The organism is Streptococcus sp. CF4-3 (assembly GCF_024295385.1).
Lineage (GTDB): Bacteria > Bacillota > Bacilli > Lactobacillales > Streptococcaceae > Streptococcus > Streptococcus infantis_I.
Map to the genome: position 1 here is coordinate 173,015 of NZ_JANCPN010000002.1, position 57,245 is coordinate 230,259.

At 40.6% G+C, this 57,245-nt stretch carries 62 protein-coding genes (2 of these 62 running past the window's edge); 7 read left to right on the forward strand and 55 right to left on the reverse strand.

The genetic code is table 11. The features are described from left to right. From NML75_RS02345 to NML75_RS02405, 13 genes are all read right to left on the reverse strand, one after another. A protein-coding gene (locus NML75_RS02345) for a DUF438 domain-containing protein (RefSeq protein WP_254733627.1) crosses the window boundary here: on the reverse strand, positions 1 to 470 show its 5' end (the start). It extends 865 nt beyond the left edge of the window; the window shows 470 of its 1,335 coding nt (coding positions 1-470); the start codon lies at positions 468 to 470; its stop codon lies off the left edge, out of view. Next, complete coding sequence (locus tag NML75_RS02350) at positions 470 to 703, reverse strand: DUF1858 domain-containing protein (protein ID WP_000368732.1); 234 nt, start codon at positions 701 to 703, stop codon at positions 470 to 472. Before NML75_RS02350 ends, NML75_RS02345 begins: the two co-directional genes overlap by 1 nt. Before the next feature lie 101 nt (positions 704 to 804). Then, the gene (locus tag NML75_RS02355; RefSeq protein ID WP_070677044.1) at positions 805 to 1,584 is read right to left on the reverse strand and encodes a hypothetical protein; all 780 of its coding nucleotides are present in this window, start codon (positions 1,582 to 1,584) and stop codon (positions 805 to 807) included. A 153-nt stretch (positions 1,585 to 1,737) separates the two neighbouring features. Beyond that, positions 1,738 to 2,088 carry a 30S ribosome-binding factor RbfA gene (gene rbfA / locus NML75_RS02360; protein ID WP_004251823.1) on the reverse strand — a complete coding sequence of 117 codons (351 nt, stop codon included), beginning with the start codon at positions 2,086 to 2,088 and terminating at the stop codon, positions 1,738 to 1,740. Between the two features lie 250 nt (positions 2,089 to 2,338). Beyond that, positions 2,339 to 5,107, reverse strand: coding sequence for a translation initiation factor IF-2 (gene infB / locus NML75_RS02365; RefSeq protein WP_254733628.1), 2,769 nt, complete (start codon positions 5,105 to 5,107; stop codon positions 2,339 to 2,341). 16 nt (positions 5,108 to 5,123) lie between these two features. Next, complete coding sequence (locus NML75_RS02370) at positions 5,124 to 5,423, reverse strand: YlxQ-related RNA-binding protein (protein ID WP_004251819.1); 300 nt, start codon at positions 5,421 to 5,423, stop codon at positions 5,124 to 5,126. After that, positions 5,416 to 5,709: an RNase P modulator RnpM gene (rnpM, locus tag NML75_RS02375; protein WP_004251817.1), complete on the reverse strand. Its 294-nt coding sequence runs from the start codon at positions 5,707 to 5,709 to the stop codon at positions 5,416 to 5,418. Before rnpM ends, NML75_RS02370 begins: the two co-directional genes overlap by 8 nt. Positions 5,710 to 5,730: 21 nt before the next feature. Continuing rightward, a complete protein-coding gene (gene nusA / locus NML75_RS02380; protein ID WP_004251816.1) occupies positions 5,731 to 6,867 on the reverse strand; it encodes a transcription termination factor NusA in 1,137 nt (378 codons plus the stop codon). A gap of 41 nt (positions 6,868 to 6,908) precedes the next feature. After that, entirely contained in the window at positions 6,909 to 7,388 is a 480-nt protein-coding gene (rimP, locus tag NML75_RS02385; protein WP_004251813.1) for a ribosome maturation factor RimP, read from the reverse strand. Positions 7,389 to 7,514: 126 nt separating this feature from the next. After that, a complete protein-coding gene (gene trmB, locus NML75_RS02390) occupies positions 7,515 to 8,150 on the reverse strand; it encodes a tRNA (guanosine(46)-N7)-methyltransferase TrmB (RefSeq protein WP_225750710.1) in 636 nt (211 codons plus the stop codon). Then, entirely contained in the window at positions 8,147 to 8,941 is a 795-nt protein-coding gene (gene ccrZ / locus NML75_RS02395; protein WP_195183828.1) for a cell cycle regulator CcrZ, read from the reverse strand. The genes trmB and ccrZ overlap by 4 nt, the downstream gene beginning before the upstream one ends. A 47-nt stretch (positions 8,942 to 8,988) precedes the next feature. Beyond that, a complete protein-coding gene (locus tag NML75_RS02400; protein ID WP_004251805.1) occupies positions 8,989 to 10,038 on the reverse strand; it encodes an ABC transporter permease in 1,050 nt (349 codons plus the stop codon). Then, the gene (locus NML75_RS02405; RefSeq protein WP_004251802.1) at positions 10,035 to 10,766 is read right to left on the reverse strand and encodes an ABC transporter ATP-binding protein; all 732 of its coding nucleotides are present in this window, start codon (positions 10,764 to 10,766) and stop codon (positions 10,035 to 10,037) included. The genes NML75_RS02400 and NML75_RS02405 overlap by 4 nt, the downstream gene beginning before the upstream one ends. Positions 10,767 to 10,833: 67 nt before the next feature. Between NML75_RS02405 and NML75_RS02410 the strand changes: the two genes are divergently transcribed. From NML75_RS02410 to NML75_RS02420, 3 genes are all read left to right on the forward strand, one after another. Then, complete coding sequence (locus NML75_RS02410) at positions 10,834 to 11,244, forward strand: HIT family protein (RefSeq protein ID WP_004251801.1); 411 nt, start codon at positions 10,834 to 10,836, stop codon at positions 11,242 to 11,244. Between the two features lie 9 nt (positions 11,245 to 11,253). Further along, complete coding sequence (locus NML75_RS02415; protein ID WP_004251799.1) at positions 11,254 to 11,541, forward strand: hypothetical protein; 288 nt, start codon at positions 11,254 to 11,256, stop codon at positions 11,539 to 11,541. A 73-nt stretch (positions 11,542 to 11,614) separates the two neighbouring features. Further along, the gene (locus tag NML75_RS02420) at positions 11,615 to 12,256 is read left to right on the forward strand and encodes a hypothetical protein (protein WP_070677041.1); all 642 of its coding nucleotides are present in this window, start codon (positions 11,615 to 11,617) and stop codon (positions 12,254 to 12,256) included. Positions 12,257 to 12,323: 67 nt separating this feature from the next. On the opposite strand, the gene dnaJ is transcribed toward NML75_RS02420, so the two are convergent. The 23 genes from dnaJ to NML75_RS02535 form a co-directional block, all read right to left on the reverse strand. Further along, entirely contained in the window at positions 12,324 to 13,460 is a 1,137-nt protein-coding gene (gene dnaJ, locus NML75_RS02425) for a molecular chaperone DnaJ (protein ID WP_254733629.1), read from the reverse strand. A 215-nt stretch (positions 13,461 to 13,675) separates the two neighbouring features. Continuing rightward, positions 13,676 to 14,308 carry a DJ-1/PfpI family protein gene (locus tag NML75_RS02430; protein ID WP_254733630.1) on the reverse strand — a complete coding sequence of 211 codons (633 nt, stop codon included), beginning with the start codon at positions 14,306 to 14,308 and terminating at the stop codon, positions 13,676 to 13,678. Between the two features lie 208 nt (positions 14,309 to 14,516). Next, entirely contained in the window at positions 14,517 to 16,340 is a 1,824-nt protein-coding gene (dnaK, locus tag NML75_RS02435) for a molecular chaperone DnaK (protein WP_254733631.1), read from the reverse strand. Positions 16,341 to 16,604: 264 nt separating this feature from the next. Then, on the reverse strand, positions 16,605 to 17,120 hold the full coding sequence (grpE, locus tag NML75_RS02440; protein ID WP_254733632.1) for a nucleotide exchange factor GrpE: 516 nt from the start codon (positions 17,118 to 17,120) through the stop codon (positions 16,605 to 16,607). Positions 17,121 to 17,146: 26 nt separating this feature from the next. Further along, positions 17,147 to 18,181, reverse strand: coding sequence for a heat-inducible transcriptional repressor HrcA (gene hrcA / locus NML75_RS02445; RefSeq protein WP_070677036.1), 1,035 nt, complete (start codon positions 18,179 to 18,181; stop codon positions 17,147 to 17,149). Positions 18,182 to 18,342: 161 nt separating this feature from the next. Then, positions 18,343 to 18,855, reverse strand: coding sequence for a DUF2812 domain-containing protein (locus tag NML75_RS02450; protein ID WP_254733633.1), 513 nt, complete (start codon positions 18,853 to 18,855; stop codon positions 18,343 to 18,345). A 21-nt stretch (positions 18,856 to 18,876) separates the two neighbouring features. Further along, complete coding sequence (locus NML75_RS02455; RefSeq protein WP_254733634.1) at positions 18,877 to 19,452, reverse strand: DUF2812 domain-containing protein; 576 nt, start codon at positions 19,450 to 19,452, stop codon at positions 18,877 to 18,879. After that, positions 19,452 to 19,772 (reverse strand): PadR family transcriptional regulator, encoded by a 321-nt coding sequence (locus NML75_RS02460; RefSeq protein ID WP_000423982.1) that lies wholly within the window; start codon positions 19,770 to 19,772, stop codon positions 19,452 to 19,454. The genes NML75_RS02455 and NML75_RS02460 overlap by 1 nt, the downstream gene beginning before the upstream one ends. 119 nt (positions 19,773 to 19,891) lie before the next feature. After that, complete coding sequence (gene glnA / locus NML75_RS02465; protein WP_075230045.1) at positions 19,892 to 21,238, reverse strand: type I glutamate--ammonia ligase; 1,347 nt, start codon at positions 21,236 to 21,238, stop codon at positions 19,892 to 19,894. 35 nt (positions 21,239 to 21,273) lie between these two features. Continuing rightward, positions 21,274 to 21,630 (reverse strand): transcriptional repressor GlnR, encoded by a 357-nt coding sequence (gene glnR, locus NML75_RS02470; protein WP_000659542.1) that lies wholly within the window; start codon positions 21,628 to 21,630, stop codon positions 21,274 to 21,276. Positions 21,631 to 21,712: 82 nt separating this feature from the next. Then, the gene (locus NML75_RS02475; protein WP_075568048.1) at positions 21,713 to 22,234 is read right to left on the reverse strand and encodes an FUSC family protein; all 522 of its coding nucleotides are present in this window, start codon (positions 22,232 to 22,234) and stop codon (positions 21,713 to 21,715) included. A 131-nt stretch (positions 22,235 to 22,365) separates the two neighbouring features. After that, positions 22,366 to 23,346: a phospho-N-acetylmuramoyl-pentapeptide-transferase gene (gene mraY, locus NML75_RS02480; RefSeq protein WP_254733635.1), complete on the reverse strand. Its 981-nt coding sequence runs from the start codon at positions 23,344 to 23,346 to the stop codon at positions 22,366 to 22,368. 1 nt (position 23,347) lies between these two features. Continuing rightward, on the reverse strand, positions 23,348 to 25,603 hold the full coding sequence (gene pbp2x, locus NML75_RS02485) for a penicillin-binding protein PBP2X (RefSeq protein ID WP_254733636.1): 2,256 nt from the start codon (positions 25,601 to 25,603) through the stop codon (positions 23,348 to 23,350). Positions 25,604 to 25,606: 3 nt separating this feature from the next. Further along, positions 25,607 to 25,924 (reverse strand): cell division protein FtsL, encoded by a 318-nt coding sequence (gene ftsL, locus NML75_RS02490; RefSeq protein WP_195183813.1) that lies wholly within the window; start codon positions 25,922 to 25,924, stop codon positions 25,607 to 25,609. Positions 25,925 to 25,933: 9 nt separating this feature from the next. After that, the gene (gene rsmH / locus NML75_RS02495; protein WP_006150290.1) at positions 25,934 to 26,884 is read right to left on the reverse strand and encodes a 16S rRNA (cytosine(1402)-N(4))-methyltransferase RsmH; all 951 of its coding nucleotides are present in this window, start codon (positions 26,882 to 26,884) and stop codon (positions 25,934 to 25,936) included. A 68-nt stretch (positions 26,885 to 26,952) separates the two neighbouring features. Further along, the gene (uvrC, locus tag NML75_RS02500) at positions 26,953 to 28,779 is read right to left on the reverse strand and encodes an excinuclease ABC subunit UvrC (RefSeq protein WP_254733637.1); all 1,827 of its coding nucleotides are present in this window, start codon (positions 28,777 to 28,779) and stop codon (positions 26,953 to 26,955) included. A 69-nt stretch (positions 28,780 to 28,848) separates the two neighbouring features. Continuing rightward, the gene (locus NML75_RS02505) at positions 28,849 to 29,550 is read right to left on the reverse strand and encodes a M57 family metalloprotease (RefSeq protein WP_254733638.1); all 702 of its coding nucleotides are present in this window, start codon (positions 29,548 to 29,550) and stop codon (positions 28,849 to 28,851) included. A 106-nt stretch (positions 29,551 to 29,656) separates the two neighbouring features. Next, complete coding sequence (locus NML75_RS02510; protein WP_006147883.1) at positions 29,657 to 30,436, reverse strand: alpha/beta hydrolase; 780 nt, start codon at positions 30,434 to 30,436, stop codon at positions 29,657 to 29,659. Positions 30,437 to 30,504: 68 nt separating this feature from the next. Further along, positions 30,505 to 32,166 carry a ribonuclease J gene (locus NML75_RS02515; protein ID WP_004251767.1) on the reverse strand — a complete coding sequence of 554 codons (1,662 nt, stop codon included), beginning with the start codon at positions 32,164 to 32,166 and terminating at the stop codon, positions 30,505 to 30,507. 222 nt (positions 32,167 to 32,388) lie between these two features. Continuing rightward, positions 32,389 to 33,051, reverse strand: coding sequence for a COG3942 and LysM peptidoglycan-binding domain-containing protein (locus NML75_RS02520; protein ID WP_254733639.1), 663 nt, complete (start codon positions 33,049 to 33,051; stop codon positions 32,389 to 32,391). 191 nt (positions 33,052 to 33,242) lie between these two features. Next, positions 33,243 to 35,462 (reverse strand): single-stranded-DNA-specific exonuclease RecJ, encoded by a 2,220-nt coding sequence (gene recJ / locus NML75_RS02525; RefSeq protein ID WP_254733640.1) that lies wholly within the window; start codon positions 35,460 to 35,462, stop codon positions 33,243 to 33,245. A gap of 196 nt (positions 35,463 to 35,658) precedes the next feature. Further along, positions 35,659 to 36,096, reverse strand: a complete 438-nt coding sequence (locus tag NML75_RS02530) for an Rrf2 family transcriptional regulator (RefSeq protein ID WP_225750728.1) — start codon at positions 36,094 to 36,096, stop codon at positions 35,659 to 35,661. 70 nt (positions 36,097 to 36,166) lie between these two features. Beyond that, entirely contained in the window at positions 36,167 to 37,006 is an 840-nt protein-coding gene (locus NML75_RS02535) for a metallophosphoesterase family protein (RefSeq protein WP_225750729.1), read from the reverse strand. Positions 37,007 to 37,148: 142 nt separating this feature from the next. Between NML75_RS02535 and NML75_RS02540 the strand changes: the two genes are divergently transcribed. Next, a complete protein-coding gene (locus NML75_RS02540) occupies positions 37,149 to 37,601 on the forward strand; it encodes a universal stress protein (protein WP_006155803.1) in 453 nt (150 codons plus the stop codon). 29 nt (positions 37,602 to 37,630) lie between these two features. On the opposite strand, the gene NML75_RS02545 is transcribed toward NML75_RS02540, so the two are convergent. Further along, positions 37,631 to 39,022, reverse strand: a complete 1,392-nt coding sequence (locus NML75_RS02545; protein ID WP_225750730.1) for a Cof-type HAD-IIB family hydrolase — start codon at positions 39,020 to 39,022, stop codon at positions 37,631 to 37,633. Between the two features lie 65 nt (positions 39,023 to 39,087). Between NML75_RS02545 and NML75_RS02550 the strand changes: the two genes are divergently transcribed. After that, a complete protein-coding gene (locus tag NML75_RS02550) occupies positions 39,088 to 40,050 on the forward strand; it encodes an asparaginase (RefSeq protein ID WP_254733641.1) in 963 nt (320 codons plus the stop codon). 40 nt (positions 40,051 to 40,090) lie between these two features. Here the strand turns inward: NML75_RS02550 and ccpA are convergent, their stop codons facing one another. Further along, entirely contained in the window at positions 40,091 to 41,098 is a 1,008-nt protein-coding gene (gene ccpA / locus NML75_RS02555; RefSeq protein WP_178895456.1) for a catabolite control protein A, read from the reverse strand. A gap of 203 nt (positions 41,099 to 41,301) precedes the next feature. Here ccpA and NML75_RS02560 point away from each other — a divergent pair, with 203 nt between their 5' ends. Further along, positions 41,302 to 41,619, forward strand: coding sequence for a DUF960 domain-containing protein (locus tag NML75_RS02560; protein WP_178895457.1), 318 nt, complete (start codon positions 41,302 to 41,304; stop codon positions 41,617 to 41,619). 35 nt (positions 41,620 to 41,654) lie between these two features. On the opposite strand, the gene NML75_RS02565 is transcribed toward NML75_RS02560, so the two are convergent. From NML75_RS02565 to NML75_RS02590, 6 genes are all read right to left on the reverse strand, one after another. Further along, positions 41,655 to 42,938, reverse strand: coding sequence for a DUF308 domain-containing protein (locus tag NML75_RS02565; protein ID WP_178895458.1), 1,284 nt, complete (start codon positions 42,936 to 42,938; stop codon positions 41,655 to 41,657). After that, positions 42,922 to 43,752, reverse strand: coding sequence for a 2-amino-4-hydroxy-6-hydroxymethyldihydropteridine diphosphokinase (gene folK / locus NML75_RS02570; protein ID WP_178895459.1), 831 nt, complete (start codon positions 43,750 to 43,752; stop codon positions 42,922 to 42,924). Before folK ends, NML75_RS02565 begins: the two co-directional genes overlap by 17 nt. A gap of 40 nt (positions 43,753 to 43,792) precedes the next feature. Next, positions 43,793 to 44,347 (reverse strand): GTP cyclohydrolase I FolE, encoded by a 555-nt coding sequence (folE, locus tag NML75_RS02575; protein WP_178895460.1) that lies wholly within the window; start codon positions 44,345 to 44,347, stop codon positions 43,793 to 43,795. A 3-nt stretch (positions 44,348 to 44,350) separates the two neighbouring features. Then, positions 44,351 to 45,649 (reverse strand): bifunctional folylpolyglutamate synthase/dihydrofolate synthase, encoded by a 1,299-nt coding sequence (locus tag NML75_RS02580; protein WP_254733642.1) that lies wholly within the window; start codon positions 45,647 to 45,649, stop codon positions 44,351 to 44,353. Position 45,650: 1 nt separating this feature from the next. Next, positions 45,651 to 46,595 carry a dihydropteroate synthase gene (gene folP / locus NML75_RS02585; RefSeq protein WP_254733643.1) on the reverse strand — a complete coding sequence of 315 codons (945 nt, stop codon included), beginning with the start codon at positions 46,593 to 46,595 and terminating at the stop codon, positions 45,651 to 45,653. 297 nt (positions 46,596 to 46,892) lie between these two features. After that, the gene (locus tag NML75_RS02590) at positions 46,893 to 48,092 is read right to left on the reverse strand and encodes a phosphoglycerate kinase (RefSeq protein ID WP_254733644.1); all 1,200 of its coding nucleotides are present in this window, start codon (positions 48,090 to 48,092) and stop codon (positions 46,893 to 46,895) included. Between the two features lie 352 nt (positions 48,093 to 48,444). Between NML75_RS02590 and NML75_RS02595 the strand changes: the two genes are divergently transcribed. After that, the gene (locus NML75_RS02595) at positions 48,445 to 50,076 is read left to right on the forward strand and encodes a Na/Pi cotransporter family protein (RefSeq protein ID WP_004251733.1); all 1,632 of its coding nucleotides are present in this window, start codon (positions 48,445 to 48,447) and stop codon (positions 50,074 to 50,076) included. 29 nt (positions 50,077 to 50,105) lie between these two features. Here NML75_RS02595 and NML75_RS02600 read toward each other — a convergent pair whose 3' ends face one another. From NML75_RS02600 to racE, 11 genes are all read right to left on the reverse strand, one after another. After that, complete coding sequence (locus NML75_RS02600; protein WP_254733667.1) at positions 50,106 to 50,402, reverse strand: bacteriocin immunity protein; 297 nt, start codon at positions 50,400 to 50,402, stop codon at positions 50,106 to 50,108. 24 nt (positions 50,403 to 50,426) lie between these two features. Further along, positions 50,427 to 51,491, reverse strand: a complete 1,065-nt coding sequence (pepA, locus tag NML75_RS02605; protein ID WP_254733645.1) for a glutamyl aminopeptidase — start codon at positions 51,489 to 51,491, stop codon at positions 50,427 to 50,429. Between the two features lie 114 nt (positions 51,492 to 51,605). After that, entirely contained in the window at positions 51,606 to 51,842 is a 237-nt protein-coding gene (yidD, locus tag NML75_RS02610) for a membrane protein insertion efficiency factor YidD (RefSeq protein ID WP_025170542.1), read from the reverse strand. Beyond that, a complete protein-coding gene (locus NML75_RS02615) occupies positions 51,842 to 52,567 on the reverse strand; it encodes a pseudouridine synthase (RefSeq protein WP_004251725.1) in 726 nt (241 codons plus the stop codon). The genes yidD and NML75_RS02615 overlap by 1 nt, the downstream gene beginning before the upstream one ends. Then, positions 52,554 to 53,123, reverse strand: coding sequence for an SMC-Scp complex subunit ScpB (gene scpB / locus NML75_RS02620; RefSeq protein ID WP_254733646.1), 570 nt, complete (start codon positions 53,121 to 53,123; stop codon positions 52,554 to 52,556). The genes NML75_RS02615 and scpB overlap by 14 nt, the downstream gene beginning before the upstream one ends. 18 nt (positions 53,124 to 53,141) lie before the next feature. After that, positions 53,142 to 53,870 carry a segregation/condensation protein A gene (locus NML75_RS02625; protein ID WP_254733647.1) on the reverse strand — a complete coding sequence of 243 codons (729 nt, stop codon included), beginning with the start codon at positions 53,868 to 53,870 and terminating at the stop codon, positions 53,142 to 53,144. Next, positions 53,870 to 54,604, reverse strand: coding sequence for a site-specific tyrosine recombinase XerD (xerD, locus tag NML75_RS02630; RefSeq protein WP_254733648.1), 735 nt, complete (start codon positions 54,602 to 54,604; stop codon positions 53,870 to 53,872). Before xerD ends, NML75_RS02625 begins: the two co-directional genes overlap by 1 nt. After that, positions 54,601 to 55,062 carry a cyclic-di-AMP-binding protein CbpB gene (gene cbpB, locus NML75_RS02635; RefSeq protein WP_254733649.1) on the reverse strand — a complete coding sequence of 154 codons (462 nt, stop codon included), beginning with the start codon at positions 55,060 to 55,062 and terminating at the stop codon, positions 54,601 to 54,603. Before cbpB ends, xerD begins: the two co-directional genes overlap by 4 nt. Continuing rightward, positions 55,059 to 55,580, reverse strand: coding sequence for a metallophosphoesterase (locus NML75_RS02640; RefSeq protein ID WP_254733650.1), 522 nt, complete (start codon positions 55,578 to 55,580; stop codon positions 55,059 to 55,061). Before NML75_RS02640 ends, cbpB begins: the two co-directional genes overlap by 4 nt. Next, positions 55,556 to 56,566, reverse strand: coding sequence for a nucleoside-triphosphate diphosphatase (locus NML75_RS02645; protein ID WP_441348912.1), 1,011 nt, complete (start codon positions 56,564 to 56,566; stop codon positions 55,556 to 55,558). The genes NML75_RS02640 and NML75_RS02645 overlap by 25 nt, the downstream gene beginning before the upstream one ends. Next, positions 56,524 to 57,245, reverse strand: the 3' portion of a protein-coding gene (gene racE / locus NML75_RS02650; protein ID WP_254733652.1) for a glutamate racemase. 73 nt of this gene lie beyond the right edge of the window; the window shows 722 of its 795 coding nt (coding positions 74-795); its start codon lies off the right edge, out of view — the gene reads right to left on this strand; the stop codon is at positions 56,524 to 56,526. Before racE ends, NML75_RS02645 begins: the two co-directional genes overlap by 43 nt.

The window sequence follows — 57,245 nt, forward strand, 5'->3', positions numbered from 1 at the left end:
CGTTCCATGATGGGAAAAAAGAGCTCTTCCTTGCGCTGGTAGTGGATATCAAATTGACCAACAAGCCCCATCTGACGTACCAAGCCTTTGCGCATCTCAACCAACATTTCCTCATCGTCCACAGATTCATAAGTCGAGAGCAATCTACGGACCCGAATCAAGGCAGCACGGAGAGCTAGATTTTCATCCTTAAAGACACGCACAGGATGACCAGGATGTTCGGTATCTTCAACTTCTACGCCCTTAACAGCATTTTTAAAGAGATTGGCATGCACATCGCAGAGTTCCATGACATCTTCAAAGGTTACGCCTGAGTCAGAGTTCATCAACTCGTGCTCCATGAGGGAAATCTCGATAGCAGATACACCAGTAAAGGTCGCATCAAAGCGTTCCTGAACGGACTCTGGAGAGGCTCCATTATGCAATTCTAATAAAATATCCCGCAGGATATGAATACGTTCATCTGTCATTAGTCTAACCCGATCACTTCGTAACCATTTGCTTCAAGCGTACGCACAATCTTATCCATAGGAGTCCCTTCAAGCTTGGAACCTTGTTTGAGCGAAACTTTTCGCCCTACAGTATTACGCATCAAGGGATTTGCAAGTGGTTTGAAACCAAGCTCAACCAAAATATCTAAAACTTCTGGATGTTTATCCACCACTTCCGCAACGGGAATAGATACGTCAATAATATTATCCATCACAACCTCCATTCTGTTTTCACACTAGATTTTCTTTTTTTATTATACCACAAGGGCTAGGATAAAAAAACTAGCAGTACAAGCCTACTAGTTTCTTCCCATTACTCTACTTCGATGATTTCTGCTTCTTTTCGAATCGTTTCTACATCTCTTTGATACTGAGCTTCACTATAATTGACTAGTTTGGATAATTCTCTTTGCAAACTTTTACCCATAGGTTTCATAGTCGTATAGGTTAAACCACCTGAAACGACACCTCCTAGGATTGGGATAAATTTGCCCATTCCTTTTGCAAAGCCTCCCTTTGTCAGATTCACCCCAAAAATTTTCAAAACTTTTTCTAAAATGGGATACCACAAAGTCTTAGCCAAAGCCTTCTGGGGAACTGTCTTCATGACATGTTTAGCAACTGATACTCCCCCAGCTCGAAGGAGGGCTCCAGCACTATTGACCCCAAGCATGACCCCGAGATAGAGCAAGAGCGTATTTTTGGCTTCTTCACTCAATTCATTTCGTGAAGCCCAAAGATCATCATAGCCATAAATATATCCCAATTCTTGCGCTAGTTTTAAGGAGAAAGCATAAAACTGAGCAACATCAGTTGGAATGGTGATTGCAAGGGCTAGACCACCAGGAATACCTGCAAGAACAGAAGTTCCACTCGCCAATAGAACATTATCCTTAATACAAGAATCGGCAACTTTATCTAAAATATCCTGGGATAACAAGGCTGTTGGTCCCTCTTCTAGTAATCGAGGAATATCTTTTGGGTCTAATAGTTTGGAAAATTTATCTACTAAAAATTTTGAACGATCAACTTTAACAACAGGGAGTTTCACGACTTGTTGCAATACTTGCATAGCTAAATCTTGTTTAGACATCTAGTTTCTTCTCTTTTTCTTTCAATTTGAACTATATCATATCATATTTGCTCCATAAAAGAAATTTTAAGAACTTATTTTTTCTTTCTGATTAGCCTTTAAGTCTAGAATACCCTCCTTCTTCTAAACAAAAAAGAGGGTTACCCCTCTTTCTTATTTTTTATCCAGATTGCGTAACATTTCGTCAATCTTGTTTCCATACTCGATGGATTCGTCTTTGACGAAGGTCAAGTCTGGAATTTTATACAATTTCAAATTGTGACCAAGCTCACGTTTGATAGTTCCGGTTGCTTTTTCAAGGCCAATTTGGGCCTTTTGATTATCTGAAGCAAGATTACTCAAAATGGTGTAGTAAACCTTAGCTACAGACAAGTCACCTAGCATCTGAACATCTGTGATGGTCACTCCTTGGACACGAGGATCACGGACTTTCTTTTGCAAAATCTCATTGACTTCGCGTTTGATTTCCATGCCTACACGATCCGTACGGAAATGATTTCCCATGCTATTCCTTCCTCTCTATTGAATCAAAAGCTAGGCCAGCAGACCTAGCTATTTTTAAACTTATTGATTTTCAATTCAAATTGAAACGAAGTTCAATTTGAAATCATCTGCTTCTTTCGCCGTGGTGAAAGTGATTGGGCTGATCATTTAGTTCAATCACTGGGGATTTTTGAGACTCTAGGCTCAAAAATAAGCAATGAAACCATCGGTTTGCTTGCGTCCCACATCACCTAAGGAAGGAGCAAGAATCTTAGCGTTTGATTTCTTCCATGACATATGCTTCAATCACATCATCCATCTTGATATCATTGTAGCCATCAATCATGAGACCACCTTCACGGCCGTTTGTAACTTCTTTGACGTCATCTTTATAGTGTTTCAAGCTTGCAAGTTCACCATCGTAAATAACGACACCGTCACGAATAACGCGGACTTTAGAGTCACGGGTAACTTTACCGCTAGTAACCATAAATCCACCGATTGTTCCGACTTTAGACACTTTGAAGGTTTCACGGATAATTGCTTCACCGATAACTTTTTCTTCAAATTCTGGATCAAGCATACCTTTCATGGCTTCTTCCATCTCTTCGATAACCTTGTAGATAATGCTGTGGAGACGGATTTCTACATCATCTGCTTCTGCTTGTTGGCGGGCTTGTGGTGTAGGACGTACGTTGAAACCAACGATAAAGGCATTTGAAGCTTCAGCAAGAGTCACGTCAGATTCGTTGATAGCACCAACTGCTGAGTGGACGATGGTAACTTTTACACCTTCCACGTCAATCTTTTGTAGTGAGGCAGAAAGGGCTTCAACTGAACCTTGTACGTCGGCTTTGATGATGACGTTAACAGACTTAAGTTCACCAGCTTTAAGAGTGTCAAAGAGGTTTTCTAGGCTGACACGTTGAGTTGCTTGACGTTGTTTCATTAGAGCACGTTTGGCACGTTCTTCACCAGCTGCACGAGCAGATTTTTCATCTTCGTAAACAGCAAAGTGGTCACCTGCCATCGGTGCTTCGTTTAGACCTGTAATGGATACTGGTGTTGATGGTCCTGCAACCTTAACACGACGTCCAAGGTCATTGGTCATGGCACGGACACGTCCGAAAGTATTACCAACAACGATTGGGTCTTGAACGTTCAAGGTACCTTGTTGAACAAGGAGAGTTGCAACCGCACCTTTACCCTTATCCAAACGAGCTTCGATAACAGTACCGATGGCACGAACGGTTGGGTCTGCTTTGAGCTCTTGAATTTCAGCTACAAGAAGAACCGTTTCCAAGAGTTCATCGATATTCTGGTTGAACTTAGCTGAGATTTCTACAAACTCAGAATCTCCACCCCAAGCTGTTGACATAACACCGTGTTCAGCCAATTCGCCGATAACGCGTTCTGGGTTTGCACCTGGCTTATCAATCTTGTTAATAGCAACGATGATTGGAACATTAGCTGCTTTTGAGTGGTTGATGGCTTCGATAGTTTGAGGCATAACCCCGTCATCTGCCGCTACGACCAAGATCGTAATATCGGTAACAGAGGCACCACGTGCACGCATAGAAGTAAAGGCCGCGTGTCCTGGTGTATCAAGGAAGGTAATCTTCTTACCATTTTCCTCAATCTGGTAGGCACCAATATGCTGAGTGATCCCACCTGCTTCTCCTGTAGCGACACGAGAATTACGTAGGGTATCCAAAAGGGTTGTTTTACCATGGTCAACGTGTCCCATGATAGTTACAACTGGTGGACGTTCAACCAACTTGTCTTCATTTAGATATCCATCTTCTACGAAGAAACGTTCGATATCCGCATTGTCCACTTCTACCTTTTGTTTAGCTTCAATTCCATAATCAACCATGAGGAGTTCGATTGTTTCTCCATCCAAAGATTGGTTTTGAGTGGCCATAACGCCCATCATAAATAGTTTCTTAACAATCTCAGCTGGTTCACGTTTGATACGTTTTGCGATTTCCGCAACAGTCATACCATCTGTATATTCAAATTCTGTTGGCAATTCATGGAATTTACGCTCTGTAATAGGTTTTGGAGCCTGATTACAGTTATTTTGTTTATTGCCTTTTTTATTTTTCTTATTGTTATTCCAGTTACTATTTCTTTGATTTCTCACTTGATTCTGACTACTTCGATTCTTTTGTTGTTTTCTAGGACCATCTTCCTCGTGATCGTAATCATCACGATCTTTGTCTGGTCGAGCTTGCTTTTTACGACGTGTATCCACTACAGCCTCTTTGGCTACAGGAGCTACTTCAACTACAGGCTGAGTTTGTTCAGCTAGTTTAGCAGCTTCCTCAAAGATTTCCTCTGGCTCCTTACGTTTATTAGCTTGAGCCAAGGCTTCTTTGGCAACTTGAGACTGCTTGAAGCGTTCCTCGCTTGAGCGTGCGTATTCTGCATTTTGCTCAGCCTTCAGAGCTGCTGCTCGGGCTTTAAAGTCAATACGAGGACCAGCTTGGTTGGGACGATTATCAGCTTGTTGGCGATAATCATTGCCACGATTTCCTTGGCCTTGTGGTTTCTTCCCTTGGTCGTTAAAACGACGATTGTCACGGTTCCCTTGACCAGGTTTCCCACCATTACGGTTATCGTTCTTTTGACGGTTACCGTTTTGTTGTTGATCGCGGTTGTTACCCTTGTTTTGCTTGCGTCTTTCCGCTTGCTCTTTGGCACGCGCTTCACGTTCCGCCTTAAAGTTTCGACTCTGCGGTCTTGCAGCTACAACTTTTTCTTCCTTAGAAGCTGCAGGTGTAGCTGGTTTGCTTTCTTCCTTAGCGACAACTGGTTTAGCTGATGCAGGCTTTTCAACTTTCTTTTCTACACTTGCTTTTGCCTCTGCCTTAGGAGCAGCAGGCTTAAAGCTAGCTATAATTTTTTCAGCAGCATCTGCTTCAACGCTTGACGAGTGGCTCTTTACTTCCAAGCCCAACTCTTTTGCACGCGCGACAACTTCCTTACTTTCTTTTCCAAGTTCTTTTGCGATTTCGTACAATCTTTTCTTAGACAAATCATGTCCTCCTCTTCTATTCCATAAGAGACCTCATTTTCTTTGTAAATCCAGCATCTGTTACAGCCAGAACCTTTCTCGATTTTCCGACTGCTATGCTTAATTCCAGTGTTGAAAACACGGTAATAACTTCTACTTGATAATAGTGGCTTTTATCCTGAATCTTCTTGGTTAGATTTGGGCTAGCATCATGAGCTAGAAATACCAATTTAACTTTCCGGTCTTGAATGGCTTTGACAACCATTTCCTCACCCGAGATGATTTTCCCCGCTCGCTGAGCCAATCCCAAGAGATTACTTACTTTTTGCTTATTCAAGTCCTAACTCTCTTCTTTTTACTTTGTGATCAACATAGGCAATCAACTCGTCATAAAAGCTTTCTTCAACTTCCATATTAAAGCTACGGTTAAAGACTTTTTTCTTTTTAGCCTCTAGGGCTTCTGCATTGTCTAGCTTGATATAAGCGCCCCGGCCATTAGCCTTGCCTGTCGGGTCGATAAAGACCTCACCTTCTTTGTTCTTGACAATACGAAGTAAATCTCGCTTGTCAATCACATCGTTGGAAACAACAGACTTGCGCAAAGGGATTTTTCTTGTTTTCATCTTTCCCTCCTCTAGCAGATCTTATTCTTCAGTCAATTCGTCTGTTTCAGCGTAATCCACTTGACCTGCTTCTTCCATAGCTTCAAATTCACTTGCAGACTTGATATCAATACGGTAACCAGTCAAATGTGCTGCTAAACGAACATTTTGTCCACGACGACCGATTGCAAGAGATAGCTTGTTATCTGGAACAACCACCAAGGCACGTTTGCTATCATTTTCATCAAAGATAACTTGGTCAACTTCGGCAGGAGCAATGGCATTGTAGATAAACTCAGCTGGATCTGCTACCCATTCGATAACGTCGATGTTTTCTTCTACCGGAATCATGCGGTCGCTCTTAGCATCGTAGCGAGCTGGGTGGAATTTGCTAGTGATTTTCTTGATGTTTGCACCACCACGTCCAACGATTGTTCCGATAGCATCCACGTTAGGATTGTGGCTACGAACAGCAACTTTCGTACGATCACCTGCTTCACGGGCTACGCTCATGATTTCAACAGTTCCATCATATACTTCAGGAATCTCTTGTTCCATCAAACGTTTGATCATCTCTGGGTGGCTACGGCTGACAAAAACATTAACTCCACGAGGGTTGTCTTCCACTTTGTAGACATAAACTTCGATACGATCGTGGGAAGCAAACACTTCTCCAGGAATTTGGTCTTGTTTTGACAATTGGGCTTCAATGCTGCCAAGATTGACATAAATGAAGCGGTTATCAAAACGTTCAACTGTACCTGACATGATTTCTTGTTCATGCTCTTTGTAAGTATTATAGGTAATGGCACGTGTTTGCTTACGCATTTTTTCCATGATTGTTTGTTTAGCAGATTGGGCTGCTACACGACCAAACTCTCCTGGTGCTTCTTCAAATTTGATTTTGTCACCAAGCTCATAGGCTGAATTAATAGCAAGGGCATCTTTTAAACTGATTTCCAAACGGCTATCAAATACTTCATCAACAACTTCACGGACAGTATAGACAGTAAAGTCCCCTGTCTTTTCGTTAAAATCAATAGCTACACTATCAGATTGACCATAGCGTCTACGGTAAGCAGAACGAAGTGATTCTACTACTGCGTCGATGATATCTTCTTTCTTGATTCCCTTGTCTTCTTCCAAAATGCGGAAGGCCTCTAGCATTTCTTTACTCATGTTCTTTTTACTTTTGAATTCTCAAAAGCTATCCTTTCTTTCTATAATTTTACTGCTAAACGTGCTTTTGATACCAAGTTATATGGAATTTGGACTGTTTTCTTGCGAGTTTTATCCATATATTCCATAGTCAACTCATCCTCTTCAAAGGACAACAAGGTTCCTTCAAAAACCTTTTGCTTATCGATGGCTTGATAGAGCCCGACATGGATGTATTTCCCAACCGCTCCAGCGACTGCTTCCTTGGTTTTCAAAGGACGCTCCAATCCTGGACTTGTAATTTCTAGGAAATATTGTTCTGGGAAGGGATCCGGCTTGATAGTATCTAGGACCGGACTGATAATTTCAGTCAAGTCTGCCGTATCATTCAAGGTGATTCCTTCAGGCTTGTCTACAAAAATACTAAGAATCATGTCACTGCCAATCTTTCCGTACTCGATATCTACGAGTTCAAAAGGAGCTTCAATAACAGGTTCTACGACTTCTCTGACTAATTCAACGATAGTTGCGATTGCGTCCACCTCCTCATAAGCAAGAGGCGAAGATATCTCCCCGCCTCTCTTTCTTATATTCTTGCTAATAGTATAGCACTTTTATGTACTAATGTAAAGCATAAGCACCCAAATAGCTTGGATTCAAGCTTTTTCTTAAAATTCTGCCTCAACTCGATAGATGACTTGGCCCTTGCTTGAGAACTTTTGCTCATACTCAGTCATGACATTTCCTTCAAAGTCGCTGGCATGTAAATCTAGCCAAACGCCATTGAGTTTCATGCCATATTGTGAAAAGCTCACTAAGCTATATTCAAACAAGCCACGATTATCTGTCTTGAAATGAATTTCACCGTGTTCAGGCAAGATTCGTTTGAAAGTATCCAAGAAGCTCTTATAAGTCAAACGACGCTTCTCATGGCGTTTTTTAGGCCATGGATCCGAAAAATTCAAATACAAGCGGTCAATTTCACCATCTTCAAAATAATTGGTCAATTCTGAACCATCAACCCATAGAAGTTTGATGTTGGGAACTCCAACTTCTAAGACCTTGTCTAATGCATAGCTTAATACAGACTTCTGAATATCAATCCCGATATAGTTGATGCCAGGATTTTGTTTGGCCATTCCTGTTACAAAACCACCTTTGCCGCTACCAACCTCTACATGGATTGGATTGTCATTGCCAAATAAATCTCGCCACTTTCCTTTAGCTTCTGCGGGGTTTAAGACAACATACTGCGGATTAGCCTCTAACAGTTCTGTTGCCCCTTTACGATTTCTAACTCTCATTTTTTCTTTCCATACTTATCTCGGAAACTACGCAAAGCATAGATTTCCCGATTTACATTATCCAAATCTTGATTTTCATAGTATTTGGTAATGAGGCTCAAAAATGACAGTTGAGCATACCAATATAACTTATTCAAGACAGTTTGATTATACTTATAGCCATAATTAGTTAGCCATTCTTGCCACTGATACTCTGGAATATAGTGACAGAGCAGATAGGCCACATCAAACATACGATCAGTCAAGCGAACGGAATCCCAATCTACTAAATAAATCAAGCCACTCTCTGTCTCAAACCAGTTGCTATGACGGACATCCCCATGGACTATGGTTGCATAGTCTTCCCTAAAGCCAGGAAGATTCTCACGCAAATCACCTAAAACCATACGTAGATACTGGTTGTTTTTTAAAGCATCCGGAGCCTTGTTTACCCATGACTGAAGTAAATCCGAAGGTGTTTCCATTGCATATCCCAATCGTGTCAACTGGGTCATTAAGGGACGTGAACAGTGTAAACGTGTCAAAATATCGATAATTTGTTTACGGTTCATATCGCTTGGCGTCAAAATTTTTCCTGTCAACCATTCCTGAGCGGACATATCACGGCCGTCTGGTAAACGACGACTCCAGAGCAATTGTGGTGCAATTTGCTCTCTAGCTAAACCAGGCAGGATTGGAGAAGTATTCATTTTTATAAAAACACGTTTTCCATCAGGATAACTTCCCATATAAGCTTTTCCGCTCTTCCCAGATATCGGGGTTAGCGTTAGCTCAATATCACCCAAGTCCATTTCTTTCCTCCGAATAAAGTTTCCTTATTATTCTACTAATTTTTATGCTATTCGTCAACCAATCTTCTCAGTTGATACGGCAAATAAAGAAATTGCAAGACAAGACTTGCTCCCACAAGTGCTAGAACAAGAATTTTGTCCTTAAAAACAAGCAATCCTATAAGACTTTCCAAGATTAATACAAAGAACCCAATCGCTCTCAAAATTTCCTTCAAGCCTTTCTCTTTTTGCCCCTTACCTACTGGGAATAATTGCGTCAAATATTGATAGTCGAAGGCATGATAGAGGGCTAGAAGCTGGAATAACAAAAGATAATTGAATAAAATTACAATTGCGACTGCAATCCAAGATTGCTCAATGAAGACGAGAGCGGTCAAAGATAGGATTATGAGTCGCATACTAAGGGCGAATAAATCTCCATTTCTCAGGTAGGAGCGGAGATAAAGATTCTGCCAGATTTTTCCTGGTACTTTCTGAACTCCCTTGAGAATAAAGTCCAGATAAGCTCGGCGCTTAACACTATTTGAAATCCCCTTGACCTGTGTAAAGAGGGCAAAGAATCGAAGCAAGAACTGCTTACGTTTGCTTTCCTGTGCAATGACATAATCCCAGTCTAGTCCATTTCCAAGGAAAAAGTTGCTAGACTTTTGGCGAAAAATCACATATTTTACTATCCCCAAGACAAGGAGATAGACTCCAAAAATCGGCAAACCAAGACCCATGGCTAAGAATAAAGGCGCAAACAGGAGCAAAAAGAGAGTCTGTACACTGACCCAAAAGATGAAAGAAATCATACTTTGCTTCTGTATGTGTTCTCTCACTTCTTCTTCAGCAACTAAAAGAAATAGTTTGTCAGGCGCTTCTAGATAGGTCGCAATACCACCCCAAAGCAAAAGCAAAATAGACATCATCCCAATCAAAATTAGGATTGGGAAATGATTCTCAGGAAAGTGTTGGAGCAACTGGTTGTACTGGTAGGCCAAAAATCCTAACAACACCAACAAAAATAAGACAAAATGATCATTGAGCACATAACGGAGATAGCCCAAGCATTCCTTGCGAAATTCCTGCTTTCGTTTTAAAAACAAGTCCTTCATAGTTCCTCCTCTTTGGTCAGAGCCAAATAGATATCATTGAGGCTTGCTTCTGGCATATCAAAGGCTTCTCGGAGTTGTTGGAGATTTCCTTTGGCTCTTACTTGACCTTTGTGAAGAATGACAAAAGAGTTACACATCTTTTCAGCAGAATCAAGAACGTGGGTACTCATAAGGATAGACTTTCCTTTTTTCTTTTCCGCTTCTAGAAGTTGAATCAAATCTGAAATCGCTAAAGGATCAAGACCAAGGAAAGGTTCATCTACGATAAAGAGACTAGGATCCACGACAAAGGCACAGATAATCATAACCTTTTGCTTCATCCCTTTGGAAAAATGAACTGGAAACCAATCCAATTTTTGATCCAAACGGAACATTTTTAAAAGCGGCTCTACACGTTCAAAAGCTAGATTTTGCTCGATACCATAGGCCATAGCAACTGTCTCAATATGTTCTCTGAGAGTCAATTCCTCGTACAAGCTAGGAGTTTCAGGGATATAACCAATTTTCTTGCGATAGCTCGTAGCATCCTCTCCTAAAGTCAATCCGTCAATCTTGATCTCCCCACTATATGGCGTCAAAAGACCAATAATTTCATTGATAGTCGTTGATTTTCCTGCACCATTCAAACCAATCAAACCAACTAACTGTCCGCTTTCAACTGTAAAGGAAACATCTTTCAAGACAGGGACATGAACATAGCCTCCTGTCAGGTTTTTAATTTCTAACATATTTTCTCCGAATCTGGTATAATGTAGCTATATTATATCAAAATTCAATACACTAGAGGTGGTTTTTATGTCAGATTGTATTTTTTGTAAGATTTTAGCAGGAGAAATCCCTGCAGCCAAGGTTTATGAGGATGAGCAAGTTCTTGCCTTTCTTGATATTTCTCAAGTAACACCTGGTCATACTTTGGTCGTACCAAAAGAACACTATCGCAATCTTTTAGAAATGGATGCTGCGAGCGCTAGCCAACTCTTTGCTAAGGTTCCAGTCATTTCTCAAAAGGTTATGAAAGCTACCCAAGCTGAAGGTATGAATATCATCGCCAACTGCGAAGAGGTAGCTGGACAAACCGTTTTCCATACCCATGTCCACCTCGTTCCTCGTTATGGTGCAGATGATGACCTAAAAATTGACTTTGTTGCCCATGAACCTGACTTTGACAAACTTGCCCAAGTCGCTGAAACGATCAAAAACGCTTAAGGAGTTCCTATGAAACTATCAAATTTACTACTTTTTGCTGGATCAGCAGTCGGATCTTACCTCCTCGTTAAAAATCGTGAAGTTATCACTGAAGAAGTTTTAGATACAACTGATCGCGTTGAAGCAATCAAAGGTGATTTAGATGTTATCCAAAATAGCTTACAAATTATCAATCAACAAAAAGAAGTCATCAAAGAGTATCAAGAAGACCTCACTTACAAATTTAAAGTCTTAGAGAAAGACCTCCAAGCAAGACTTGCTGTCATAAAAGAACTACGAGAAACTGAAGAAAACTAAAAAAGAAAGCATCCAACTTTCCTTAAATCCATTTTGGGTTACTAGATTCGAACAGAAAAGGGAGGGACTAAACATGAAACAGTTTTTAAAAGTCATCTTGATTATTTCCGGTTGCTTCTGTCTTTTTGTAACCCTAGCATTTCTACTAGTGGCCAATCTTTTCAAGGCTTCACCGAGTGACATCCGAGAGGGGAAGGAAGCCTTAAAACAAATCTTTATCTCCATTGACCTCCCTCCTGAAAAAGTAGAATCAAATGGTAGCTATCAATTCGAGGGGGGAGGCTTGGATTTTTATGTGACTTTCTCAGATGAGGTCATCAATAGCCACCCAGTCCTTAAAGAAAGTTCAAACCTCACTAAAAACCGACTCAAAGTCTATGTCCTACAGACAGGAGATATTTCTTACTATAAAGTAGGGGATAACTTGTTCAATCATGGTTTAATACAATTTTTAGAGGAGGAAGGCGAGAAGCATTTCCGAGAAAACGGAAAGAAATCACATTCTTCTTACACAATTCTAACTTTGAATGATCCGGAAAGCATGAAAAAGGGAATCGCATTCTATGAAAAAGCGTTGACCTTGGTGGATATCCAGGATAATTCGGCGATTAAGCACATTGATACCGTCACCGTGAAACCTGGCAAGGAAGCGGAACTCAAGCAACTCATCCAGGACATGGATGAGGCTGGTTTACTCACTCAAAAATATCAATAGGAGACAGTCGGAGATTCTTTTCTCCGTTACTATCTACAAACAAAAAAGAGCCTCATGGCTCTTTTTTTTATTCCCCCTCGAAGGCATCTTTTATGTGGTCAAAGAAGCCTTTTTTCTTTGGATTGACTTTCAAGTCACCTGCAGCTGCAAATTCTTTCAAGGCTGCTTTTTGCCGTTCGTTCAAGCCTGTAGGCGTCACGACATTAACAGTGACATATTGGTCACCAACAGCACCACCACGTAGGCTCGGAGCTCCCTTACCACGTAGGCGGAATCGTTTACCAGTTTGAGTCCCCTCTGGAATCACCAATTCAACATCACCGTGAACGGTTGGGATATCGACAGTATCACCAAGAGTTGCTTGGACGATATTGAGGTTTAACTTGTAGAAAATAGTTGTTCCTTCACGCTCAAATTTATCGCTCGGTTCTACAGAAACCACCACATACAAGTCTCCATAAGGACCACCGTTAAAGCCTGCCTCCCCTTGACCAGCTAGACGAATTTGTTGACCAGTTTCGACACCTGCTGGAATTTTCACATGGACACTGTGGGCTTGTTTTTCATGACCTGTTCCATGACATGTTGTACATGGATCTTTGATTTCTTTTCCGCGACCATGACAGACATCACAGGTTACTTGGCGACGCATCATACCAAGCGGTGTTTGAGTATCGACGTTGATAACACCAGAACCGTGACAGCGTCCACAAGTAACTGGACTTGTTCCAGGCTTAGCACCTGATCCGTTACAAGTACGACAGCTTGATTCACGATTGTATTTGACTTCTTTTTCAGTACCAAAGATGGCTTCTTCAAAAGTCAAATTGACGCGATACTGGAGGTCATCACCTTGACGAGGAGCGTTTGGATTGCGAGAAGAACCGCCTCCGCCGAAAAAACTTGAGAAGATATCTTCAAATCCACCAAAACCGCCTGCACCATCGAAGCCACCGAAACCGCCTGCACCACCAAAGCCACCGTTGGCTCCAGCCGCACCATATTGGTCATAGGCAGCACGTTTCTGTTCATCACTTAAGGTCTCATAAGCTTCTTGAACTTCCTTGTACTTGTCCTCAGCACCAGGATCTTTGTTGATATCTGGGTGATATTTTTTAGATAATTTCCGATAGGCTTTCTTGATCTCATCTTGAGATGCATTCTTTGAAACGCCCAAACGGTCATAAAATTCAGTATTGTTCATACAAGATACTAAGAGCGAACAGAAAGCGACTGAAATTTAGGAAACCAACAAGAAATCCTGATTTCTTAGGTGGTTTATCTAATTTCCAAGCTTCCCGCTCGAGTTCAATTCCCCGAACGCTCTTTGTTCCTTTCTTTTATATTGAATTAGAAACTTTGGAACCCGTGTTCAGTTGCGAACACCTTTGTTCCTTTCTATAATTTTCATGTAAATCTTTAGAAGATGTTTTCTATACTTCGCTTCACTTGATCAAACTCTTCATCTGATAGAGTAAATATCAAATCCTCATCAGAGTACTCGTTTTTTTCTTTAAAATAGTTGTCCGTATTCTCTGCCAGCCCTAAACTTAGAATCACTTTTCTTGCAAACTCTTGATGTGCAAAACCGATAGCCGTAATGATTTGTTTATCTTGCACAAGAACTTTCGGTTGGAAATTTTCACGTGGCAGAAATTCAAAATAGTCAAAGAAATTTTGCCAAATTCCACCTGTAAATTTCGTGTCCTTCAACAGACCTGCTTTCGCTAATAAAAGAGGCGCTGAAGAAATGGCTGCAATTAGGATATCTTGCTCACCAAGGTCCCTCAAAAACGAAATCAATTTCTCATCCTGTAGAGCAGGCCCTATATTGACCATTCCTGGCAAAATCACACAAGAATACTCTTCTATACAGATTTGATCTAGTGTTTTCGTCGGTTGACAGGGCAAACCATCCTCAGAGACCACTATCGAATGCTCAGAAGCAACATAATCAATCGTGATATCAAAAGACAGAGCTAAAGTACTCGTTAAAGCAGTTATCTCATAAAGAGAAAAATTAGGATAAATCAAGCAAAGTACTTTTTTCATACGCAACATCCTCTATTTTACCGAAAAACAGAGGCTGGGTTGCAACCTCTGGATTTCTTCTTATCATTACGACGCTCTAAAACAAAGTCGATTATACTTTGTTTTAAAACTAGTAAGGCTGAATTGAGTTTCGGATTAAAGGAATCCTAAAATCTCGGAACCTTTCTTTATTTCAAGAGGTTCCGCTAAAACAATCCACTGGATTGTTTTACTTTTCAGTAAACTCTCCGTCTACGACGTCATCGCCTGCGTTTCCTGTTGCTTGTGCGCCTTCTGCTCCTGCTTGAGCTTGTTGCGCTGCTGCAGCTTGTTCGTAAAGTTTCACAGCAAGTCCTTGAGCTTTTTCGTTCAAGGCTTCAAGTTTTGCTTTCATTTCGTCCAAGTTGTTGTCTTCTTGGGCTTTCTTAAGCTCATCAAGTGCAGCTTGGGCAGCATCACGTTCTGCATCAAAGCCTTTGCCTTCAGTTTCCTTGATTGTCTTTTCAGTCGCAAAGATAGCTTGGTCTACTTCGTTACGAAGGTCAACTTCTTCTTTACGTTTCTTATCTGCTTCAGCGTTTGCTTCTGCATCTTTCATCATGCGGTCGATTTCTTCGTCTGTCAAACCTGAGTTAGATTGGATAACAATTGTTTGTTCTTTTTGAGTTCCTAGATCTTTGGCTTTAACAGATACGATACCGTTCTTATCGATGTCGAATGTTACTTCGATTTGTGGGATACCACGAGGTGCAGCTGGGATATCTGTCAATTGGAAACGTCCGAGAGTCTTGTTATCTGCTGCCATTGGGCGTTCCCCTTGAAGAACGTGGATATCAACGGCTGGTTGGTTGTCTGCTGCAGTTGAGAAGACTTGTGATTTAGATGTTGGAATTGTAGTGTTGCGGTCGATGAGTTTTGTAAAGACACCACCCATTGTTTCGATACCAAGTGACAATGGTGTTACGTCAAGAAGGACAACGTCTTTGACATCACCAGTGATAACACCACCTTGGATGGCAGCACCCATAGCAACAACTTCATCAGGGTTTACTGATTTGTTTGGTTCTTTACCAGTTTCAGCTTTAACAGCTTCAACAACGGCAGGGATACGAGTTGAACCACCGACAAGGATGACTTCGTCAATATCTGACAAGCTCAAACCTGCATCTGAAAGGGCTTGACGAACTGGAACTTTTGTACGTTCTACAAGGTCACGAGTCAAATCGTCGAATTTAGCACGAGTCAAAGTCATTTCCAAGTGAAGAGGTCCAGCCTCACCAGCAGTGATAAATGGCAAGCTGATTTGAGTTGAAGTCACTCCAGAAAGGTCTTTCTTAGCTTTTTCAGCTGCGTCTTTCAAACGTTGAAGAGCCATCTTGTCGTTTGACAAGTCGATACCATTTTCTTTCTTGAATTCTGCTACTAAGTAGTCGATGATTTTTTGGTCAAAGTCGTCACCACCGAGTTTGTTATCCCCTGCAGTTGCCAATACATCAAAGACACCATCACCCAATTCAAGGATAGATACGTCGAATGTACCACCACCAAGGTCGAATACCAAGATTTTTTCTTCTTTGTCAGTCTTATCCAAACCGTAAGCAAGAGCTGCTGCAGTTGGTTCGTTGACGATACGTTCTACTTCAAGACCAGCGATTTTACCAGCGTCTTTAGTCGCTTGACGTTGAGCATCGTTAAAGTAAGCTGGAACTGTGATAACAGTCTTGGTTACTTTTTCACCAAGGTATTCTTCAGCGTAACCTTTCAAGTATTGAAGAATCATAGCTGAGATTTCTTGTGGTGTGTATTCTTTACCGTTTGCAGAAACTTTTTCAGAAGTACCCATCTTAGATTTGATAGAGATAACTGTATCTGGATTTGTTACTGCTTGACGTTTTGCAGCGTCACCAACGATGATTTCACCGTTTTTGAAAGAAACTACAGATGGAGTTGTGCGGTTTCCTTCTGGGTTTGCGATGATTTTTGATTCAGTTCCTTCAAGAACTGCAACTGCTGAGTTTGTTGTACCTAAGTCAATACCGATAATTTTAGACATGTGTTTTTCTCCTTAAATTTTATATTCTATTTTTGATTTTTCTTTTTGATACTCTTCTTAGGTGGCGGCGCCGTCAGAGCTTAACTTCGTTAATCTCTTTGACTAAACTTTGAGCCTAAGGTCTCAAAATTTGCGCAAATAACGCCACGGCGAAGAGTACCGCCTTTGGTTCGCTTCGCTCACTATTGGTAAAGCTGAACCATTGTTTATCTTTCTTTCATAGTTTAATGTCGTTTCGGACAAGGTTTTTTTAAGCTCTATTGCCTAGTTATAAACTACTACCATAGCCGGTCTTAGGATGCGGTCATGGAGTTTGTAGCCTTTTTGGAAGACTTGTGCGATGGTGTCTGCTGGATGCTCATCATCAGCTGGAACTGTTTGAATAGCCATATGGTAGTTATGGTCAAATTCACCGTCCGCTGGAATTTCTTCAATTCCTTCTTCTTTCAGAGCATGTACCAAACTTTCTTGGACCATTTCCAAGCCCTTCTTCACATCATCTGTCAGCCCTTCAACAGCAAGGGCACGTTCTAGGTTGTCCAATGATGGCAAGATTGCTTTTGCCAAATCTTGACTGCGATAGCGTTGCAAGAGTTGGCGTTCTTCGTTGGCACGTCGCTGAATGTTTTGCATTTCTGCATGAGCACGAAGGTATTTGTTTTCAAACTCTTCGGCACGTTCATTTGCCAAGTCCAATTCAGACTTCTCAGGAGTTGTTTCTTCTACTGATTCAACAACTTCCTCTTCTTTTACTTCTTTATTATTTATATCTTGGGCCATTTTCGCCTCCTTTAATGATTTCAATCTCAATTCACTTCATAGTGATTACTGCTGAGGTAGCGGTAAAAATCCGTCAACTTCATAGTCAAAACTCGATTAACTACATTGAGTTGATTGACCAATTGTTGATAATCCAGATTGACCGGACCTATAATCGCAAGGATTCCAAATCCACGATAGGGAATCAGGAACTTACTGCTAATCACTGCTAAGTCAGCTAAACAGGATTCTTGGCTATCCGCAACTCGGACACTTTGCATCTGGTCACCAATCAGATTTTCTCGAATTTCCAAAGCTACCTTTTGTGGCTGATCAAAGAATTGATAGGCCGCTAAATTAGCGAAATTCAAAAGATTGACTTTGCCAGAAACCACGATATTTTCATTGAACATTTCTTTGAAGATATGCTCAATAAGATCCATAACATTATCCGTTGTTGTGAAGTAACGTTGGATAATTTGCGGAATCTCTGTCCGAATCTTGTAGTGAATATCCAAAACAGTCTGATCCAGGAAACGTTCTTGAATCATGGTCTTGAGGCGATTTAAATCCTCCTGCAAGAAATTTCTCGGAATCAAAAACTGACTGGTAACTGTTCTAGACTCATCAAGCGTAAAAACAGCAAGAGCTGTATGTTGCCCGAGGACAACAATATCAAAAGCTGTTAGCTTCTGTCTACTTGGTTCTACATCCAGTGCAACAACCGTACAACCACTCAAGTCTGTCAAGATTCTAGTTGCCTCTTGAAGAATATCCTCAAGTTTGAAGAATTCCTGATCAAAGGCTTTTACAATCTCATAAACTTGATTCTCAGCTAAACGGTCGAAGGATAAGGAGTGTTTGACATAATATTGAAAACCAGCCACACTCGGCATCCGACCACTGGAAGTATGAGCCTTTTCAAGCAAACCTTGCTTTTCTAGAGCTGCCATATCATTTCGAATGGTAGCACTACTTGAGTTGATAGTCTCTTGCAAGGCCTTAGATCCAACAGGTTCGTGCGTTTTGGTAAAGATGTCAATAATCAGATTTAAAATATTCTGCTGACGTTCTGTAACCATCTCGCTACTCCTCTCTGATAGATCTTTTTAGCACTCGACACATCCAAGTGCTAACTTATGATTCTATTATACACCCTTAGTAAAGAATGTCAAGACAAAAACTCAAAATATTAGCACTCTTTTGCCAAGAGTGCTAAAAATCAGTCTGAGGACCTAGAAAATCATCTTACATTCTCAAGATATTTCTTTTTAAGTCTGTAAAAACTATAGATTAGGTAAGAAATCATGAGGGCATAAAGGGCAAAAATAAGGAAGAAAGATTGAGAGAGACTTTCGCGAAACAAGCTCATACAAATAACTAGACCGCCAGAGATAGAAACTGTAGATGTACGAAATCTAGATTTCACATCAGCCCATTGAAGACGATTGTCCATGAAAGATTGATCATTTAAATCTACATCACAAGTTGCTTTTCTAAAAACAGTATAAGAACAATTTTCCACAAATTCCCATTCTCTATCCTTCATACTTTGTAAATCTACATCATTTTTTCTAAGGTAGCTAGTATTCCACACACGGTAAATCACATCATCTGGTTGGCATGGTTCAAAATAGAAAAAGCCAAAACGATTCGATATAAATTTCCAACCTTTCAAATGCATCTCATGCAAATAATCTTCTACCTTATCCAAATCAAAAATGGTAAACATTCGAAATTGTACATTGCTTTTCATTGTCTAACCTCCAAAATGGTTTTATTTATCAGATAATTCTTTCCACTTTTGAAACAATCTCCAAAAAACATATGAAATCTGAATCGCAAAAACTATCAATAAAACACAATCTATTATGACAATGAAAAACATTCCCCAACTGAAATGACTACCTCCACTGACAAACTTTGATAAAACCGGTAGTAGAGCTAAAAAGAGAAGCAAAATAGGAAGCATCCGCATTGTTAAAATCTTCTTGACCATTGCTAATTTCCCAGCCGCGTCATTATAAATTTCAAACTCGGCATCCAACTCAACACCAGAATAAGGCTTTCTAAAGTAGGAAAAACCATTAAAGTCTGTAATATGTTCCCACCCACAATCTTTAAATAGTTGTAAATAGGAAGCTCTCTCTGACTTTTTCATAGGATAAAAGTCCAACTGATAAACCACCTGCTCCGGTTGGCACTTTTCAAAAGTATACTTAACTGCAACTACTAAGTTAGAATAACTTACTTCCTTAAGTTTCCAACCCTGAGCATGCATTTCTCCGAGATAGAGAGCCTCTCTATCATAATCTGCAATGGTAGCAATTCTATAAACAACTTTCTTTTCCATCAAAGTTCCTCCCGACTGTTTCTATAGAGTCGCTCAATACGTTTCAACTCAATCTCTAAAACTTTTCGACCCAAGTCTGTTATCTGATAGATTTTACGTTTTTCCTCTTCTCGGACAAAGGAAACCAAACCATCCTTTTCCATCTTCGATAGGGTTCCATACATAGTTCCAGGACTAATCGAAACTTGCGAATCTGTCATCTCTTTAACCTTTTGCGTAATACCATAGCCATGGTTCTCCTTTTGCAGACAGAATAGAATATAAAAACCCGTTTCAGTCATGGGAAGGTAAACCCGCCTAATCTTATCTGTTAATTCCATTTAATCAGACCTCCTATTTAGTTCGATATATCGCACCTCGTTATATAAAATATATCACACCTCGATATAAATTGCAAGAAAAAAAGATCGTCCTCACGGACAATCTTTCTGATTTATCATTAATATAGATCTAGGTAGTTATCAATTTCCCATTGTGAAACGAAGGTTGCATAGCTTGCCCATTCGATTCGTTTAGCTTCAAGGAAGCTAGTGTAGATGTGTTCACCTAGAGCTGCTTTAACCACTTCGTCTTCTGTCATAGCCTTCAAAGCGTTGTGAAGAGTTGATGGAAGGTCTGTGATACCAGCCTCTTTACGTTCTTCTGCAGTCATGATATAGATGTTTTCTTCAATTGGTGCTGGCGCTTCGATTTTGTTTTCAATACCGTGCAAACCAACTTCCAAAAGAACAGCCATTGCGATATATGGATTTGCCATTGGGTCTACTGAGCGCAATTCCAAACGTGTTCCCATTCCACGAGTAGCAGGAACGCGCACCAACGGTGAACGGTTACGACCAGCCCAAGCGATGTAAACCGGCGCTTCGTAGCCTGGAACCAAACGTTTGTATGAGTTAACTGTCGGATTCATGATAGCTGTGTAATTGTAGGCGTGCTTGATCAAACCACCAAGGAAGTGATAAGCTGTTTCTGATAATTGCATTCCTTTTGGATCATTTGGATCAAAGAATGCGTTGTTGCCTTCAGCATCAAACAAGGACATATTGCAGTGCATTCCTGAACCAGCGATACCAAATTTAGGTTTAGCCATAAAGGTTGCATACAAACCATGTTTACGCGCAATTGTCTTTACAACAAGTTTAAAGATTTGAATCTTATCACAAGCACGAAGAACTTCATCATACTTAAAGTCAATCTCATGTTGACCTACGGCAACTTCGTGGTGACTGGCTTCTACTTCAAATCCCATTTTAGTCAAGACATTTACAATCTCACGACGGGTATTATCGGCAAGGTCTGTAGGCGCCAAATCAAAGTAACCACCCTTGTCATTCACCTCAAGAGTTGGGTCTCCATTTTCATCAAGCTTGAATAGGAAGAATTCTGGTTCCGGACCAAGGTTGAAAGATTTGAATCCAACTTTCTCCATGTGATGAAGAGCTCGTTTAAGGTTGCTTCGAGGATCTCCAGCAAATGGCTCTCCTTCTGTTGTATAGACATCACAGATCAATCCTGCGACACTACCGTTCTCATCTCCCCAAGGGAAGACAGTCCATGTGTCCAGGTCAGGGTACAAGTACATATCTGATTCATTGATACGAACAAACCCTTCAATAGAAGATCCATCAAACATAGCCTTGTTTGACAAGACCTTGTCTAGTTGTTCATCTGTAGCAGGAATTTCGACGTTTTTCATTGTTCCCAAAATATCTGAAAACATGAGACGGATAAAGGTTACATTTTTTTCCTTAACTTCACGACGAATATCTGCAGCTGTGATTGGCATGGTTTTTCTCCTTATATATGACGACTTGCGGTTGCCTAACCGCGACCAAAAGGTGATTGTTGAGAAGCAAAGCGACTTTGTTGAAGAACTTCATTCCGAAGGGCACGACGAACCTCAGTTTGACTAACTGGTTTCTTGGCTTTCGCCTCACGTTCGGCATATTTTTTCTTGATAGCAGCAATGTTCAGACCTTCAGAGATATAATCCTTAATCTCAAGCAACCGATCCATGTCATTTAAAGAATACATCCGGCGATTACCTTCGTTTCGATCAGGTTTTATCAACTCTTGATCTTCATAATAACGAATTTGACGCGCCGAAAGATCGGTCAACTTCATAACACTACCAATAGGGAAAACTGCCATATTGCGACGAAATTCTTTTTCCTTCATGTGCACTTCCTCTTCTTTCTGTCTATTATAGTCTAAAAAAAATCAATCGTCAATTGTTAATGTCATATCTTGTGACATTATTTTATTTTTTCTGTATGAGACTCCGCAAGCGATCAATATCATAATTGACTAGAATTGCTACAAAAACTCCCATAAAAGTCTCAAAAACTCGAGCAAACACGTACAAAACAGTCTCTCCGCTCGGAATTGATAGGGTAATAATCAGCATAGCTGCAACTCCCCCAATAACTCCCGACTTATTGTTCATGGCAACATTTGTCATGATGGTTAACATGGTACATATCGGAACCACAAGGAGAGTTACCCAAAAGGCTCCATGAAAAAAGTTATTCAAGAGAAAGAAAATCAGCGCATAAAAACCACCGATACTATTCCCTAAGATACGAGATGTCCCAAAATGGACACTCTTATCAAAGTCTTCTCTCAAGCTAAAAACGGCTGTAAGAGCTCCAATCTGAAGTCCCTTCCATCCAAAAAAACCAAAAATCATGAGGACCAAAAAAACAGCGATTCCTGTTTTAAAGGTGCGCATCCCCAACTTAAACTTAGATTTATCAAATCTATACTTTTTAAAATAACTCATCATTTCATCTTTCTTTTTTTCCATTTTATCATAATTTTACTTTTTTGAGAAAAGGATTCCTCAACTGAAGAAAATAGGAACTAAAAAGAGAAGGGTATAAATCCTTCTCTTTTATATTCCAATATTCTATTTTAGAATAAATACATGAAAGCCAAGGTGACGAGACTAGCAAGCAAGCCCACTCCCCAAAAGAAGAAATCGACTTTCCACTCACTCCATGCTTGACCTTTACCAGAAAATCCACCCAACTCAAAATGGTGATGAACTGGTGTCATTCGAAAGATACGTTTCCCGCCAGACAACTTAAAGTAGGTAACTTGCATCATGACAGATGTTGTTTCAAAAACATACACTATACCAATCAGGAGTAGCGTCCATTCTTGGTGCAGTGCCATAGAAATAGCGGCCAACATCCCTCCAAGAGCAAGACTTCCGACATCTCCCATAAAAACTTTAGCAGGCTTATGGTTAAAGACAAAGAAACCAAGAAGACCACCAATCATAGCAAGAATCACTAGGAGAATATCCAATTGGTTTTGTACATAAGCAATGACTCCATAGGCAGATAGGCTAATCACTACTGAGATACTTGCCAAGCCATCAATTCCGTCAGTCAAGTTAACAGCATTCGAAAAACCAACTAACCAGAAGAGAGCAAAGAAAATGTAAAGAACGCCTAGGTGCAATGGATACTCAAATACATTTAAAACATCCCCTCCTCTTTCATAAAAGAGATAGAAAATAACTCCTCCTATTAATTGAAGCAGGAACTTTTGTTTAGGATTAAGTCCTTCATTGATTTTACGAAAAACCTTGAGAAAATCATCAAAGAAACCAACCAATCCATATAAGACTAGGATAAAAAGAATCATCCCAGCATTATTGGTTAACTGATTCGTCGCAAGAGCAAGAACTAAACTAACTAAGACACCCGTTATAAGAAAGACGATCCCCCCCATTGTTGGGGTTCCGGCCTTAGCCTGATGTTGTTTCACGTCCTCATGCATCTGCTGACCGGTAATATGTGCCTTATGATAAAAACGGATAAAGACTGGAATTCCTACTACTGTAAGAACAAAAGCAACGACTCCAGCAAAGATAGAAACTAACATTCTAATCTCCTAATGTTATTTTTATTTTCTGTATGTTTTTTAAAGCTGTATTGGCACGAACACTTTGTTTCGTAACAGTTTGTCCAGAGCCTTCATATTCTACCTCGAGATTGAGCCATTTTGCAAAGGTTTCAACATTCTTCTTAGACCAACCATACAAGTCAGGCATCTCCTCTACCTTGTCAGAGAGTAGTAGAACTTTTTCATTAGCATCTAGATTGGTTCCTTCTGATACTGAACTTTCTTTAATTTTTGTTCCGGAACCGATAACAATTGGTTGAACAAGGTTACGTCGTAGCTCTTCAGCCAAATCTCCAGCACTATAATCCTTAGTCGCAGGCATTGCATAGTTAGTTGTTGATGTTACCTGATCCAAGTTCTTAGCTGTAGATTGAAGATTGAGAGATTCCTTCATGGCAGAAGCTCGTTCAAGAATAGGATTAGCAAATTCTCCAAACCAAGGGTTAGAAAAGTGTTCTGGCTGTTGAACTGTTACGTAAAGAATAAAATCAGGATTTTCAGAAGGATGCATGGTTACTACAGAAAAGATATAATTGGTTTTCCCAACTAAATATCCTCCGTTTTGCTCATCGGCAATTTGAGCTGTTCCAGATTTGACAGAAACAGTCTGACCAGGAACAGTAACGATTGGTTTACCGGTAAGTTTATTGTACATTGTACCATAAACAGGATCTGTACCAACCAAAATCATATTTTCTCGAGTCAGACTAGCCGCTTCTTTAGAAACAGGATTCCCTACAACCTCCCTCTGCGATTTACGAACAGTCTGATCATTTGGATCATAGAGGGCACTAATAAACTTCGGCTCTAGCATGACCCCATCATTAGCGATTGCTGTAAAGGCACGAAGCATCTGGGTCTGAGTAACAGAAATCCCTTGACCAAAAGAACTCATGGCAATACTAACGATATTGTCTTCAGGCAATTGTCCGGCATATTCATCACTCATCCCAAAACGAGTAGGAACACCAAATTTGAAACGACTGAGATAGTCTAACCAAGTGGCATCCCCCATTTTTTGCTGGAGCAAGGTCATACCGACATTACTCGAGTGATCAAAACCTTGTGAGTATGTCATTATACTTCCAGCTGATAAGCCATCATTCACATCCCAGTCCTTAATAGTTGCATCTGCTATTTTTAATTCGCTACTATTAAAGTATTCTCCACCAGGGAAGGTGTTGTTATCTATAGCTGCTGCTAAGGTCATGACCTTCATGGTTGAACCTGGTTCATAGTTACTTTGGTAAAGGATATCACGCCAGACAAAGTCCTCTGTAATCCCTTCTTTGGTATCAGCATCAAAGGTCGGTCTTTGAGTCGTGGCCAGAATTTCTCCTGTCTTGGCACTAACCAAGGTCGCAGTCATATACTTGCCTTTTAGTTTTCCTTGGAAGGCATCCATTTGACTTTCCATAAAGGACTGCAAAGGACTAGATAGGGTCGTATAGACGTCTTTCCCGTTTACGGTCTGTTGGGTGACTTGTTCTGTACCAGGAACAATATTACCTAGACGGTCTTTTTCGTATGTAATAATACCATCTGTCCCTGCCAATAAACTATTTAAGGAACTCTCGATACCAGATGTCCCAATTAGACTTTTCGTGCCATCTTCATTTTCATGTAACTGTGCTAAACCAATAAAGGATGAGGCAAATTTCCCATTTGGATAACTTCGATTTGGACTAGTCGTAAAATTAATACCCTCAACCTTAGCAGATTCTAAGTCCTGTTTAATGGACATCATATTAGCATAGGTAATCCCATTCCCTTTAGCACCAAAAGAAACCTGTTTGAGATTTGGTTGAGAGAGTTGATTTTTGACGTAAGTCTCCTCCATATCTAAGTATTTATGAAAAATTTCTGCCACTTTGTTGTACTGAGATTCTTCTACATAAAGAACATCACCATTAGCGGACTTATATTCTTTATCTATTACAGCATAAACATTATAAGAGGTCGCATCTTCTGCTATGGGAGTTCCATTACGATCATAAATGGTTCCCCTCTTAGCAGGGACTGTTCGAGTTGTTTGATGAACCTTATAAGCTTCTTTGACCAGGTCAACACCAAACTTCTTTCCCGTACCAATAATCACCGCAAAGTTAACCAAAAAAACAGCAAAGAGAATGACAGCCAAGAGACTCAGACTCTTCCCCACTCGTCTGCGGTTTTCCATTGGAGATTTACGATTCTTAATGGCAAAGCGTATGATTCTTTCTTTCATAGTTTTCATCTACTACTCCGCCGATCGAATATTTTCATTATTCAATTGCAAATCTTGTGAATTTGCAATTTCGGTCAAACGTTCTGATCGGATCAATTCATTAACTTCTTGTTTAGCATCATCCAGCTCTGTCTTTTTTTCCTCGATTTGTGCATTGACTCTTGTCAAATCACTCTGAACCTGAAAAAGTTTTGTCTGCATATAGACTACACTGATCGCTAAGACAAGGGCTGTGATGGCAATTGAAAGGTAAAAGGCCTTTTCAACACGTGAAAATTTTTTTATACGAGCTTGTAGCAATTGGCTCGTTGTTCCTCTGTTTTCTACCATGGTTTCCTCTTACTTGTGAATTTTTCTTGCCACTCGAAGCTTGGCTGAGTGGGAACGATTATTGGCTTCCAATTCTTCCTTGCTTGGTAAAATCGGTTTACGAGAGACTAATTCCATCTTGGGCTTGAGATCGTCTGGGATGAAAGGCAAACCTTTAGGAACTTCAACTGTGGAAGCTTCCTTAAATAACTGTTTGGTCAAGCGATCCTCCAGCGAATGGAAGGTAATCACTGATATTCTGCCATCTAGAGCCAGCATATCCATAGCCTGCTGGATTGATTCATCTGCAGCACCCAGTTCATCATTGACCTCTATACGGATAGCTTGGAAAATTTGTTTAGCTGGGTGGCCTTTTTTCTTGAGCTCCTTTGCCGGTTTGGCAGATTTAATAATCTCTGCCAATTCCGTCGTGGTCTCAATCGGTTTCTGTTCACGCGCCTGTTCAATTTTTCGAGCAATCTGTTTGGAAAACTTGTCCTCTCCATATTTGAAAAAGATTCGAACCAATTCATGATAGTCATAATGATTGACAACTTCATAAGCGGTCAAACTAGCTTCCTGATTCATGCGCATATCCAGCGGTGCATCCTTCTTATAGGAAAAACCACGTTCACGCTGATCCAACTGCGGGCTTGACACACCTAAATCATAACAAATTCCATCAATTTCAGTCACACCTAAGTTATGTAAACAGTCCTTCAAATGACGGAAATTATCCTTGATGAAGGTGACCATTCCCTTTTCGATATAGGGAGCCAAACGTTTTTGCGCATTATCAATGGCATTCTGGTCTTGGTCAAAGGCATAGAGATGCCCTTTGTCGCTTAACTTACTTAATAAATACTCGCTGTGTCCTGCTCCTCCCAAGGTCGCATCAACGTAAATACCATCAGGTTTCACATCTAGCATATCAATGGTCTCATGGAGCATGACCGTTACATGATGAAATTCTTTTGTCATATCTTATCTATTTTACCACAAATCCGACTAGCTTGCATCCACTAAAGCTAAAACATTCCTCTGCTAGTTTATTCCTTATATTCAACTGGCTTCTCAGCTACTTGAGTTAACGCGGAGTCTACTTCTGGATTCAGGTGATGATGAACTGCTTCTGCCACAGCTCTTGGTATACCAACGGCGACAATCTCATCCACGCTGGCTTCCTTGATTTTTGTCAGAGATTTGAAATATTTCATCAAATTCTGCTTGCGTTTGGGACCTAGGCCTTCAATTCCATCCAATTGAGAAGAGAAGGAATTTTTCGAACGGAGTTGACGGTGGAATGTAATGGCAAAGCGGTGTACCTCATCCTGAATGCGTTGCAAGAGGAAAAATTCCTGAGAATTGCGAGACAACTCTACCACCTCAAGCGGATCTCCAAAAAGCAATTCATGGGTTTGGTGCTTGTCATTCTTTTGAAGTCCTGCGATCGGAATATCTAAGCCTAACTCTTCTTGAATAACCTGCTTAGCAATATTTACTTGACCTTGTCCACCATCAATGACGATTAGATCTGGCAGTGTCAAACCGTCACGCTGGACCCGTCCATAACGTCTACGAATAACCTCTCGCATACTTGCATAGTCATCTGGTCCGACAACAGTCTTGATTTTATACTTGCGGTAATCTTTTTTGCTTGGTTTCCCATTAACAAAAACAACCATAGCAGAAACTGGACTGGTCCCCATAATATTAGAGTTATCAAAAGACTCGATACGGACTGGGGTTGGAATTTGTAGAAGTCGCCCAAGATTTTCAATAGCTCCTTGAGTTTTTTCAACTGATTTCTCTAACAGATTAAACTTCTGCTCTAAGCTAACGCGAGCGTTTTTAATGGCTAGATTAACAAGCTGCTTCTTCTCCCCTCGTTGAGGCTTGAGAACCTTGGTATCCACCAAAGCCTTGATAGCTTCTTCGTCAATATCTTGAGGAATCAAAATTTCATTGGGAACCAGGTGAGATTTTTCTTGATAAAACTGTCCCACATAGGTCAAAAAATCCTCATCTGGATCATTGTAGTAAGGAAAGAGATTGACATCGCGTTCAATCAGCTTACCCTGACGGACAAAGAAAACCTGTACACACATCCAGCCCTTATCCACATAATAACCAAAGACATCACGGTTTTGGAGATCCTTAGCCATGACTCGTTGCTTAGTCCGAAGGGTGCCAATAGCCTGGATAAGATCACGGTATTCGGCTGCACGCTCAAACTCCATATTCTGGGCTGCCAAAGCCATCTTATCCTTGAGGTCGTTAATGATTTTGTCATCCTGCCCCTTGAGAAAATCAGAAACTTCTTGGGACATCGCTTTAAAATAAGATTCATCCTTGTGACAAACCGTATGAGCCATACACTGGCCGATGTGGTAATAAAAACAGACCTTCGAGGGCGGATTGGTACACTTGCGAAAAGGAAAAATCCGGTCTAAAAGCCGTTTGATTTCATTGGCCGCACCCACATCCGGATAGGGACCAAAATAGAGACCTCCGTCTTTTTTGACCTGACGGGTGATAATCAAGCGAGGATAGCGCTCATTGGTGATTTTGATAAAAGGATAGGACTTATCATCCTTGAGCATAATATTGTACTTAGGCTTGTTTTCCTTGATGAGATTAATCTCTAAAAGAAGGGCCTCAATATTAGATTCCGTGACAATAAACTCAAAATCCACAATCTCAGACACCAGAGCTTCTGTCTTGGTATCATGGCTCCCACGGAAGTAGGACCGCACCCGATTGCGCAGATTTTTAGCCTTTCCTACATAAATGATAGTGCCGTTTTTATCTTTGTGAATGTAACAACCAGGGCTAGTCGGCAAGAGCTCCAGTTTTGATTTAATTAAGTTATTCATAGTTCCATTATAGCAAAAAGCGCCCTGTATTGCTTAAATCAGAGAGCTCCAGTTCCCTTAGAAAATCACTTATTCTCCAGACTCATATAGTTCTTGAACTTCTTTTACATCTTGAGCTTGGATTCCATAATAAGAGCCTGCTGGTTGCATAACCGAAACTTCATTGGTATGTTCCAAACCAATCGCATGACCTAGTTCATGCTCTGCTGTATGCATGATACGATCATAGGTATAGCCATAGTTTGGATTGGATAAATAATAATGATTCAAGCGAACGGTCACTGAAATGAATTGTTTGGTTAGGAGATTTGTCTGACTCTCCGCCTCACCTGCTACAGCTGTCGAACCATCATTCATTTCGGTAGCGAAAATATTGGCCTGATCCGCTTCTGTTACAAGCTCAAAGTTAAAAGCCCCTGTCTGGTTCCAGTTAGCAATAGCTTCAAGGTAGGCCTTTTGGAAAGTGGCATCCATTTGAGGATCAATATAGATAGTTGCTTGCGCCTTTGACCATTTTGCTCCTGAATCTTGATGATGATCTGTCTGAGATAAACCTTGCAACTTGCCAGTTTCTTGCCATTGATCCCAACCTGCTTGGCCGACTTGGACCACTTTGCTAACTTGATTTAAAGTAGCAGGTAAATTACCTGTCACATACCAGAGAATCCCAAAAGTGATGAGAATGAAGAAGATAAGCGTCCATACAAGGCGCCAAAACATACGTAAAATCCCTAGTAAAAACCGACATAACACACGAATAATCCAGCCCATAATTGCCCACCTTTCTAAAAAAATAAGAACCCATCTTTAAGTCATGGATTCCCATTCTAAAGATAGATTCTTTATTCTACTAAAACAAGCTGAAAGAAAGCTAAAATTAGGATAAACGTTCTTCCAAAACAAAATCAATTGGCAAGGTAGTTAAAAAACGTTCCAATTGCTTTTCCCAATAATACCACTCATGGGTTCCTGCACTATGGCTATAAGTCACATCTAAACCAAGTTTCTTAAGATTTTTAACTGCTAGATTATTGGCAGAATAGAGATAATCTTGTTCGCCACACCAAACCCAGAGTTTGGTCTCCTTGTCTGACTTTTTGGCAAGGGTCTCAAGCGAGTAAGGGCTATTCACCCAATCATTAACTTTGCCAAAAACACCTCGCCAGTAGGCACGCGTTCCTAAATCTTGACTCTCAGGAGAAAACTTCTCGAAGCTAAGCGCCCCAGAAAAGCTAGCTGCATGGGAGAAACGGTCAGTTGACAGTGCTAACTTGAAGGAACCATAGCCGCCCATTGATAAACCAGCAATGAAGGTTTTATCTCGCTCGTTGGTCATATTGGGGAAGAAGCGTTTGAGCACCTTAGGCAACTCTTCTGCTAGAGCTGTGTAATAGTTATAGCCATACTGAGTATCTGTATACCAGCCGTTGTTTGTATTTGGCATGACAACTATCAGATTGGTCCCACGTAGCAAGCGTTCTACATTGGTCCGTTTGAGCCAACTGTTGTGGTTCCCTGACATTCCATGAAGGAGATAGAGAACTGGAATATCTTTACTGTTTGGCTCTGTCACCCGAGATGCATCCGGATAGAGTACATTTACTCCCCACTCCATACCTAAAACTTCTGAGTAATACTCAATCTTCATTACTGCCATAACTTGCTCCTTATTCGTTTGAGATAAGAAAAAGCCGAAACTCGACTTTCTCTCTTGCTATTTAATCCTTATTTTGCTTCCATGACTACTGGTAAAATGGCTGGACGACGTTTCGTTTGTTCAAAAAGGAATTTAGCCAAATTGTCACGAACCTTACCTTTAAGATCAGCCCAGTCAAAGTCCTCCCCTTGGAGATAGTCTTCAACTGTTTGGTTCACCAACTCTGTACTTTCGCGCAGAATATCTCGACTCTTCTTGAGGTAGACAAAGCCACGTGTATGCACTCGTGCTTTGGCAATGATTTTCTTCTCGCGACGGTTAACAGTGATAGCCACGATGAAAATACCATCTTCTGACAAGACCTTACGGTCACGAAGAACAACATTACCAACATCCCCAATGGCATTTCCGTCAATCAAGACATCACCTGCAGCAACTGCACCAGACGGGACAAAGTCCCCATGTTCATAAGACATGGTTGTGCCCTTTTTCGGGATAAAAATGCGTTCTGGCAACAACCCAACAGCCATAGCAGCCTTGGCATGAGCGTCCAACTCACGGTATTCACCCTGGATTGGGAAGAGATACTGAGGTTGCAAAAGATTAATCATCAATTGCAGATCACGCGCATTCCCATGTCCTGATACACGCAAGCTTTGAGTGATCGGTTTAACGACACCACCTGCTTGGTAGACCATATTTTCTACACGTGCCATAACAGCTTCTTTAGCGATTGATGGCGTTGTAACGATATAAACCAAGTCTCCATCCTTGATTTCAACATAGCGGTGACGACCGATTGACATTTTACGGAGTCCATTAATTGGTTCACCCATACGACCGGTTTCAAGGATGATTAACTCGTGGTCTTCAAAACGAGACATATCTTTAGGTTTAATCAAGAGACTTTCGTTAGCCAATGACAATTTTTTCAAGCGAATAGCTGTACGAACGATATTTTCAATATCAAATCCAGTCAAAACAACACGACGTCCTGTCTCTGCAGCAGCATCAAAGACTTGCTGAATGCGAGAAAGGTTACTTGCAACAGCAGCTACAATGATACGTCCATCCCAGTCAGAAATGGTTTGTGTAATTTCATCACCAACTTCACTTTCGCTAGCTACTTGAATATTACTGTCTGCGTTTGCTGAGTCGCTTAGAAGAGCTAAAACTCCTTCGCGACCAATTTCTGCTAAACGACCAAAGTCAGTTGCATATGATTCGCTAGCCGTTTGGTCAAATTTGAAGTCCCCTGTATAAACGATACTTCCTTCAGATGTTTTCAAAACGACACCCAGACTCTCTGGGATAGAGTGAGTTGTGCGGAAGAAGGAAACCTCCGTACCGCCAAAGTCGATTTCTGTATTTTCATCAATAACATGGAAGTCATCGAATTTTTTAGCACTATCATTTCCTTTAACAAAAAGCTTAGCAAGCTCAATTGTCAACTCTGAACCAAAAACAGGAACTTTCACTTCTGACAAAAGATAAGGAAGAGCTCCAATCGCATCCGCATGTCCGTGCGTTAAAAAGACACCTGCAATACGGTCGCTATTTTCAAACAGATATTCCATATTTGGAATAACGACATCGACACCCAACTGCTCATTTTCAGGATATTTTAAACCTGCATCTAAAACAAAGATTGAGTCATTAATTTCTGCGATGTACATGTTTTTTCCATTTTCACGAACACCGCCCAGAGTTGTTAATTTAATATTGGTCATTTTTCCTCCGAAGCATTACTATAACGTGTTTGTAGAGTCTTCACAACTCTCTTTTTTTAAAAGTTCAATTTACTTTTATCCGAATCTTTTCCTCTCATTATACCATTTTTTTACTAATTTTCAAAATGAAGATAGGATTTTAGCTAGAGTTCATTCACCACTGATAAAGGAAGTTACTCAGAAATAAAAAAAGATTTAGAAATTCTAAATCTTTTTTTATTTTTAGTTTGGATAAATGTATCTTACAGTACCTTTTGAAGCTGTTGGATTAAACCATCCACGGTAATTTCCGATTGGTTGAGTACCACTACCATCATAGTTTGCTTCCAATACCTGGATAGAATTTTCACTTTGTACATCTGTCACATAAGCAACGTGTCCATATTCACCACCGTCCCAAACGGCGATTGCGCCTACTACAGGCACAGTTCCTGTCCTAAAACCTTGTGTACTAGCATAGATTGCCCAAGTGTTGGCATTTCCCCACCAGTTGCTAGCCCAAGGAGCCATTTCTTTCACGCCCCATGTACACTGACCAACAGGATATGAGTTCCCGTAGTTTGTAGGAGTATTTACGACAACATCAGCAGTTGCTACCCCATTCACAGTACTAGTTGCTTCATAAGCCGGAGCATTGTATGAATAGCTAGCTTGAGTTAGGCCACTCACTTCTAGCACATCACCTGGGTGGATGGTGTCAAAAATGCTTTTTCCATTATTTGCCGCCAACACATACGGATCCATACCACTTGCAGCAGCAATACCAAAAAATGAATCACCATCTTGAACAACGTAAGAGTCTGCGCTAACAGTCTGAGCACCAACTGTAGCCAAAATAGCTGTAGATGTTAAACCAAGAGTCAGTTTAGCAACTGTTTTTTTCATAACAATTTTCTCCTAAAATTTTATTGATAATTTTTAATTTTTATGTTGATAAGAGAATCATACCTGATTTACATGTCAGTTGTTTTAGATTTATGTTGTAGTCATGTTACAAATCTGTATACTTTTACTACATAAAGTTAAAAATCACTTACAAAAAGAGACTGAAATAGGTTACTTCAGCCTCTTTGTATTTATTTTTTCACCAAGAAATCATATATTTCCTGTACTGTACCTAGTGCCATCATTTCTTGGTCTTTAACAGTTTGCTTGAGATTTTGATAAATCTGACTTTCAGCAATATCCCGTTTAGCCGCATCTTTATTAACCCTCATCACACCATTTTCAATGGTGACAAAACCAAGTTCTTCAAAAATCTGAATCATTTTGACTAGCAAGATCTGTTCTATCTTCAAATAAGCTGATAAGTCCTTGAGCTTATAACGAATATCAAATTCCGGGAACTGGTAGATTGTCTTGTAAAGCTTAGCGAATTGCTCTCTTGTACCATAACCTGTCAAATAGTATGCTTTAGCGATATCATTTTTAAAGTAAATAGCAGAGAAATCCTGTTCTTGCAACACTTGTTTGAGAAGATTGAGATCCTCGGGAATATTTTTTACAACGATTGCTGGGCTAGAAAGCATTTCTGGCAAAGCACTGGTAAAATCTAGGACAGGTACTCCCTCTGGTATCTCTACACTCTTACTACGGATGTTAAAAAGTTGAACACTGTCCACACGGGCATCTACCATCATCAACTGGAGGGTTGTTTGCCCATTCCATTGGTTAACAGAAAGGGTAACTGCCAATTCCAGTTGTTTTACCTGAGAAAACTCTGTAGCCTTTGATCCTTGGCCAAAAGCTACTACCTCAAAGCTCGCGGTCCCTTTGGAAATCTTCAATTTTAGATGACTATCTCCCGCTCCCATAGAACGAGCATTTTCAACTTGAAAATCTCGAATATAAAAAACAGGTTTTTGGTTATCCATTCCAAAAGGAGCTAATCGTTCAAAACTTTTAACCGTCTCTAAACTTAGGCTTTCCAAATCTAATTCTTCATCTAGATATAATGTATTCTTGCCCTTGGCATCTATCCCTTTGTCTTTTACATAGGTTTCTAAAATTTCCGATAAGGCGTCTAGCTGTTCCGCTTCAAGTGTCATACCTGCAGCGCCTGCATGCCCACCAAAGGCGATAAAAAGTTCCCGATGCGGATTCAAGGCTTCAAAGATATCGACTGCTTCAATACTTCGAGCACTTCCCTTGGCACGGCCATCTTCAATATTCAGAACAATAACTGTCTGCCCTAATTCTTCCAACAAGCGCCCAGCTACAATCCCAAGCACTCCTGGATTCCAACCTTCTTTGGCTAAAACTTGAACACTTTTGTTAGGGTCTACCAAACTTTTAGCTACTTCATAAATGGCTTGAACGATTTCCTTACGTTCTTCATTTTTATCTTGAATCATGAGGGCAATCTCACGCACCTCTTCATCATCAAAGCCAGTTAGTAACTCAATAGCTGGATTGGGATCATCCAAGCGTCCTAGCGCATTCAAACGAGGAGCTAGTTGAAAACCAACTGTCTCTTCTGTAAGGTCACTACTAGAAATCCCTGCAATTTCAAATAGTTCTTGGAGGCCTAGTCTTTGGGTATTGCGCAAAACTTCTAGACCATATTGAACCATAATACGATTTTCATCCGTCAAGCTGACCATATCGGCAATTGTCCCAATAGCAACCAAATCAAGCAACTCAACCTGTACTTCCTCCAAGAGGGCACAAGCTAGTTTAAACGCCACTCCACAACCTGCTAAATGTTTAAAAGGATAGTCTGCTTCTGGACGTTCAGGATGGACAATCGCATAGGCATCTGGCAAAACTTCTGGCATAGAGTGATGGTCTGTCACAATGACATCTACCCCCATAGATTGAGCCAAGTCAATAGCCTCATGGCCTGCAACTCCATTATCTACAGTTACAATCAAAGATATCCCTTGTTGCTCAATGAAGTACTTGTAAACACTAGCATTAGGACCATAACCATCTGTAAAACGATTAGGAAGATAGACTAAACACTCGGCTCCTAATTGTTCTAATGTTTCTTTAAGGATAGAAGCTGATGTCATCCCATCTGCATCGTAGTCTCCATAAACGAGAATAAATTCACCCTGCTCTATAGCACGACGAATACGATTCACTGCCTTGTCCATATCGTGGAGAAGATAGGGATCGTGTAAATCATCTAGACTTGGTGCCAAAAAACGAGACAAACTATCTTCATCCTTAATACCACGGCTAAATAATAGACGAGCAGCTTCAGGCCCTAGCCCAGCTTTCTTGGCGATTTTTGTAAAATCCGCATCCTCAACTTGAGGTGCAAATTGCCAATTATAAGTCGGAATAATCAAAATTCATCCACTCTTTCTTACGATTCTATCGTTTTATTATAACATGATTTTTAGTTTTTCTCTTGCTAATCTAACCACATTCCTTGCTAAATTTTCAGGCCACTTCAGCTAACACCCAGCATATTTAATTACGCAAAAAGCACCTAAACAACCAAGCTTTTCAGCTTAGCAATTCAGGTGTTCCTTATTTTAAAATTTATTCTTTAATTCTCGCTTCTGTATCAGCCACTAGTTGAGCGAGACTCGTTAGGCTCAATTCTTTTTCCATAGCTTGCTGGATTTTTAGCAATTTCTCATCTAAAACCACATGAATATTGGCTCCAACTGGACAATTTGGATTAGGATTATCATGAAAACTAAAGAGTTGTCCAGTCTTTCCAAGGCATTCCACTGCTTGATAAATATCCAAAAGACTGATATCCTCAAGATTTTTGATAATCTCTGCCCCTCCAGTTCCACGCGCGACGGAAATCAAGTCTGCTTTTTTCAGTTGGGACAAAGTTTTTCGGATAATAACAGGATTGACTCCAACACTACTAGCTAGAAAATCACTAGTCACCTTGCTTTCCTTCCCCTTTAGGGCAATGATTACCAACATATGTGTCGCAATGGTAAATCGGCTTGAAATTTGCATGCAGTCCTCCTTTATTATCAACAAAGCTCATTCTTCTCTTATATTTATTATATCTCCTAGAGTTGTAATGTCAAGAGTTACGACTAAGCCAGTCGTCCAATTCAACATCATGTCCTTGACTCTGAGCGATTTCGTGCAACAAGTCCTGATTATGGGTATGGTGAATTCCATTGACTAAGCTTTCATAGTATACCTCATAGTAGGGCAATTTCAAATCTCTAGCCAATTGTAATTCTGATTCAACATCGTAATCAACACGACGAAAATCGATATCTTTCAAGCCTTTTTCATCAAACTCTAAAATCATGTACTGAGCACGTAAATCCTTGCGAAGACTTGCTGATAAAAAGAACGGTTGCCCAATTGATCCTGGATTTAAAATGAGTTGTCCCTCGCTCCCATAGCGAAGAAATTGCTGGTGAATATGCCCATAAATCGCAATATCATAGTCAGGATTGGTTACCAAACGGTCAAAATCTTCCTGCTTGCCAAGATGGATCAGTTCTCTTCCCCAATTTTTATCCGGCAAATGATGGCTTATCCCTACCTTCAGATTTCCAAACTGGCGGTGTGTGTGCATGGGAAATGCCTGTAGAGCTTCAATATCATCTAGACTAATTTCTTCCATAATATACTGGCATTGGCGCAAGAGGTATCGATGGCTAGGTCTACTTGTATCTAATTTTCGATGAGCAGCCCGCCACAAACTCTCTTCCCAATTCCCCAAAACTCGAACCGTTATTGGCAAGTCCTCTAATCGTCTGAGAATATTTTTTCGTCCTGTCCCAGGCATGAGAATATCTCCCAAGAGCCAATATTCCTCAGCGCCTGCCTTCTCTGCATCTGCTAAAACAGCTTCCAGTGCTCTTGTATTTCCATGGATATCTGAAAGTACCGCAATTTTTGTCATATGATTCCCTCTTGCATTCTCTCCTTTAATTATAGCACTCTCAAAATCAAAGTCAAAAAGCATTTTTACTATCATGTTTTACTTTACTTTTTTAGTGAAAAGGATTACAATGAAGGTGATAAGAAATGAGGAGGTTTTTGATATGACACAACGTTACGAAAACATCATGGTAGCAGTCGACGGTTCTAAAGAAGCTGATTTGGCTTTTATCAAAGGAGTTCAGTCAGCATTACGTAACCAGGCTAAATTAACCATTGCGCATGTAATCGATACTCGTGCTCTTCAAAGCATTTCAACATTCGATGCAGAAGTTTACGAAGAGTTACAAGTCGAGGCACAAGAGTTGATGGCAGAATATGAAAAGCGTGCAAGAGACGCTGGTCTTAAAGATATTCAAGTTGTCATCGAAATGGGAAATCCTAAAACTCTTTTGGCTAAAACAATCCCTGATCAAGAACACGTTGATTTGATTTTGGTTGGAGCAACAGGGCTTAACGCCTTCGAACGTTTGCTTGTCGGATCTTCATCAGAATATATCCTACGCCATACAAGCGTTGACCTTCTCGTCGTCCGAGACAAGGATAAAACTTTATAAACCAAAAATAAAAGGAGCATCTGCTCCTTTTATTTTTGGTTTTCTCTTTCCTTATGACGTTCATAAGCCTTGATTTGGCGCTCTATTTCCTTTTTTATTGCAGGCTCTGGAGCGTACTTTTCTTTCCAGTTATCTGGTTTCAAGATTTTGTGGGTTACTGGATCAAAATGAGCCTTACCATCTGGGAAGATTTTACCCATGTTTGCTTGATGGACAATCTCAAAGATTCTCTCTGGGTCTACCCCCATTAAAACGAAACTTCCATAAGTAAAGTAGAGCGTGTCAATCAAAGCATCCACTTGACCAACGAGGGTTTTCTCAGCTGGTGTTGACTGAGATACTTTTTCGGCAGCTATATCAAGTGCTTGGTGTAAATCCTGCACAGCTTGTTGGAATTCCTCTTCAGAATTGCTTGCAGCACGGACAAATTCAACTAACTCTTCAATCTTAAAGCCAGCACGGTGGGTCGCCCCTTCTAAATCCCAAGCTATAGGTTCTTCTTGAGTTCGCTCATCCATCATACGATGGAAGGTCTTAACCTTGTTGAAATGATAGTCACGACTGACAAAGACTTTTTCAGAAGCCAAGACTCCAAAATATTCCAAAGCCTTGTGAATCCCATCATCTTGGTTACTGGTAGTAATATGCTTAGCAACTTCTTTTACACTGCTACTACCATTTCCCATGGCAACAGACATACCAACACCAGCCAACATTTCCAAGTCATTATCCGAGTCCCCAAAGGCCATGACTTGATTGAGTTCAAAACCATACTCTTTCCCGACACGACGGATACCCTCTAACTTAGAATTTTCTTGATTGATAATATCGGCCGCGAATGGATTACTTCTGGTAAATTTCAAATGATTTAATGCTTCAGCAGCATGGTTTGTCTCCTCAGGCGTCATCAACATAAGCACCTGATAGATTGGTTGGTTGATTAAGTCCAACAAATCATCTTCCTTCTGAGGAAGGGCCTTACTGACCATACGATTAAAGGAATGACTAACAGTACGAGTCAAAAATTTAGGTACAAATCGACTAACTAGCTGTGAAAGAGGACTGAGCCCAAAAGACATAATCCGAGAACCGACAACGTCTTGTCGCGTTCCCATGGCAATCTCTTTTCGATTTTTCTTAGCATAAGAGATGATTTGTCTGAGGCTTCTCTTATCAATAGGGCTAGCAAAAAGAACACGATCTTTGTTAAAGATATATTGGCCATTGTAAGTTACTGCAAAATCCAGGTCCAAATCATCCATCAAATCCTTAACAAAAAAAGGTCCTCGCCCTGTTGCTACCCCAACAAGCACCCCTTGTTCTTTCACAATCTTGATAGCTTCCTTTGTGGACTTCAAAACACTCTTACTGTCATTTACAAGCGTTCCATCAATATCAAAAAAAACAGCTTTGACTTCCATTCTATCTCATTCCTTTCTTTTATGATACAATGATTATACCACATTTCAGAAAAAGTGAGCGAATCATGACTAAGAAAATCCTTGTTTTACATACCGGTGGCACTATCTCCATGCAGGCAGATGAATCTGGAGCTGTAAGGACTAGTGTTGATAACCCTATGAACCATATCTCTAATCCTCTAGAAGGTGTCGAAGTCCATTCCTTGGATTTTTTAAATTTACCTAGCCCACACATCAAGCCCAAGCATATGTTGGCCCTCTACAAAAAAATTAAACAAGAGGCATCGTCCTATGATGGTGTTGTGATTACACATGGGACAGATACCCTAGAAGAAACGGCTTATTTCCTCGATACCATGGAAGTCCCTCATATGCCTATCGTCCTGACAGGCGCTATGAGAAGCTCCAATGAACTAGGAAGCGATGGCGTCTACAATTATCTCAGTGCCCTACGCGTCGCGAGTGACGATAAAGCTGCTGACAAGGGTGTCTTGGTCGTGATGAATGACGAAATTCACGCTGCTAAGTATGTGACCAAGACGCATACGACGAATGTTAGCACCTTTCAAACACCGACCCATGGCCCTCTTGGGCTCATTATGAAGCAGGAAATTCTCTACTTCAAAACGGCTGAACCTCGTGTTCGTTTTGACCTTGAGAGCATTCAAGGGTTGGTCCCTATTATCCCTGTTTATGCGGGCATGACCGATGAACTTCTCGATTTACTTCCTGTTAACCAACTAGATGGATTGATTATTCAGGCTTTTGGCGCTGGAAATGTACCAAAAGAAACAGCTGAAAAATTAAAATCTCTCAGTCAAGCAGGACTTCCTGTTGCACTAGTCTCACGTTGTTTCAATGGGATTGCAGAACCTGTTTACGCCTACGAAGGCGGTGGTGTTTGTCTTCAGAATGATGGTGTATATTTTGTAAAAGAACTAAACGCTCAGAAAGCGCGGCTAAAGCTCCTCATTGCAGTTAATGCAGGACTTAAAGGTGACGAGCTCCGAGCATATATGGAAGGATAAGAAAAACCCAGGAAATCAGTTAGATTCCTGGGGATTTTTATTACTTTTTGCGAGTTGATTTGCGTTCTGTCAAACCGTGAGGGAGAAGAACTTCACGTTCCTCCAATTCTTCCTTATGCATAATCTTCGTCAACATACGCATACTGATCGCACCAAGGTCATACAAGGGTTGTGCGATAGTTGTCAAATTTGGTCGAGTATAGCGTGCGATTTGAGAATCATCACTTGTAATGATTTCAAAGTCTTCTGGTACTGAAATGCCATGGTCAGCCAAACCATTCAAGAGACCTGCCGCCAATTCATCACCAGTCACAATAGCTGCTGTTGCTTTAGAAGAAATCAAGCGTTCTGCCAAGGCATAACCATCGTCATAGCGATATTTAGATTCAAATACAAGACCTTCACTATAGTTGACTCCAGCTTCTTTCAAAGCTTCCTTATATCCAACCAAGCGAACCTTACCATTGATATCATCAACTAAGGGACCACTCACAAAAGCAATCTTTTTGTTACGTTTCAACAAATGGCGAACAGCATCCGCAGTAGCATTCTTATAGTCAATATTGACACTTGGAAGCTGGTGTTCTACATCCACTGTTCCTGCAAGAACCACAGGAGTGCGTGAACGTGAAAACTCTGAACGAATCTTCTCTGTCAAATGATAGCCCATAAAAATAATACCATCGACTTGTTTTGAAAAGAGTGTATTCACTACTGCTACTTCTTTTTCATCATCCTCATCGCTATTAGCAAGGACGATGTTGTATTTGTACATTTCGGCAATATCATCAATCCCTTTTGCCAGAGCAGCGAAATAAGTATTTGTGATATCCGGAATGACAACACCAACAGTTGTTGTTCGTTTGCTTGCCAAGCCACGAGCTACTGCATTGGGACGATAGTCTAGGCGTTCAATAACCTCTAGAACTTTCTTACGAGTGTTCTCTTTGACATTCTTATTACCATTGACTACACGACTGACTGTTGCCATTGAAACTCCTGCTTCTCGGGCAACGTCATAAATTGTTACTGTATCATCTGTGTTCATACCATTTCCTTTCTAATGTTGAAAATTTTGTTTTCATGTTTACACCATTACTAGTTTACCACTAATTGTAAGCATTTTCAAGGGATATATAAAGTTTATTTGAAAAAATTTCACCGATAATCATATTTTTGTAATCAGTTTACTTTTCTTGATTTTTAGGCCAGTTTGCAGTATGATAATAAAAAATTAAGTAGGAGGTATCAATGGCTTTTACGGATTCACATAGACGTTGTGCCAGCTTTGGTGTGGTAACCAATCTCCCAGACGATGTCATCGACTCAATCTGGTATATTATCGATCATTTTTTAAAGCATGTATTTGAACTAGAAGATGAGTTAGAATTTCAACTTTTAAACAGTAACGGTTTCATCACCTTCCGTTTTTCAAGCGAGCATCTACCTACAACGATTGACTTCGATTTTAATCATCCCTTTGACCCATTGTATCCACCGAAAGTACTTGTTATGGATATGGACGGCAAGGAAACTATCCTCCTCCCTGAAGAAAATGACCTATTTTAAAAACTCTAGCCTTCTGACTAGAGTTTTATTTTTTTTTAATAAACAGAACGACTGACTACGATGCCACTCGGTTTTTTAAATTCTAAATCAAGATAGTCCTGATAAGTCCCAGGAACGATAAAACCTTGGGGACTCAGGATATCTGTTCCAGCCTCCCCAACAATAGAGTCGGCTAATAGAACACAGTTGGTACTGAGAACAAAGTAGGTTTTAAATTTAGAGGATGTGAACTTATAGAGTGTCGCATCAGCCTCGTGTTTCAGCTGATAAGAGTAGGTATGTTTGACCTCTCCTTCCCTTCTTTTCAGCAGTTGTGAACTTGGCTCCCAAGGTATCAAGAGGCTTTCTATCTCTCTCAATCGTTCTTCGATGGCTTTTTTCTGTTGTTCAGACAGGCTTAAACCATAGGCGAATAGGGTTTTCTGGCTTTCTCTCTTACAAAGTTCAATATATTTTTCACGATTAGCCTTAAATAATACTCCGTCACCGATTGTCCCAAACAAGCGCTCTGAGTGAGGGTCATAAGAACCGTAGGAAATAACCTGACCTTGGTAGCAAATATCTACATGGCCCATGGCCAAGAAGAAGGATGATTCTGAAGTATGGATGAAAATTTCTAAGTCAACAGATTTTTCATTTTTTCTCTCCAAATGCACTTCGTTTTCTTCTACCTGATGAGTAGATAACCTTTCATTCCATCGTCGTAAGGTACTGATGGGAATCAAGGCTGTCATAAATATAGGCAGGGTCATTCTCATTCTACGCTTGAGCTTAGGATTGCTTCTCCCTTTTTCAAAAAAGAATCCATCCCTGACACTGCTTGCCCCCAACATGATCAAGTAAAAACCAAGTAAGAGCAATTCAAAATTTGTCGCATCATGAAAAGGGGAAATACTATAGAGACCAAATCCCATCATCCACAAAGCATCAAATAAATAATTAATCCTCGGATGAATATGATTTTTCCGGTATAGCAACCAGGTAATCAGACTGATTAGACCTGTAAAAAGCTGATAACTTCCAATGATAACAACCAAGAAATAGAGAGCTATCCCTTGCAAGATGACTGAGTCAAATAGAATGACTGCAAGAAAGAGCTTGGCTAGAGTTACAAATATATTTTCTCTACGGGACTTTTCTTGAAACCATCGCGTCAATAGTTGCCAAACTGCTGACAAGAAAAAGTAGGCCATCAGGAGTTGGTAACCCAGTATTGGAACTACCTGCCCAAAACAAACCAAGAGAAGGCCTAAGACAATAGCTACAAGACCTTCCCCTATACTTTTCCATTTACTATAAGTTTCAGAAACCTTGGCCATTTTCTTTCTCCAATTGACGATATAAGTGACGTATCGGTTGCCCTAGCACTGGATGGATAAAATGAGGTGCTATTTCTTGAAGGGATTCTAGGACAAAGAGGCGCTCAGCGATATAAGGATGAGGTAAGATGAGGTCATCTGTATAGATAACTTGATCCTCTACAAAGAGCAAGTCCAAGTCAATCAAGCGAGGTCCCCAATGCACTTCTCTAACCCGACCCATCTCTGATTCAATACTTAACAAAGTATTTAACAAGATTGGCGCCGGCAACCAAGTTTCCACCTCAATGACTTGATTAGCAAAGCTATCTTGCTCTACCCCGCCCCAAGGCTCAGTCGTAATTACGCTAGACTCCTTGAGAACATGGATGCCACGAGCTCGCATTTTGTCAATCGCTTGCTCAAGATTAGCTGTCTTATCACCCATATTACTTCCTAGAGCGATAAAAGCTCTTTGTTTACGACGGTGAATAGTTACTGAACAGGTTTCTAGCGGTAGATGAATAGGCGCCCATGGTTTTTTGAGTTCCAGTTTAATTTCTTGAACTATTGGATAGGTTTCAAAAGTGCGCTCTACTAGTTTATAGGCTACTGTTTCAATCAGGTCTTCAGTGGTTTCCTGGAACCAAGTCGTCCATTGCTGACAAAGTTCTCCATAGTGAATTGAAGATTCTAAGTCCAGCTCCGTCGCAGCCTTGGTCATATCATAGGATAAGCTAGCTGAAATGACAAACTTTTGCCCTAATTCCTTCTCACTAGAGAAGAGTCCATGAAAGGCGAAAACTTCCAGATCCTTAATGCGCAATTGATCCATAACTAGTCCTTTCTAGAAAAATCTACTTAAAACAGATTTTTTATAGCCCCATGAGACGGTATGCTTGATCTCGGAGGTCTTTATCCGTTTCAAAGACTCCACGAGATACTGTTGTCAAGGTTGCAGTTCCTGGTTTTCGGACACCTCGCATACTCATACACATATGCTCTGCTTCAATGACAACAAAAGCTCCCTTAGCACCTAGGTATTCCATCAAAGCATCTGCCACTTCGATATTCAAGCGTTCTTGAATCTGTGGTTTTTTTGCATAAACTTCAACTGTACGTGCAAGCTTCGACAAACCTGCTACACGTCCATCTGGGATGTAAGCAATATGGGCTTTCCCATAAAATGGCAAGAAGTGGTGTTCACACATGGTATGGAAAAAAATATCCTTTTCCACTACCATATTGTCATCAATAATCTCAAAGGATTTTGACAAATATTCCTCTGCAGTTTGACCAAGTCCTGAAAAAATCTCTTGATACATGCGAGCTACACGAGCTGGTGTCTCCTGCAATCCCTCACGGTTGATATCTTCGCCGACCGCTTCGATAATCATTTTTACAGCCGTCTCAATTTTTTGTGTATCCATTCTCTAGTTTTTCCTCTCCATTAGATAGGCTCGCACCTGGCTCAAGAAATACAAGGAGCCCGTTACTATCCTAACTGTTTTTTTCTCTTCAATATCTATCATACTTTGGTCTAGAAATGCCTGCCAACTTTGGTAGTTTAAATTTCTAGAATGAGCTGCCTGTTTTAGCACCTCTTCGTCTGTCGCTCGACCATCATCAAAATGTGTTAGTGTAAGATTAGTATCTGGTAAGGCCTCTAATAAATCTAACATATCCTCTAAAGCCTTGGTTTTAATACAAGTAAAGAGGATTTCCTTGTGATAGTCAGCAAATCGTTCTTTCAGGGTAGCTAATAAAGCTTTGATTGCATGGGGGTTGTGGGCCCCATCTAAAATCATCAAGGGTTTTCTAGAAACAACTTCTAAACGTCCAGGCCAGCTTGTTTCCTCTAAAGCTTGAGCCACTAAATCATTTTCTGGCAATTCTCGCCCAGTCTCATGACAATAGGCATCCAACAAAGTTAGTGCCATTCCAGCATTCTCTATCTGGTGCAAACCAAGCAGACCTGTTTGAAAGCGACCTTGTCTAACAGAACTTGTATAGTCAAATATCTCTCCAGTGACAATACTTTCATGATGGCTAACCTGATAGGCATCCCCATAGAACAGGCTAGGAGCCTCTTTCGCTTTCGCAATCTGGTCAATAACCTCCATAGCTTCTGGGACAATATGACCAGTCACTATAGGGATTCCTTGCTTGATAATTCCTGCCTTCTGCTCTGCGATGGCTTCCAAGCTATCCCCTAAAAGCGCTACATGGTCTAATCCAATGGTCGTAATACCTGTTAAGATAGGCTGGCAAACATTGGTGCTATCCAAGAGTCCACCCATACCAACTTCCATAATCGCCACATCGACTCGCTCAGAAGCAAAATAATCATAGGCTATAGCAGTGATAATCTCGAATTCTGTCGTTCCCTGCAAGGCAGGAGCGTACTCCCCTTCAAGTAGTGAGCGATAGGCTACCATCAAGGCCTCTAATCTTGCTTCTGGGATAGATTCCTCATTAATGGCAATCTGATCGGTATAATGAATCAGATAGGGTGAGCTAAAGACTCCAACTCTTAGCCCCATCTTTCCCAACATATTCTTCAAAAAGGCTATAGTAGATCCCTTACCATTGGTTCCTCCGATATGGATAACCTTTAGTTTCAGATGGGGATTGCCACGTAGGGCTAATAGCTTCACCATTCTATCCAAACCAAAATGCGGTTGGTCTGTCCGGTAGTTAGTTATCCACTGATTCGTTTCGTTTTTATTCATCTTATTTATACTGTTTCAAGTTTAAATTTTCCGCATCATCTGCCAGACGGATGGCTGATGCAATTTCAACCGCCATCTTGTGGCTGGCTACATCGTGTACGCGCACCACTTCCACACCTTGTCTAGCGGCGATACTGGTCACATGAGATGAAGCCGTATCACGATTTCGGAAGCCTTCTTCAGTTTCTGGATTTACTTCAAAACCATTTTCTTCCAGAATATTGATGACAAAGCGCTTGCGAGAGACTCCTAAAAAGATAGGATAGCCCATCTCTTGTAATTTATTAAGGTCACGTAGAAGTATGAGATTTTCCTTTTTGGTCAAGCCAAAGCCAATCCCAGGATCCAGCATGATCTTTTCTTTCGAAATTCCTGCTTTTTCCGCTCTTACTAGAGCACGGTTAAAGAAAGCTATCATCAATTCTTCTACTGGTAGTTTTTCAAACTCATCTAAGTCTTCCTTTGTAAAAGGCTCTCCAAAGCCAAAATAAGGGAAGATAAGTGAACTAGGGTGCTGAGGGCGTGCCATGACTGGATTAAACATGATGACTACCTGAGCTCCAGCTTTGGCAACCACTTCCGCCATCTTCTCATCCCCCATAAGACCTGTAATGTCATTAACTATATGGGCCCCAGCCTTTAGAGCTGCTTCTGCAACTTGACTTTTCCAAGTGTCTACCGAAATCAAGACATCACTTTCTTGACGGATAGCCTCAATGACTGGGACGACACGTTGGATTTCCTCTTCAATCTCAACATAGCTACTTCCAGGTCGAGTAGACTCTCCACCGATATCTAAAATAGTGGCACCTTCAGCAATCAATTTTCGAGCTTGTTTTAAGGCTTCTTCAATAGCAAAAAATTGGCCCCCATCAGAGAAAGAATCTGGGGTGACATTGATAATACCGCAAATAGCTGTTTTTGTATGATTGTCTCTTTTTTCCACGATTATTACTCAAATTTCATTTAAATTGGTATTCCTCTATTTTACTGTTTTTTTTGGATTCTGTCCAATTATCCCTCGCTACTCTCAAACTTTAAAAGAGCGCAAAAAAGAGAGTGGGACAGAAATCGGTAATTCGTTAGAATTCGATTTCGTCGTCCCACCTCCGTACAGTTGAGTAGGGTTGTAAAAGTTGATGAAATCAGCGTAGTAGAGACCACTCAACCACTGCGTCCTGCTCGAAAATCCAAAGACAATTGAGAGGCTAGGACTTTTGTCCCAGCCTCCTTTTTTATATTCTTATTTTTCAGTCAAAGCTGCAAGTCCTGGAAGAACTTTACCTTCGAGAAGCTCCATTGAAGCTCCACCACCAGTAGAGATCCATGAGAACTTGTCTGCACGACCAAGGTTGATAGCTGCGGCAGCTGAGTCACCACCACCGATGATTGATTTAACGCCTGGTTGTTTCACGATAGCATCCATCACACCGATTGTACCAGCTTGGAAGTCAGGGTTTTCAAATACACCCATAGGACCATTCCATACAACTGTTTTCGCACCAGTCAATTCTTGGTCGAATTTAGCGATTGATTTAGGACCGATATCAAGACCAAGGAATCCTGGGTCTACTGCTTCACCTTCAGTGTCTTTCACTTCAGTGTAGTCAGCAAATGCGTTTGCTTCTTTTGAGTCAACTGGCAAAATCAATTTGCCGTTTGCTTTTTCAAGAAGAGCTTTAGCGACATCCAATTTGTCTTCTTCTACAAGTGAGTTACCAATTTCGATACCTTGTGCTTTGTAGAATGTGTAAGTCATCCCACCACCGATAAGAACTTTATCAGCTTTTTCAAGCAAGTTTTCGATAACACCGATCTTGTCTGAAACTTTTGAACCACCAAGGATAGCTACGAATGGACGTTCTGGAGCTTCAACAGCTTCTTGGATGTAAGCAATTTCGTTTTCAAGAAGGAATCCAGCAACAGCTTTTTCAACGTTTGCTGAGATACCAACGTTAGATGCGTGTGCACGGTGAGCTGTACCGAATGCATCGTTTACGAAGATACCATCTCCAAGTGATGCCCAGTATTTACCAAGTTCAGGATCGTTTTTAGATTCTTTCTTGCCGTCAACATCTTCGAAACGAGTGTTTTCAACCAAGAGAACTTGTCCATCTTCAAGAGCATTAATCGCTGCTTCCAATTCAGCACCACGAGTAACACCTGGAAGGAAAGCAACGTCTTGACCCAATTTAGCAGCCAAGTCAGCCGCTACAGGAGCAAGTGATTTACCTTCTTTGTCTGCTTCTTCTTTCACACGTCCAAGGTGAGAGAAGAGGATTGCACGTCCACCTTGTTCAAGGATGTACTTGATTGTTGGAAGAGCAGCAGTGATACGGTTATCGTTAGTGATCACGCCATCTTTTACAGGTACGTTGAAGTCAACACGAACGAGAACTTTTTTCCCTTTCAAGTCAACGTCTTTAACAGTCAATTTTGCCATTAGATATGACTCCTTCTTTTTTTTTACGTGTTAATTATATCACAAAATCAATAAAAGAGATAGCAAAACCTTAAACTTTTCTCTTTCTCGATTAGTCTGTTACTTTAAAAATAAGAGTATAAAACTAGTGATTATTAGATAATCGGAACTCTCACTAATTTTAAATTTTCATCCAAAAAATCATTAAATGCTTACTAGTTGGAATAATGATATCCCAACTAAATGATACTTTTTAATAAAAGATTCATTACATTTTTATTAAAATTTACTATTTACTACTTGTTAGATTGCTTAGAATCCTTTAAAATAGAATGGGAGAAATTCCGCGATTAGTTTTCGGAGGGAAAATAAAATGTCCATTAATTGGCAGGAAATTGCATTTCACTTTTTAGGTGGCCTGGGACTATTCTTATATAGTATCAAAACCATGGGGGACGGTTTGCAACAAGCAGCTGGAGATCGTCTTCGATATTACATTGACAAATATACTAGCAATCCTTTCTTTGGAATTTTAGTTGGAATTGGGATGACTGCCCTGATTCAATCGAGTTCAGGTGTTACGGTTATTACAGTTGGTCTGGTTAGCGCTGGACTATTGACTTTACGTCAGGCTATTGGGATTGTTATGGGAGCCAATATTGGAACAACCGTCACATCCTTTATCATTGGTTTTAAATTGGGAGACTACGCATTACCTATGCTCTTTCTCGGAGCAGTCTGTCTCTTCTTCACAAAAAATAGAACTATCAATAACATCGGACGAATTGTCTTTGGTGTCGGTGGTATCTTCTTTGCCCTCAATCTTATGAGTGGCGCTATGGAACCCCTTAAAGATTTACAAGTCTTTAAAGACTACATGGTAGAACTTAGTAAAAATCCAATCTTGGGTGTTCTTGTCGGAACAGGTTTAACCCTTCTGATTCAAGCCTCCTCAGCGACCATCGGGATTCTACAAAATCTCTACGCTAGCAATCTGATTGACCTTCAGGGTGCCCTACCAGTTCTCTTTGGAGATAACATCGGAACTACTATCACTGCTATTATCGCTTCCTTGGGTGCTAATATTGCAGCCAAACGTGTGGCGGCAGCCCATGTGGCCTTTAACGTTATCGGGACTGTTATCTGTATTATCTTCCTCGTTCCATTTACAGGCTTAATCCAATGGTTTGAGAGCTTCTTAAATCTAGCTCCAGAAATGACCATTGCCTTCGCCCACGGAACCTTCAACATTACCAATACAATCATTCAGTTTCCATTCATCGGAGCTCTTGCCTTCTTGGTAACCAAACTTATCCCTGGAGAAGACGAAGTTGTCAAATACGAGCCACTTTACCTTGATGAGCAACTGATCAAACAAGCTCCATCTATCGCTCTTGGAAATGCTAAAAAAGAACTTCTACACTTGGGTAATTATGCTGCGAAAGCCTTTGACCTCTCTTACGACTATATCATCAATTCTAATGAAAAAGTTGCAGAAAAGGGACATAAGACTGAAGAAGCTATCAATACCATTGATGAAAAATTGACTCGTTACCTCATTAGTTTATCTGGTGAAGCTTTGAGCCAAAAAGAGAGTGAAGTCTTAACAAATATCCTTGACTCTTCACGAGACTTGGAACGTATCGGAGACCACGCAGAAGCCCTGCTCAATCTTAACGATTATTTGCAACGCAAGAATGTTCAATTCTCTGAGGCTGCCTTAGAAGAACTAGCAGAGATTTATCTTAAAACTAGTGATTTCGTCAAAGATGCTCTTGAGAGTGTGGAAAACAACGACCTCGAGAAAGCTCAAGCTCTTATCGAGCGACACGAAGACATCAACAACATGGAACGTGTCCTTCGTAAGACTCACATCAAACGTCTAAATAACGGAGAATGTTCTACCCAAGCAGGTGTCAACTTTATCGATATTATTTCACACTACACTCGTGTATCAGACCACGCTATGAACCTTGCTGAAAAGGTTTTGGCAGAACAAATTTAAAACGAAAAAAATGCTTTGATTCTTTCGAATCAAAGCATTTTAAATAGCTCTCCAATCATAATGGAAGATGCGGCTGCACCCCTGTATCTCGCTTCTTCCTTTTTGATAAAGCGGGCCAGATTGACTAACTCTGGCGAAGGTGTTCTAGGATTCTTGAGAAGTTCAAGGGTGACCAGACCCGATAGCCGTACTGCTAGCAAGCGCTCATTGGTACTGGGCAATTGCTTAGCAGTCTCTACAAGTGCAAGCACTAGATCTTCACTCAGGTTTTGACGGGCATGATTATAAAGATCCCGTATCAAGGTTTCTAGGTTTGGTTCTTCCATCCCTATTGCCTCCATCATTTCTGTTTAATAATTTTTAATCAAATCTACTGTAGAACGATCCAATTTTTTAACCAAGGCTTGTAGGAAAGCTTGAGCTTCTAGGAAGTCATCCATTGCATAAAGGGTTTGGTGAGAGTGGATATAACGAGCGCAGACACCAATTGTTGTAGATGGAACACCAGCATTTTTCAGATGAGCTGCTCCTGCATCTGTACCACCTTTTCCACAATAGTATTGGTATTTGATTCCAGCTTCTTCTGCAGTTGTCAAAAGGAAGTCCTTCATACCTGGGAGAAGCAAGTGACCTGGATCGTAGAAACGAATCAAGGTTCCATCACCAATTTTACCCTGACCACCATAAACATCACCAGCAGGTGAACAGTCAACTGCCAAAAATACTTCTGGATCAAATTTGGTTGTTGAGGTATGAGCACCACGAAGTCCAACTTCTTCTTGGACATTAGCCCCAAGATAAAGTTCATTGCCTAGTTTTTGGCCTGACAAGTTTTCTGCCAATTCACTCACCATGAGAACTCCGTAGCGGTTGTCCCAAGCTTTGGAAATGATATTTTTTTCGTTAGCTGTTAGGATTGCGCTACTATCTGGAACAATTGTGTCTCCAGGGCGGATACCAAAACTTTCGGCCTCAGCCTTATCCGCAAAACCACCATCAAAGACGATATCTGAAATAGCTGGCATGGTTGGCCCGCCTGTCCCACGAGTCAAATGTGGAGGTACTGAACCTGAGATGACTGGAATTTCACGTCCTTGGCGCGTAAAGAGTTTAAATCGTTGGCTGCTGACAACCATCGGGTTCCAACCACCGATTTCAACTACTCGGAAGGTTCCATCTGGTTTGATTTCACTCACCATAAAACCAACTTCATCCATGTGAGATGCTACCAAAACACGAGGTGCATCGACTGCTTCTGAGTGTTTGATACCAAAAATACCACCTAGGCCATCAGTCACTACTTCATCCACGTGAGGAGTTATCTTCTCACGAAGATAAGCGCGTACAGGTGCTTCATGACCTGAGATAGCAGAAAGTTCTGTTACTTCTTTGATTTTAGAAAATAATGTTGTCATTTCTATCCCTTCTTTCTTTCAACCATTTTACCACTTTTTATAGGAGAAGTGTAGTGAAAATCATCAATCTATAGATCTATCTACACCAAAAAAGAATCACGACTGTGATTCTTTTTATTTTGAATTTCTCTTTAAAGAAAAGTGATCTGGTACGGGGTCTTTACCTATTTCAGACCAAGGATGACATCGTAAAATCCGTGCCAATCCCATCAGAACCCCCTTAAATCCATGCTTTTCAATAGCCTGAATCATGTAATTTGAACAAGTAGGCTCAAATCTACAAGAAGGTGGGAATGCAGGGGATATAAAGCGTTGGTAAAAGCGCACAGGCGCAATTAAAATTCGTTTCATTATTTATTAGTTGTTACAGCCATGGTGTGTAGTTGGCTGATTTCTTTTTTGTTAAGACGACGGGATTCTCCTGGACGGAGACCTGTCAAGTCTAAGTGTCCAAAACGTGTCCGAGACAACTTATCCACTTGAAGCCCAACTGCTTCAAACATCTTTTTAACCTGGTGGTTACGTCCTTCATGGATGGTCAACTGTACAACAGAACGGTTTTTAACAGGATCTACTTTGAGAATTTCGTAGACGGCCGGCTTAGTCTTCTTACCATCAATCTCAAGACCACGAGTTAAGGGGCGGAGGTTTTCCTTGTTAGCAATCCCTTTTACACGCGCCACATAAACCTTATCGATTTCATTTCGAGGGTGAATCATCTCGTCTGTAAAGTCACCATCATTGGTCAAAATCAATACACCTGATGTATCCCAGTCCAAACGTCCTACAGGATAGATACGCTCTTTCACATTAGGCAAAAGATCGACAACCGTCTTACGTCCCTTATCATCTGTTACACTAGAAATCACTCCACGTGGCTTATTGAGCAGATAGTAAACCTTTTCTTCGTTATAGATGGGTTGGCCCTCAACCTCAACCTTATCACCAGACTTAATGGTTGTCGCTAATTCACGTACTACCTGACCGTTAACAGTCACCAAGCCTTGCTTGATCAACTCTTCTGCTTTTCTCCTACTGGCCACTCCTGCGTGGGCAATATATTTATTGATTCTCATCTTCTTCTATCCTTTCACCAAATAATTGGCTTTCTTGTGCTTGAATTTCAAGCTCATCAATCACAGGCAATTCTTCCAAATGGTTAATACCCATGTAATCTAGAAAATAATCCGTAGTTACATAGAGATTAGGGCGACCAAGAACTTCTTTCTTTCCATCTTCTCGTATCAAGTCAAAGGCCTGTAACTTTGCCAAAGCTCCACTCGAATTAACCCCACGAATAGCATCGATTTCTATACGTGTGATAGGTTGCTTATAAGCAATAATGGACAAGGTTTCAAGCGCAGCCCTAGATAGACTCTGGTTGATTGGCGCCTTAGAATATTCCTTCAAAATAGCTGCAAATTGAGGCTTGGTCACCAATCTGTAGGCCCCTCCTGTCTCAATCAGTGCCAGACTAGAATCCTGGTCTTTTTCATACTTTTTGGCTAATTTTTCTAAACTTTGCTGAATCCCTGTTGGTGGTAGCGATAAGAGTTCTGCCAACTGACGAGCCCTAATCCCATCTTCACCTGACACAAACAGGAGCCCTTCTATTTTTGCTAAAGTACTCATACTTCCTCTCTATCAAGCCTAACTTTGCTCTACTTGACTTTCCTCATTCTTTTTCATGAGATAGATATCTCCAAAACTCTCTTTTTGAATCAAGAGAATTTCTTGGGTTTTTATCAACTCCAAGGTTGCTAAAAAGAGTGTAATGACCTCTTGTAAATCTTTGGTTTCTTTAAACAAATCCTGCAGACATAGTTGTTGCCCTTCTACCAAGGCTTCCCGAACAATGACCATCATATCCTCAATCTTATACTCATCTCGTAAAATGGTTGTATGGTTTTTCGAGAATTCTTCCTTTTTCTTGGTCAATAAAGTTGAAAAGGCTAAGAAAAGATCGATAGTGGTCTTATCATGAACGAGTTCTGCATCTTCGTAAATTAACTCTGTCGGTGCTTTTGAGTAATATTGAGCTCGTTCTTGGTGCTTGACTTCCAACTGCTCTCCCAAAAGTTTAAACTTGCGGTATTCTTCAATCTGAGAAAGGAGATCCTGCTCTAGGTCATCCTCTAAATCAGACACTTCCGCAACCTTTGGCAAGAGCTTACGACTTTTGATCAGCATCAGTTGGCTAGCCATTACCATATATTCACCTGCCACTTCTAAACGCATGGCTTGTAAGGTTGATACATAGGCTAGATACTGCTCAATAACTTCTGTAATCGGTACATCATAGATATCCATCTGATACTTTGAAACCAAGTGTAAGAGCAAGTCCAAAGGCCCTTCAAAATCTTTTAATTTAATATCCATTATCTATATTTTTCTAAGGTCATAACTGTTTTTAATCCCAATTTTTTGGCGATTTCATACAAGTCAACCTTCTCTTCAATTTGTCTCAGTATAAACTGTTCTCTCAATCCTTGAGCCGATAAATCTGCAAACCCTTTTTCCTTTAGAAAGGCTTCTAACTGACGAAAGGCCCATTGACGAGAGTATGACCTACCAGCTTTTTCAAAGAGGTAGGTCTGTCCCATCAAGGGTTCTAACTCTGCAAGTAATTTTGTGGGAAGACTCAAGATTCTTTGCTGAGAGGCTTTATTGATTCTCAATACTTGAAAATCTAGATTTACATCACTTATTTTTATGGCTAGAATTTCACTAGGCAAGAGGCCCAATTCAACTATCAATAAGGCTATTAAACGCCCTTCTGGATAGGTACTTTCTTGCCAGAAAGAACTCAAGTCTAAAAGCTCTGACTTGACTTTTTTTTTCTCAGCCTGTTTCGGCAATTCCAAACGATAAAAGGTGCCAATCTTTCCTTTCTGGTATAAAAAGTAAAGAAATTGATTGCAGGCAGAAACTTTACGCTTTTGGGCACTGATTTTAAAATTTGATAGTTGTGCTTGGTAGATTTTTAAACTTGTCTCAGAAATTCGTTCTCCAATAAGATCTAAAAACTGCTCCAAGTCATATTTATAAGACTGTTTAGAATTACTAGATAGATTTTGCTTTTCTTCTAAAAATGTTAAAATCCATTCTCTCATTTGCTTCGAATCTCATATTCCTTACTAAAATCATGCAGGAGGGCATTGACAGCTTTGAGGATTGACTTCCGCGTGATAATCCCTTGGAAAATACCATCCTTATCAACGACTGGCAGGAAAGACTCATCCACTAACTTATGTAAAACATCCGTCAGTGTATAATCTGGATTAACTACCGCGACATCCTTCTTTGTCATGTGAACAATATCCATATCCGCCATGACTTCCTGACTTAAATCCTGCTCCATTTGATATGCAAAAATATCTCTAAGCCCTATGGTCCCAACAAATTTTTTCTCAGCAGTCACTACTGGAACTCGTGTATAAGTCATCTGGCTAAGGAGGAGAATTGCATGATCTGCATTGTGAGTATCAATGAGCACAGCCAAATTTTCAGCAGAAGTCAAAAAGGTTTCCTCTTGCTCCAGCAAAAAGAGTTCAAATTCTTTGGCAATCATCGAGCAAACTCCTTGGATAAGCCAGGATAAACCACATGATTACGTGTCAAAAAGTCCACTTTGAAATAGCTGTCATCAATTTCCACACGAGCGTAGAGACATTCTCTGATGGTTCCACGTGGTTGACTGATAGACCCTGGATTTAGAAAGAGAGTCTTTCCCTCCATCCAAGCATTTGGCACATGCAAGTGACCATAGAGACAGATATCAGCATCTTCCTCTTGAGCCCAGAAATCTAGTTTTTGGAAATTGAAGTTAATGTCAAATAAGTGTCCGTGAGTCTGGATAATCTTGGTAGGACCCAGTTGAGTCACTAAGCGTTCTGGATAATCTGAATAGAAATCCATATTTCCTCTAACTACCTGAATCCCTTCCCAGAGTGGTGAATCTGGGCGAAGCTCCGAGTCACCATCGTGAAAAATGGCATCAACTTTCCCAAGATAGCGATCACGTATTTCTTCTACAATCAAGCTATCTCCATGGGAGTCGCTCATTACAATGATGGTTTGCTTTGCCATGATGGAAATACCTCCAAAAGTTTCTTAACGGCTAAGGCACGGTGAGATTGACTATTTTTTTCTTCAAGGGTTAATTCAGCTGATGACTTGCCTGTTTCTCCTACTAGGAAAAGAGGATCATAGCCAAAACCATTTTCACCCTTAGGTTCAAAGTTAATGTAGCCTGACCAATCAGCTTCGACCACCAAGCTTTCCTTACCTGGGCTAGCCACAACCAAAGTGGTGTGGAATTGTGCCGAACGGTCCTTGAGTTCAAAGACCATGGCTAATTCGTGCAAGAGTTTAGCATTGTTTTCTTGGTCAGTGGCTCCCACTCCTGCAAATCGAGCTGACCAAACGCCTGGCAATCCACCGAGGACATCGACTTTAAGACCAGAATCATCTGCTAGAACCATATTACCTGTCAATTTGGAGATGGTTTCAGCCTTAAGGCGAGCATTTTCTTCAAAGGTCATACCAGTTTCAGCAACTTCAGGCAGATCTGGGTAATCATTGAGATTCTCCACATCATATCCAAGTTTGTCAAAGATAGCACGAAATTCCTTGGTCTTCCCTTCATTACAAGTCGCTATCAACAAGGTTTCTCTGACTTTGCTAGTTTCAAAGAAGGCTTCAACATCTACTCCTTCTTTAGGCAATTCCACATGCAAGAGTTGTCCATTTTCAACTAAGAGCAAGGCACCTTGGCGTTGAATGACTTCCAAGTTTCGACCAGCTTCTGCATTTAAAATCTCAACGATAAAAGAGAGTAAACGGAAGTTGGAAGACCAGCGCATTACCGTAATCGTGATTGGAAAACCACTTTCCTCATCACGGAAAATGCGAGCCAAATCCATAAAATCGAGATCAAGAGGATCTTTTATGAGGCTATAGATTCCACCGTAGACATCCCAGACACCTACATACCAGTCCTGGTTATCCTTGTATTCATAAATTTTGTTTGTCATAATGTTACATGCTCCACATGAATCTCTTTTTCTAGCCATTCCGCTCCAATCTGAGCAAAACTATGGCTATTTGCAGTCGTGTAAAAACGGTGTTGTAGAGGGCCGGCATCCCGGCTACGATTAATCTCGAAATAATTAAGTAATACAGAAATATCCCGTACACACTCTGCACCACTATCAATCAGTTTCACTTCTGGTCCCATCACATTTTGGATAATGGGTCTGAGGAGCGGGTAGTGGGTACAACCCAAAATCAAACTGTCTACCTTGCCCACTAATGGACGCAAGGTTTCATAAACTACTTTCTTGGTCACACTGGTTGAAAGGGCACCAGACTCAACCAAGGGAGCAAACTTAGGGCAGGCCAAACTTTCAACTTGCAAATTTGGATCTAGGTCATGAATTTTTTGACGATAGATATCTGATTGTACTGTCATCGGTGTTCCAATCACACCGATTCTCCCACCCTGACTTGCTTTGATAGCAGCTGAAGCACCCGGTAAAATGACACCCAGGACAGGAATATCCAACCTAGCCTTGACTTCTTCCCAAACAACTGCTGTTGCAGTATTACAAGCGATGACAATCATCTTGACATCCTTAGTCAAAAGAAAGTTGACCAACTGCCAAGTATATTCACGAATTTGCTCAGCAGGACGAGGCCCGTAAGGTGCCCGTGCCGAATCTCCAATATAGACGATTTCTTCATGAGGAAGCT

Excerpts from the sequence above, each read along its gene's own strand:
- NML75_RS02350 (WP_000368732.1), bottom strand. The coding sequence starts at position 703 with ATGGATAATATTATTGACGTATCTATTCCCGTTGCGGAAGTGGTGGAT.
- NML75_RS02355 (WP_070677044.1), bottom strand. The coding sequence starts at position 1,584 with ATGTCTAAACAAGATTTAGCTATGCAAGTATTGCAACAAGTCGTGAAA.
- rbfA (WP_004251823.1), bottom strand. The coding sequence starts at position 2,088 with ATGGGAAATCATTTCCGTACGGATCGTGTAGGCATGGAAATCAAACGC.
- rnpM (WP_004251817.1), bottom strand. The coding sequence starts at position 5,709 with ATGAAAACAAGAAAAATCCCTTTGCGCAAGTCTGTTGTTTCCAACGAT.
- nusA (WP_004251816.1), bottom strand. The coding sequence starts at position 6,867 with ATGAGTAAAGAAATGCTAGAGGCCTTCCGCATTTTGGAAGAAGACAAG.
- trmB (WP_225750710.1), bottom strand. The coding sequence starts at position 8,150 with ATGAGAGTTAGAAATCGTAAAGGGGCAACAGAACTGTTAGAGGCTAAT.
- ccrZ (WP_195183828.1), bottom strand. The coding sequence starts at position 8,941 with ATGGACTTGGGTGATATTGAGCTAACGCTAACCCCGATATCTGGGAAG.
- NML75_RS02400 (WP_004251805.1), bottom strand. The coding sequence starts at position 10,038 with ATGAAGGACTTGTTTTTAAAACGAAAGCAGGAATTTCGCAAGGAATGC.
- NML75_RS02405 (WP_004251802.1), bottom strand. The coding sequence starts at position 10,766 with ATGTTAGAAATTAAAAACCTGACAGGAGGCTATGTTCATGTCCCTGTC.
- NML75_RS02410 (WP_004251801.1), top strand. The coding sequence starts at position 10,834 with ATGTCAGATTGTATTTTTTGTAAGATTTTAGCAGGAGAAATCCCTGCA.
- NML75_RS02415 (WP_004251799.1), top strand. The coding sequence starts at position 11,254 with ATGAAACTATCAAATTTACTACTTTTTGCTGGATCAGCAGTCGGATCT.
- NML75_RS02420 (WP_070677041.1), top strand. The coding sequence starts at position 11,615 with ATGAAACAGTTTTTAAAAGTCATCTTGATTATTTCCGGTTGCTTCTGT.
- dnaJ (WP_254733629.1), bottom strand. The coding sequence starts at position 13,460 with ATGAACAATACTGAATTTTATGACCGTTTGGGCGTTTCAAAGAATGCA.
- NML75_RS02430 (WP_254733630.1), bottom strand. The coding sequence starts at position 14,308 with ATGAAAAAAGTACTTTGCTTGATTTATCCTAATTTTTCTCTTTATGAG.
- dnaK (WP_254733631.1), bottom strand. The coding sequence starts at position 16,340 with ATGTCTAAAATTATCGGTATTGACTTAGGTACAACAAACTCAGCAGTT.
- grpE (WP_254733632.1), bottom strand. The coding sequence starts at position 17,120 with ATGGCCCAAGATATAAATAATAAAGAAGTAAAAGAAGAGGAAGTTGTT.
- hrcA (WP_070677036.1), bottom strand. The coding sequence starts at position 18,181 with ATGGTTACAGAACGTCAGCAGAATATTTTAAATCTGATTATTGACATC.
- NML75_RS02450 (WP_254733633.1), bottom strand. The coding sequence starts at position 18,855 with ATGAAAAGCAATGTACAATTTCGAATGTTTACCATTTTTGATTTGGAT.
- NML75_RS02455 (WP_254733634.1), bottom strand. The coding sequence starts at position 19,452 with ATGGAAAAGAAAGTTGTTTATAGAATTGCTACCATTGCAGATTATGAT.
- NML75_RS02460 (WP_000423982.1), bottom strand. The coding sequence starts at position 19,772 with ATGGAATTAACAGATAAGATTAGGCGGGTTTACCTTCCCATGACTGAA.
- glnA (WP_075230045.1), bottom strand. The coding sequence starts at position 21,238 with ATGCCAATCACAGCTGCAGATATTCGTCGTGAAGTTAAGGAAAAAAAT.
- glnR (WP_000659542.1), bottom strand. The coding sequence starts at position 21,630 with ATGAAGGAAAAAGAATTTCGTCGCAATATGGCAGTTTTCCCTATTGGT.
- NML75_RS02475 (WP_075568048.1), bottom strand. The coding sequence starts at position 22,234 with ATGAGTTATTTTAAAAAGTATAGATTTGATAAATCTAAGTTTAAGTTG.
- mraY (WP_254733635.1), bottom strand. The coding sequence starts at position 23,346 with ATGTTAGTTTCTATCTTTGCTGGAGTCGTTGCTTTTGTTCTTACAGTA.
- pbp2x (WP_254733636.1), bottom strand. The coding sequence starts at position 25,603 with ATGAAAACTATGAAAGAAAGAATCATACGCTTTGCCATTAAGAATCGT.
- ftsL (WP_195183813.1), bottom strand. The coding sequence starts at position 25,924 with ATGGTAGAAAACAGAGGAACAACGAGCCAATTGCTACAAGCTCGTATA.
- rsmH (WP_006150290.1), bottom strand. The coding sequence starts at position 26,884 with ATGACAAAAGAATTTCATCATGTAACGGTCATGCTCCATGAGACCATT.
- uvrC (WP_254733637.1), bottom strand. The coding sequence starts at position 28,779 with ATGAATAACTTAATTAAATCAAAACTGGAGCTCTTGCCGACTAGCCCT.
- NML75_RS02505 (WP_254733638.1), bottom strand. The coding sequence starts at position 29,550 with ATGGGCTGGATTATTCGTGTGTTATGTCGGTTTTTACTAGGGATTTTA.
- NML75_RS02510 (WP_006147883.1), bottom strand. The coding sequence starts at position 30,436 with ATGGCAGTAATGAAGATTGAGTATTACTCAGAAGTTTTAGGTATGGAG.
- NML75_RS02515 (WP_004251767.1), bottom strand. The coding sequence starts at position 32,166 with ATGACCAATATTAAATTAACAACTCTGGGCGGTGTTCGTGAAAATGGA.
- NML75_RS02520 (WP_254733639.1), bottom strand. The coding sequence starts at position 33,051 with ATGAAAAAAACAGTTGCTAAACTGACTCTTGGTTTAACATCTACAGCT.
- NML75_RS02530 (WP_225750728.1), bottom strand. The coding sequence starts at position 36,096 with ATGCAAATTTCAAGCCGATTTACCATTGCGACACATATGTTGGTAATC.
- NML75_RS02535 (WP_225750729.1), bottom strand. The coding sequence starts at position 37,006 with ATGACAAAAATTGCGGTACTTTCAGATATCCATGGAAATACAAGAGCA.
- NML75_RS02540 (WP_006155803.1), top strand. The coding sequence starts at position 37,149 with ATGACACAACGTTACGAAAACATCATGGTAGCAGTCGACGGTTCTAAA.
- NML75_RS02545 (WP_225750730.1), bottom strand. The coding sequence starts at position 39,022 with ATGGAAGTCAAAGCTGTTTTTTTTGATATTGATGGAACGCTTGTAAAT.
- NML75_RS02550 (WP_254733641.1), top strand. The coding sequence starts at position 39,088 with ATGACTAAGAAAATCCTTGTTTTACATACCGGTGGCACTATCTCCATG.
- ccpA (WP_178895456.1), bottom strand. The coding sequence starts at position 41,098 with ATGAACACAGATGATACAGTAACAATTTATGACGTTGCCCGAGAAGCA.
- NML75_RS02560 (WP_178895457.1), top strand. The coding sequence starts at position 41,302 with ATGGCTTTTACGGATTCACATAGACGTTGTGCCAGCTTTGGTGTGGTA.
- NML75_RS02565 (WP_178895458.1), bottom strand. The coding sequence starts at position 42,938 with ATGGCCAAGGTTTCTGAAACTTATAGTAAATGGAAAAGTATAGGGGAA.
- folK (WP_178895459.1), bottom strand. The coding sequence starts at position 43,752 with ATGGATCAATTGCGCATTAAGGATCTGGAAGTTTTCGCCTTTCATGGA.
- folE (WP_178895460.1), bottom strand. The coding sequence starts at position 44,347 with ATGGATACACAAAAAATTGAGACGGCTGTAAAAATGATTATCGAAGCG.
- NML75_RS02580 (WP_254733642.1), bottom strand. The coding sequence starts at position 45,649 with ATGAATAAAAACGAAACGAATCAGTGGATAACTAACTACCGGACAGAC.
- NML75_RS02590 (WP_254733644.1), bottom strand. The coding sequence starts at position 48,092 with ATGGCAAAATTGACTGTTAAAGACGTTGACTTGAAAGGGAAAAAAGTT.
- NML75_RS02595 (WP_004251733.1), top strand. The coding sequence starts at position 48,445 with ATGTCCATTAATTGGCAGGAAATTGCATTTCACTTTTTAGGTGGCCTG.
- NML75_RS02600 (WP_254733667.1), bottom strand. The coding sequence starts at position 50,402 with ATGGAAGAACCAAACCTAGAAACCTTGATACGGGATCTTTATAATCAT.
- pepA (WP_254733645.1), bottom strand. The coding sequence starts at position 51,491 with ATGACAACATTATTTTCTAAAATCAAAGAAGTAACAGAACTTTCTGCT.
- yidD (WP_025170542.1), bottom strand. The coding sequence starts at position 51,842 with ATGAAACGAATTTTAATTGCGCCTGTGCGCTTTTACCAACGCTTTATA.
- NML75_RS02615 (WP_004251725.1), bottom strand. The coding sequence starts at position 52,567 with ATGAGAATCAATAAATATATTGCCCACGCAGGAGTGGCCAGTAGGAGA.
- scpB (WP_254733646.1), bottom strand. The coding sequence starts at position 53,123 with ATGAGTACTTTAGCAAAAATAGAAGGGCTCCTGTTTGTGTCAGGTGAA.
- NML75_RS02625 (WP_254733647.1), bottom strand. The coding sequence starts at position 53,870 with ATGGATATTAAATTAAAAGATTTTGAAGGGCCTTTGGACTTGCTCTTA.
- xerD (WP_254733648.1), bottom strand. The coding sequence starts at position 54,604 with ATGAGAGAATGGATTTTAACATTTTTAGAAGAAAAGCAAAATCTATCT.
- cbpB (WP_254733649.1), bottom strand. The coding sequence starts at position 55,062 with ATGATTGCCAAAGAATTTGAACTCTTTTTGCTGGAGCAAGAGGAAACC.
- NML75_RS02640 (WP_254733650.1), bottom strand. The coding sequence starts at position 55,580 with ATGGCAAAGCAAACCATCATTGTAATGAGCGACTCCCATGGAGATAGC.
- NML75_RS02645 (WP_441348912.1), bottom strand. The coding sequence starts at position 56,566 with ATGGCTAGAAAAAGAGATTCATGTGGAGCATGTAACATTATGACAAAC.